52 protein-coding genes and 6 tRNA genes (2 of these 58 only partly in view) are annotated in these 57,671 nt (G+C 42.6%); 29 read left to right on the forward strand and 29 right to left on the reverse strand.

Features of this window, described 5'->3' with window-relative positions; translation table 11 throughout:
- Both rsmH and A7P55_RS00885 read right to left on the reverse strand, forming a co-directional pair.
- Positions 1-757, reverse strand: the 5' portion of a protein-coding gene (gene rsmH, locus A7P55_RS00880) for a 16S rRNA (cytosine(1402)-N(4))-methyltransferase RsmH (RefSeq protein ID WP_171550745.1). Its footprint begins 164 nt before the window's first position; 757 of the gene's 921 nt are visible here — the first part of the coding sequence; the start codon lies at positions 755-757; its stop codon lies off the left edge, out of view.
- 197 nt (positions 758-954) lie between these two features.
- Positions 955-1,950, reverse strand: coding sequence for a sulfate ABC transporter substrate-binding protein (locus A7P55_RS00885; protein WP_004803885.1), 996 nt, complete (start codon positions 1,948-1,950; stop codon positions 955-957).
- 409 nt (positions 1,951-2,359) lie between these two features.
- Here A7P55_RS00885 and A7P55_RS00890 point away from each other — a divergent pair, with 409 nt between their 5' ends.
- The 7 genes from A7P55_RS00890 to A7P55_RS00920 all read left to right on the forward strand — a co-directional run bounded on the left by A7P55_RS00890 (position 2,360) and on the right by A7P55_RS00920 (position 6,540).
- Complete coding sequence (locus A7P55_RS00890; protein ID WP_004803883.1) at positions 2,360-2,665, forward strand: hypothetical protein; 306 nt, start codon at positions 2,360-2,362, stop codon at positions 2,663-2,665.
- Positions 2,666-2,770: 105 nt separating this feature from the next.
- Positions 2,771-4,279, forward strand: coding sequence for a glutamate--tRNA ligase (gene gltX, locus A7P55_RS00895; RefSeq protein ID WP_171550746.1), 1,509 nt, complete (start codon positions 2,771-2,773; stop codon positions 4,277-4,279).
- Between the two features lie 58 nt (positions 4,280-4,337).
- Positions 4,338-4,413 (forward strand) — tRNA-Ala (locus A7P55_RS00900).
- Between the two features lie 69 nt (positions 4,414-4,482).
- Positions 4,483-4,558: transfer RNA gene (locus tag A7P55_RS00905), tRNA-Glu, on the forward strand.
- 110 nt (positions 4,559-4,668) lie between these two features.
- Positions 4,669-6,075 (forward strand): amino acid permease, encoded by a 1,407-nt coding sequence (locus A7P55_RS00910; RefSeq protein ID WP_171550747.1) that lies wholly within the window; start codon positions 4,669-4,671, stop codon positions 6,073-6,075.
- Positions 6,076-6,287: 212 nt separating this feature from the next.
- Positions 6,288-6,363 (forward strand) — tRNA-Glu (locus A7P55_RS00915).
- Between the two features lie 101 nt (positions 6,364-6,464).
- Positions 6,465-6,540: transfer RNA gene (locus A7P55_RS00920), tRNA-Glu, on the forward strand.
- Between the two features lie 43 nt (positions 6,541-6,583).
- On the opposite strand, the gene A7P55_RS00925 is transcribed toward A7P55_RS00920, so the two are convergent.
- Together A7P55_RS00925 and A7P55_RS00930 are read right to left on the reverse strand one after the other, a co-directional pair.
- Entirely contained in the window at positions 6,584-7,492 is a 909-nt protein-coding gene (locus tag A7P55_RS00925; RefSeq protein ID WP_171550964.1) for a hypothetical protein, read from the reverse strand.
- A gap of 206 nt (positions 7,493-7,698) precedes the next feature.
- Complete coding sequence (locus A7P55_RS00930) at positions 7,699-9,309, reverse strand: hypothetical protein (protein WP_171550748.1); 1,611 nt, start codon at positions 9,307-9,309, stop codon at positions 7,699-7,701.
- A gap of 228 nt (positions 9,310-9,537) precedes the next feature.
- Between A7P55_RS00930 and A7P55_RS00935 the strand changes: the two genes are divergently transcribed.
- Positions 9,538-9,876: a hypothetical protein gene (locus A7P55_RS00935; RefSeq protein WP_005317624.1), complete on the forward strand. Its 339-nt coding sequence runs from the start codon at positions 9,538-9,540 to the stop codon at positions 9,874-9,876.
- Between the two features lie 28 nt (positions 9,877-9,904).
- Here A7P55_RS00935 and A7P55_RS00940 read toward each other — a convergent pair whose 3' ends face one another.
- From A7P55_RS00940 to A7P55_RS00960, 5 genes are all read right to left on the reverse strand, one after another.
- Complete coding sequence (locus A7P55_RS00940; protein WP_004803873.1) at positions 9,905-10,849, reverse strand: cation diffusion facilitator family transporter; 945 nt, start codon at positions 10,847-10,849, stop codon at positions 9,905-9,907.
- Positions 10,850-10,975: 126 nt separating this feature from the next.
- Positions 10,976-14,143: a CusA/CzcA family heavy metal efflux RND transporter gene (locus A7P55_RS00945; protein WP_171550749.1), complete on the reverse strand. Its 3,168-nt coding sequence runs from the start codon at positions 14,141-14,143 to the stop codon at positions 10,976-10,978.
- Positions 14,133-15,359: an efflux RND transporter periplasmic adaptor subunit gene (locus A7P55_RS00950; protein ID WP_171550750.1), complete on the reverse strand. Its 1,227-nt coding sequence runs from the start codon at positions 15,357-15,359 to the stop codon at positions 14,133-14,135. Before A7P55_RS00950 ends, A7P55_RS00945 begins: the two co-directional genes overlap by 11 nt.
- Positions 15,359-16,777: a TolC family protein gene (locus A7P55_RS00955; protein WP_005317618.1), complete on the reverse strand. Its 1,419-nt coding sequence runs from the start codon at positions 16,775-16,777 to the stop codon at positions 15,359-15,361. The genes A7P55_RS00950 and A7P55_RS00955 overlap by 1 nt, the downstream gene beginning before the upstream one ends.
- 54 nt (positions 16,778-16,831) lie before the next feature.
- A complete protein-coding gene (locus A7P55_RS00960) occupies positions 16,832-17,227 on the reverse strand; it encodes a cation efflux protein, CzcI-like (RefSeq protein WP_216077928.1) in 396 nt (131 codons plus the stop codon).
- 153 nt (positions 17,228-17,380) lie between these two features.
- On the opposite strand from A7P55_RS00960, the gene A7P55_RS00965 reads away from it, so the two are divergent.
- On the forward strand, positions 17,381-18,064 hold the full coding sequence (locus A7P55_RS00965; protein WP_171550751.1) for a hypothetical protein: 684 nt from the start codon (positions 17,381-17,383) through the stop codon (positions 18,062-18,064).
- A gap of 172 nt (positions 18,065-18,236) precedes the next feature.
- Positions 18,237-18,614 (forward strand): SEL1-like repeat protein, encoded by a 378-nt coding sequence (locus A7P55_RS00970; RefSeq protein ID WP_004803862.1) that lies wholly within the window; start codon positions 18,237-18,239, stop codon positions 18,612-18,614.
- Positions 18,615-18,659: 45 nt separating this feature from the next.
- On the opposite strand, the gene ettA is transcribed toward A7P55_RS00970, so the two are convergent.
- Positions 18,660-20,321, reverse strand: a complete 1,662-nt coding sequence (gene ettA, locus A7P55_RS00975) for an energy-dependent translational throttle protein EttA (RefSeq protein WP_171550752.1) — start codon at positions 20,319-20,321, stop codon at positions 18,660-18,662.
- A gap of 298 nt (positions 20,322-20,619) precedes the next feature.
- Here ettA and A7P55_RS00980 point away from each other — a divergent pair, with 298 nt between their 5' ends.
- Both A7P55_RS00980 and A7P55_RS00985 read left to right on the forward strand, forming a co-directional pair.
- The gene (locus A7P55_RS00980) at positions 20,620-21,897 is read left to right on the forward strand and encodes an aminotransferase class V-fold PLP-dependent enzyme (protein ID WP_171550753.1); all 1,278 of its coding nucleotides are present in this window, start codon (positions 20,620-20,622) and stop codon (positions 21,895-21,897) included.
- 249 nt (positions 21,898-22,146) lie between these two features.
- Positions 22,147-23,034 (forward strand): SDR family NAD(P)-dependent oxidoreductase, encoded by an 888-nt coding sequence (locus tag A7P55_RS00985; protein ID WP_005297403.1) that lies wholly within the window; start codon positions 22,147-22,149, stop codon positions 23,032-23,034.
- 64 nt (positions 23,035-23,098) lie between these two features.
- Here the strand turns inward: A7P55_RS00985 and A7P55_RS00990 are convergent, their stop codons facing one another.
- Positions 23,099-24,202, reverse strand: coding sequence for an SDR family NAD(P)-dependent oxidoreductase (locus tag A7P55_RS00990; protein WP_171550754.1), 1,104 nt, complete (start codon positions 24,200-24,202; stop codon positions 23,099-23,101).
- Between the two features lie 105 nt (positions 24,203-24,307).
- Between A7P55_RS00990 and A7P55_RS00995 the strand changes: the two genes are divergently transcribed.
- Both A7P55_RS00995 and A7P55_RS01000 read left to right on the forward strand, forming a co-directional pair.
- Positions 24,308-24,694 (forward strand): MerR family DNA-binding protein, encoded by a 387-nt coding sequence (locus A7P55_RS00995; RefSeq protein WP_004803851.1) that lies wholly within the window; start codon positions 24,308-24,310, stop codon positions 24,692-24,694.
- Between the two features lie 497 nt (positions 24,695-25,191).
- Positions 25,192-26,484 carry an MFS transporter gene (locus A7P55_RS01000; protein ID WP_171550755.1) on the forward strand — a complete coding sequence of 431 codons (1,293 nt, stop codon included), beginning with the start codon at positions 25,192-25,194 and terminating at the stop codon, positions 26,482-26,484.
- A gap of 63 nt (positions 26,485-26,547) precedes the next feature.
- On the opposite strand, the gene A7P55_RS01005 is transcribed toward A7P55_RS01000, so the two are convergent.
- On the reverse strand, positions 26,548-27,312 hold the full coding sequence (locus A7P55_RS01005) for an HD domain-containing protein (RefSeq protein ID WP_171550756.1): 765 nt from the start codon (positions 27,310-27,312) through the stop codon (positions 26,548-26,550).
- A 381-nt stretch (positions 27,313-27,693) separates the two neighbouring features.
- Here A7P55_RS01005 and A7P55_RS01010 point away from each other — a divergent pair, with 381 nt between their 5' ends.
- The gene (locus A7P55_RS01010) at positions 27,694-29,001 is read left to right on the forward strand and encodes a citrate:proton symporter (protein ID WP_171550757.1); all 1,308 of its coding nucleotides are present in this window, start codon (positions 27,694-27,696) and stop codon (positions 28,999-29,001) included.
- Positions 29,002-29,088: 87 nt separating this feature from the next.
- Here A7P55_RS01010 and A7P55_RS01015 read toward each other — a convergent pair whose 3' ends face one another.
- Positions 29,089-29,973, reverse strand: a complete 885-nt coding sequence (locus A7P55_RS01015) for a LysR family transcriptional regulator (protein ID WP_171550758.1) — start codon at positions 29,971-29,973, stop codon at positions 29,089-29,091.
- Between the two features lie 107 nt (positions 29,974-30,080).
- Here A7P55_RS01015 and A7P55_RS01020 point away from each other — a divergent pair, with 107 nt between their 5' ends.
- The gene (locus A7P55_RS01020) at positions 30,081-30,836 is read left to right on the forward strand and encodes an SDR family oxidoreductase (protein ID WP_171550759.1); all 756 of its coding nucleotides are present in this window, start codon (positions 30,081-30,083) and stop codon (positions 30,834-30,836) included.
- A 49-nt stretch (positions 30,837-30,885) separates the two neighbouring features.
- On the opposite strand, the gene A7P55_RS01025 is transcribed toward A7P55_RS01020, so the two are convergent.
- The 4 genes from A7P55_RS01025 to A7P55_RS01040 form a co-directional block, all read right to left on the reverse strand.
- Positions 30,886-31,203, reverse strand: coding sequence for an AzlD domain-containing protein (locus A7P55_RS01025; RefSeq protein ID WP_171550760.1), 318 nt, complete (start codon positions 31,201-31,203; stop codon positions 30,886-30,888).
- Entirely contained in the window at positions 31,200-31,913 is a 714-nt protein-coding gene (locus A7P55_RS01030) for an AzlC family ABC transporter permease (protein WP_171550761.1), read from the reverse strand. The genes A7P55_RS01025 and A7P55_RS01030 overlap by 4 nt, the downstream gene beginning before the upstream one ends.
- Positions 31,914-31,990: 77 nt before the next feature.
- Entirely contained in the window at positions 31,991-32,821 is an 831-nt protein-coding gene (locus tag A7P55_RS01035) for an AraC family transcriptional regulator (RefSeq protein ID WP_171550762.1), read from the reverse strand.
- A gap of 240 nt (positions 32,822-33,061) precedes the next feature.
- A complete protein-coding gene (locus A7P55_RS01040) occupies positions 33,062-35,416 on the reverse strand; it encodes a Tex family protein (RefSeq protein WP_171550763.1) in 2,355 nt (784 codons plus the stop codon).
- A 339-nt stretch (positions 35,417-35,755) separates the two neighbouring features.
- On the opposite strand from A7P55_RS01040, the gene ompR reads away from it, so the two are divergent.
- From ompR to A7P55_RS01060, 4 genes are all read left to right on the forward strand, one after another.
- Positions 35,756-36,520 (forward strand): two-component system response regulator OmpR, encoded by a 765-nt coding sequence (gene ompR, locus A7P55_RS01045; protein WP_004657337.1) that lies wholly within the window; start codon positions 35,756-35,758, stop codon positions 36,518-36,520.
- Between the two features lie 17 nt (positions 36,521-36,537).
- The gene (locus A7P55_RS01050; RefSeq protein WP_171550764.1) at positions 36,538-37,992 is read left to right on the forward strand and encodes an ATP-binding protein; all 1,455 of its coding nucleotides are present in this window, start codon (positions 36,538-36,540) and stop codon (positions 37,990-37,992) included.
- Positions 37,993-38,294: 302 nt separating this feature from the next.
- Positions 38,295-39,809 carry an acetyl-CoA hydrolase/transferase family protein gene (locus A7P55_RS01055; protein WP_171550765.1) on the forward strand — a complete coding sequence of 505 codons (1,515 nt, stop codon included), beginning with the start codon at positions 38,295-38,297 and terminating at the stop codon, positions 39,807-39,809.
- Positions 39,810-39,966: 157 nt separating this feature from the next.
- Positions 39,967-41,169, forward strand: a complete 1,203-nt coding sequence (locus A7P55_RS01060; RefSeq protein WP_171550766.1) for a hypothetical protein — start codon at positions 39,967-39,969, stop codon at positions 41,167-41,169.
- Positions 41,170-41,199: 30 nt separating this feature from the next.
- Here the strand turns inward: A7P55_RS01060 and A7P55_RS01065 are convergent, their stop codons facing one another.
- The 6 genes from A7P55_RS01065 to A7P55_RS01090 all read right to left on the reverse strand — a co-directional run bounded on the left by A7P55_RS01065 (position 41,200) and on the right by A7P55_RS01090 (position 44,216).
- The gene (locus A7P55_RS01065) at positions 41,200-41,937 is read right to left on the reverse strand and encodes a class I SAM-dependent methyltransferase (RefSeq protein ID WP_171550767.1); all 738 of its coding nucleotides are present in this window, start codon (positions 41,935-41,937) and stop codon (positions 41,200-41,202) included.
- A gap of 79 nt (positions 41,938-42,016) precedes the next feature.
- Positions 42,017-42,739, reverse strand: coding sequence for a hypothetical protein (locus A7P55_RS01070; RefSeq protein ID WP_171550768.1), 723 nt, complete (start codon positions 42,737-42,739; stop codon positions 42,017-42,019).
- Positions 42,740-42,808: 69 nt separating this feature from the next.
- Positions 42,809-43,261 carry a hypothetical protein gene (locus tag A7P55_RS01075; protein WP_171550769.1) on the reverse strand — a complete coding sequence of 151 codons (453 nt, stop codon included), beginning with the start codon at positions 43,259-43,261 and terminating at the stop codon, positions 42,809-42,811.
- A 185-nt stretch (positions 43,262-43,446) separates the two neighbouring features.
- A tRNA-Phe gene (locus A7P55_RS01080) sits at positions 43,447-43,522 on the reverse strand.
- A 140-nt stretch (positions 43,523-43,662) separates the two neighbouring features.
- Positions 43,663-43,738, reverse strand: a tRNA-Phe gene (locus A7P55_RS01085).
- A 100-nt stretch (positions 43,739-43,838) separates the two neighbouring features.
- The gene (locus A7P55_RS01090; RefSeq protein WP_004657331.1) at positions 43,839-44,216 is read right to left on the reverse strand and encodes a GNAT family N-acetyltransferase; all 378 of its coding nucleotides are present in this window, start codon (positions 44,214-44,216) and stop codon (positions 43,839-43,841) included.
- Positions 44,217-44,320: 104 nt separating this feature from the next.
- Here A7P55_RS01090 and hisB point away from each other — a divergent pair, with 104 nt between their 5' ends.
- From hisB to A7P55_RS01120, 6 genes are all read left to right on the forward strand, one after another.
- The gene (hisB, locus tag A7P55_RS01095; protein ID WP_171550770.1) at positions 44,321-44,914 is read left to right on the forward strand and encodes an imidazoleglycerol-phosphate dehydratase HisB; all 594 of its coding nucleotides are present in this window, start codon (positions 44,321-44,323) and stop codon (positions 44,912-44,914) included.
- Entirely contained in the window at positions 44,914-45,531 is a 618-nt protein-coding gene (gene hisH / locus A7P55_RS01100) for an imidazole glycerol phosphate synthase subunit HisH (RefSeq protein WP_171550771.1), read from the forward strand. The genes hisB and hisH overlap by 1 nt, the downstream gene beginning before the upstream one ends.
- A gap of 153 nt (positions 45,532-45,684) precedes the next feature.
- A complete protein-coding gene (locus A7P55_RS01105; protein WP_171550772.1) occupies positions 45,685-46,221 on the forward strand; it encodes a DUF805 domain-containing protein in 537 nt (178 codons plus the stop codon).
- Between the two features lie 90 nt (positions 46,222-46,311).
- On the forward strand, positions 46,312-46,980 hold the full coding sequence (locus A7P55_RS01110) for a 3'-5' exonuclease (protein WP_171550773.1): 669 nt from the start codon (positions 46,312-46,314) through the stop codon (positions 46,978-46,980).
- Positions 46,981-47,046: 66 nt separating this feature from the next.
- Complete coding sequence (hisA, locus tag A7P55_RS01115; protein WP_005317559.1) at positions 47,047-47,778, forward strand: 1-(5-phosphoribosyl)-5-[(5-phosphoribosylamino)methylideneamino]imidazole-4-carboxamide isomerase; 732 nt, start codon at positions 47,047-47,049, stop codon at positions 47,776-47,778.
- 227 nt (positions 47,779-48,005) lie between these two features.
- A complete protein-coding gene (locus A7P55_RS01120) occupies positions 48,006-49,463 on the forward strand; it encodes a SulP family inorganic anion transporter (RefSeq protein ID WP_171550774.1) in 1,458 nt (485 codons plus the stop codon).
- 64 nt (positions 49,464-49,527) lie between these two features.
- Here A7P55_RS01120 and A7P55_RS01125 read toward each other — a convergent pair whose 3' ends face one another.
- Positions 49,528-50,079 carry an XRE family transcriptional regulator gene (locus A7P55_RS01125; protein WP_171550775.1) on the reverse strand — a complete coding sequence of 184 codons (552 nt, stop codon included), beginning with the start codon at positions 50,077-50,079 and terminating at the stop codon, positions 49,528-49,530.
- 95 nt (positions 50,080-50,174) lie between these two features.
- On the opposite strand from A7P55_RS01125, the gene A7P55_RS01130 reads away from it, so the two are divergent.
- Positions 50,175-51,083: a DMT family transporter gene (locus A7P55_RS01130; RefSeq protein ID WP_171550776.1), complete on the forward strand. Its 909-nt coding sequence runs from the start codon at positions 50,175-50,177 to the stop codon at positions 51,081-51,083.
- A 58-nt stretch (positions 51,084-51,141) separates the two neighbouring features.
- On the opposite strand, the gene A7P55_RS01135 is transcribed toward A7P55_RS01130, so the two are convergent.
- Together A7P55_RS01135 and A7P55_RS01140 are read right to left on the reverse strand one after the other, a co-directional pair.
- On the reverse strand, positions 51,142-52,401 hold the full coding sequence (locus A7P55_RS01135) for a monooxygenase (RefSeq protein ID WP_171550777.1): 1,260 nt from the start codon (positions 52,399-52,401) through the stop codon (positions 51,142-51,144).
- A 12-nt stretch (positions 52,402-52,413) separates the two neighbouring features.
- Complete coding sequence (locus tag A7P55_RS01140; RefSeq protein ID WP_171550778.1) at positions 52,414-53,664, reverse strand: SfnB family sulfur acquisition oxidoreductase; 1,251 nt, start codon at positions 53,662-53,664, stop codon at positions 52,414-52,416.
- Positions 53,665-54,017: 353 nt separating this feature from the next.
- On the opposite strand from A7P55_RS01140, the gene A7P55_RS01145 reads away from it, so the two are divergent.
- Positions 54,018-55,418, forward strand: a complete 1,401-nt coding sequence (locus A7P55_RS01145; protein WP_171550779.1) for an LLM class flavin-dependent oxidoreductase — start codon at positions 54,018-54,020, stop codon at positions 55,416-55,418.
- Positions 55,419-55,447: 29 nt separating this feature from the next.
- On the opposite strand, the gene A7P55_RS01150 is transcribed toward A7P55_RS01145, so the two are convergent.
- The 3 genes from A7P55_RS01150 to A7P55_RS01160 are packed head-to-tail and all read right to left on the reverse strand — an operon-like array spanning position 55,448 to position 57,443.
- Positions 55,448-55,843 carry a hypothetical protein gene (locus A7P55_RS01150; RefSeq protein WP_171550780.1) on the reverse strand — a complete coding sequence of 132 codons (396 nt, stop codon included), beginning with the start codon at positions 55,841-55,843 and terminating at the stop codon, positions 55,448-55,450.
- 22 nt (positions 55,844-55,865) lie between these two features.
- The gene (locus A7P55_RS01155) at positions 55,866-56,483 is read right to left on the reverse strand and encodes a DUF1294 domain-containing protein (protein ID WP_171550781.1); all 618 of its coding nucleotides are present in this window, start codon (positions 56,481-56,483) and stop codon (positions 55,866-55,868) included.
- A gap of 9 nt (positions 56,484-56,492) precedes the next feature.
- Positions 56,493-57,443 (reverse strand): homoserine kinase, encoded by a 951-nt coding sequence (locus tag A7P55_RS01160; protein WP_171550782.1) that lies wholly within the window; start codon positions 57,441-57,443, stop codon positions 56,493-56,495.
- A 101-nt stretch (positions 57,444-57,544) separates the two neighbouring features.
- Here A7P55_RS01160 and hisF point away from each other — a divergent pair, with 101 nt between their 5' ends.
- Positions 57,545-57,671, forward strand: partial view of an imidazole glycerol phosphate synthase subunit HisF gene (hisF, locus tag A7P55_RS01165; protein WP_016162352.1) — the 5' end (the start) only. The gene runs 632 nt beyond the window's last position; 127 of the gene's 759 nt are visible here — the first part of the coding sequence; its start codon is at positions 57,545-57,547; its stop codon lies off the right edge, out of view.

Below are 57,671 nucleotides of genomic sequence, written 5' to 3' on the forward strand. Positions count from 1 at the left end.
TCGATTCTTTTTGAATAAACTGCTTGATTAAACGATCTTCCAAAGAATGAAAGCTAATCACTGCCAGTTGTGCAGTTGGTTTTAATAATGTGACAGCTTGCGGTAAAAATGTCTCGATATCATCGAGTTCTTTGTTAATGGCAATACGAATCGCTTGGAAAGTACGCGTTGCAGGATGCTTATGCTTTTCCCATTTTGGATGGGCGGTTTTAACCACTTCTGCCAGTTGGGCTGTCGTTGTCATTTCACCTGCCAGTTTAATGGCTTTGGCAATACGACGGCTATAACGTTCTTCGCCATATTGGTAAATAATGTTTGCGAGTTTTTCTTCTTCAATCTGAAGCAACCACTCTGCTGCGGTCAAGCCTTGCGAATTGTCCATTCGCATATCCAGTGGCCCGTTTTGCATAAAGCTGAAACCACGCTCTGCTTGGTCCAATTGCGGTGATGACACACCTAAGTCAGCCATAATGCCATCGACTTCAGTCAGACCAATTTGAGCTAATTCGGATTGAATATCTGCAAAACTGGCATGAATAATTTTAAAACGTGGATCTTCTTGTTCTAATTGTGCTGCAACTTCAAGGGCTTGTGGATCTTTATCGAAAGCGTAAACACGTGCATTTTGGTCGAGTTTTGAAAGTAACAACTTGGTATGTCCACCACGACCAAAGGTCGCATCGACAAAAATACCAGTATCGCGACCTGCCAATACGCCATCAACGGTTTCATGAAGTAAGACAGAAATATGCGACATAAGAAATGAATCAACAGCTGAAAATGTAACTGCACATTATCACCTTGTTTTATGCCAGCACCAAACGACTTTTTGTAGAGAATTCTTAACTTTTCATAGATAAAACCGTTTTCTTATCATTTTTCACTCAATAAAAAAGCAAACACCTTCGGTATTTGCTTTTCGATCGTTTTCATTAATCTCAGTAGGAACTAAATTTATGGTTTTTCCGCATAAATCTGGTCAAAAATCGCACCATTCACAAAATGTGTTTTTTGTGCTTTCGCCCAACCACCAAACACATCATCAATCTTGAATAGCTTAATCTTTGGAAATTGTTGCGCATATTTAGCAGCTACTTGCGGGTTACGTGGACGGAAATAATATTTCGCAGCCAGCTCTTGCCCTAAAGGCGAATAAAGGAAATTTAAGTAACCACGCGCTAACTGACGGTTGCCATTTTTATCGACAGTTTTATCAACGATTGCCACAGAAGGTTCAGCCAAAATCGAAATTGAAGGATACACAATTTCAAATTTATCTTTCCCTAAGCCCTGAGTTGCCAATAATGCTTCATTTTCCCAAGACAACAACACATCGCCAATGCCACGTTCAGCAAATGTGGTGAGTGAACCTCGTGCCCCTGAGTCTAAAACTTTGACATTTTGATAAAGCTTTTTCACCAATTCACGCGCCTTGGCATCATTACCACCCGGCTGTTTCAATGCATAACCCCAAGCTGATAAATAAATCCAACGCGGCGCACCACCGGTTTTGGGGTTTGGAGTGATAATTTCCACACCTGACTTGGTTAAGTCATTCCAGTCACGAATATTCTTTGGATTGCCCTTACGCACCAAGAACACCACGGTTGAGGTATAAGGTGCAGAGTTATCTTTAAATTGTTTTTGCCAGTCTTTACGAATCAAACCTGCATTGGCAATTTCGTCAATATCATTGGCCAATGCAAGCGTTACGACATCTGCCTGTAAGCCATCTATAACTGAGCGTGCCTGTTTACCCGAGCCACCATGCGACTGCTTGAAGTCAACATCTTGTCCTGTTCTCTTTTTCCAGTACTGACCAAATGCTTGATTGTATTCTTGATAAAACTCACGTGTTGGATCATAAGACACGTTTAAAAAAGTAGTTGCCGCTTGTGCTACACCATTTAAGCCCAACGCCAACAATGCTGCTGCGATGACAGTTTTCATTTATTGTTTACCCATTTCACCCCGTTTGTCACCACTATATTTCTTTAAAAATAATTTACAATCATATAGTTATATCAATAAATTTATTACTATTCTATTTTTAAGATATAGCCCTAGCCGGTATTTTTTGTATTAAAACAATACTCAGCCTTTTATTTTTATGTCAAAATGAGAAATATTATCATTCTCTACTTTTTCTACACATTTGCTTGCTAAATTTCACTTGTATATAAAGTAGTCGTTTTGCTATAAATACATGGCAGCATGTGTCAAATTTTAAGATTTTTGTAAAAAGTGTGACGTAGTTATACTTTTTTATTAAGATTTATGTTTAAATCGTATTATTAAAGCAATACTATAGTTGTTTGGTTAGTCTTGTAGACTCAAAATCATGAAGGGGATGTGAGCAATGCGAGCATTAAAATTGAAAAAAGCACTATGCTTAAGCTTATTTTTAGCAGCTTCTGTTCAAATGGGGCATGCGGCAGCAATTAAAGAAAGCAATAACATAAAAACAATTGATAAATCATCTTCAAGCTTAATTGTTAAAGCGCTTGACCAGCAAAAACGTAATACGGGTTTATTGCCATCGTCAGACGATGAGTTAAAAATGTTGAATACGATCCGTACCACACCAACGCAAACGTTTTTTGCCAGTCAACATGAACGTTTTTCACGTTTCGTTCAAACCATATTCCAGCCACATACTTCTTAAATTTTAAATGTGTGCCCCTTCACATGTTTAAATCAAGCCTAGTCATGCTGTGACTAGGCTTTTTCGTTATAATAGTTTCAATTTAAATTTAAGCTTCGATAATTTATGAAAGTTCGTACCCGTATTGCGCCTTCACCTACAGGTTTTCCACATGTAGGCACAGCTTATATTGCGTTATTTAATCTATGTTTTGCCAAACAGCATGGCGGTGAGTTTATTTTACGTATTGAAGATACGGATCAACTTCGCTCAACGCCTGAATCTGAAAAGATGATTTTAGATTCTTTACGCTGGTTAGGTCTGAACTGGTCAGAAGGTCCAGATGTGGGTGGCCCACATGCCCCTTATCGCCAATCAGAACGTATGGGTATTTATAAGCAATACGCGCTTGAATTGGTTGAAAAAGGTCATGCTTTCTATTGTTTTGCAACCGCAGAAGAACTTGATCAAATGCGTGCAGAACAACAAGCCCGTGGCGAAACACCTAAATATGATGGCCGCGGCTTAAAATTATCACAAGAAGAAGTACAACGTCGTCTTGCTGCGGGTGAGCCACATGTCATCCGTATGAAAGTACCAGAGGAAGGCATTTGTAAAATTAATGACTTACTCCGTGGTGAAGTTGAAATCCCATGGGTACAAGTTGACATGCAGGTGCTGTTAAAAACGGATGGTTTACCAACTTACCACCTTGCCAATGTGGTGGATGACCACTTAATGGAAATCACTCACGTATTACGTGGTGAGGAGTGGTTACCCTCTGCACCGAAGCATCAATTACTGTATCAATATTTCGGTTGGGACATGCCAACATTGTGTCACATGCCATTGTTGCGTAATCCAGACAAATCGAAACTGTCTAAACGTAAAAACCCAACCTCAATCAATTACTATCGTGATATCGGTGTTTTACCAGAAGCATTATTAAATTATTTAGGTCGTATGGGCTGGTCAATGCCTGATGAGCGTGAAGTATTCACCCTAGAAGACATGATCCAAAACTTTGATGTACAACGTGTTTCGCTGGGTGGACCAATCTTTGATGTTGAAAAACTCAACTGGCTCAATGGTCAGTGGATCAAAGGATTGACGCCTGGCCAGCTTTTAGATCGCTTGTTGGCATGGAAAAGTGACCGTCAAACGCTTGAGGATATTGCTGCTGCAATTCAACCACGTATCAATTTACTCTCTGAAGCCGTGAATTGGGCAGGTTTTTACTTCAACCATATGCCACAAATTAGCAAAGAGCAGTTTGAAAGCAAAAAATTGACCGAAGAACAAGTTCGTCAAAGCCTACAATTTGCGATTTGGCGTTTAGAAAGTCAGTTTACGTGGAATAACGACACCGTTAGCCAAACTTTGATGGACTTGGCTAATCAGATGGAAATCAAATTACGTGATTTCATGCCAGCCTTCTTTATTGCGATTGCAGGTTCGACCAGTTCAACACCGGTCATGCAAGCGATGGTTACTCTCGGCCCTGATTTGACTTTTGCACGTTTACGTCACGCCCTAGAACTTGTCGGTGGACCAAGCAAGAAAGAGCTGAAAGTTTGGGAAAAGCTAAATGAATCACTAAAATTGCCGAAAAATGATGCAAATAGTGAGACTTAATTCAGTTTAATGATTGACGTGTGGGCGCATTCCCCCTAATATTGCGCTCACACATTCTGGGGTCATAGCTCAGTTGGTAGAGCGCTACAATGGCATTGTAGAGGTCAGCAGTTCGATCCTGCTTGGCTCCACCAGATTCTCGAAATCGCAGTGCTTTTCCGAGATGAAGTTAGGCTTTTAGTCATTTGTGTGTTGCCTCATCTGTCCCTATCGTCTAGAGGCCTAGGACATCGCCCTTTCACGGCGGTAACCGGGGTTCGAATCCCCGTAGGGACGCCATATTCTCAAATATAATAATTATATTTTTCTAATAATCTTTCTCAAGCAGATTGCACATTTTCGAATTTTCCATAAAATAGCCGCTTCTCTATGCTTGGACAAATTGTCGTATGCAATCTTCCAACTCAAATGCGAATTCAGAACCAACAACACTAAAGCGTGCCATGAGCACTCGCCATTTAGTCATGCTTTCTTTAGGTGGCGCGATTGGTACAGGTTTGTTTTTAGGTTCTGGCGAAGTTATCGCTCAAACCGGCCCTGTGGGTGCAATTATTGCCTATGTTTTAGGTGGTTTAATTGCTTATATGGTCATGCTCTGCTTAGGTGAGCTTGCAGTACACATGCCTGTTGCTGGATCTTTTGGTGCATACGCTCAAAAATATATTGGTCCAGGCACAGGTTATATGATTTCTTGGGTCTACTGGCTCACATGGACCGCAACTTTAGGTACAGAATTTACCGCTGCGGCCTTGCTGATGCAGGAGTGGTTCCCACACATTTCCATGTGGATTTGGACCATTATCTTTGCAGTCACCATTTTGGGGTTAAATCTCACCTCAACCCGAATGTTCGCCGAATCCGAATTCTGGTTAGCCTTAGTTAAAGTAGTCACCGTCATTGCCTTTATCATTCTCGGCTTGATGGCTATTTTTGGTTTCATTCCATTCCAAGGCTATGAATCAGCACCACTATTTCACAATTTGACCGCACACGGTTGGTTCCCGCAAGGGCTTATTCCAATCTTTACCACCATGTTGATTGTTAACTTCGCCTTTTCTGGCACAGAATTGATTGGTGTTGCTGCAGGTGAAACCAAAGACCCTGCTGAGAATGTTCCAAAGGCAATCAATGCCGCGATCTGGCGTTTATTGATTTTCTTTGTCGGCACAATCGTGGTGATCAGTGCTTTACTTCCATTCCAAGTCGCTGGCTTAGGGGGTGAAGGGGTGAGTAGCAGTCCTTTCGTCACGGTATTTAACTACATTGGTATCCCTTATGCCGATGATATTATCCGTTTCGTGATTATTACAGCACTACTCTCTGCTGCAAACTCAGGTCTTTATGCTGCATCACGTATGATGTGGTCTTTATCTGATCAGCGTCAGTTACCAAGTGTATTCTCACGCTTATCAAAAAGTGGCACCCCGATTATTGCGCTTGTCGTGACCATGTTTGGTGCGATTCCTGGTCTGTTATCAGAGCACTTTGCCCCTGAAACGATTTTTAAGAATTTATTGGGTGTTGCAGCATTTACCATGGTCATCGTTTGGATGAGTATTTGCTGGAGTCAGTTTAACTTTAGACGCCAATGGTACAAAGCGGGTCATAGCGCAAAAGACTTAAAATTTGCTGCACCGCTTTATCCTATTGTGCCGATCTTAGGTTTTATCTTCTGTTTCATTACCGGCTTAAGTATGGCAGCAGACCCTGAAATGCAAGCGGGCTTTATTGGCTGCTTATTATTTATCGCAGCCTGCTATTTAAGCCATTACGTTTTTTATCGTCATCGTAAATAAGCAATACGCAAAAAAAATGCAGTTTAGACTGCATTTTTTATGTCTGTTAAAACCCACATTGTCTCGGTATTTTTTGCTTAACTGCTTATTTTTGATTATTTATTCCACAACATGTTTTATTTTTAGACACTTATTCACTTTTTTTAGATTTTATTTAGAAAAGTGTTTGACACCCTATCTAATTCACCCTAATATACGCCCACCTCTGAAACGTCCCTATCGTCTAGAGGCCTAGGACATCGCCCTTTCACGGCGGTAACCGGGGTTCGAATCCCCGTAGGGACGCCACTAAATTCGAGGAAAAGCAAAGATTAATATTTTTGCCGAGAATTTAGGCCTAGTGATCAATATGTTTGACATACGACGCTCAGGTAAATTTCCTCAGATATGTCCCTATCGTCTAGAGGCCTAGGACATCGCCCTTTCACGGCGGTAACCGGGGTTCGAATCCCCGTAGGGACGCCAAATTCTGAAAAAGCCACTGCATTGACAGTGGCTTTTTTATTGCCTATTCGCTTCCAATACCGACCTGAACTTCTAGTCGTCCAGATTGCACACGTAGGCCACGGATCTCGAATTGATCAACCAGTTGTTGTACCAACTCGCGACTTTCCTGCAAGATATTTAAACCTGGTAAAATACTAAAATCGGTCAGGTTTAATAACTTATCCACCATCCATGAACGGTTATTAATGAAATCAATAAAGCCAGCTTCTTCCAGATCGATATACCACAAGCGATGCCCTTCTTTTTGAATACCTGGCACATCACGAATCAGATGATTGATCAAGAACGGAATCGGCAAAGAATTAATTAACTCGAAGCTCACATTACCAACACGACGTGCCGCCCAATTGGTTAAGGTGCCGCCATGGCGAATTTGTAGATCAAGATGTTCATCGACTTGGCGCAGACGCAAATACTTTTCCTGCCCAATACGACACTCTAACACATTAAATTCAAGCGAAAGACGATACAGAAAACGTCGATAGTGTCCATCGAGTTCAATATGAAACCGATCATTACCACATTCAATTTTAATATCATCAATTTCGCTGCGATCCATTCTTTTACGAATTTGATTATTCAGCAGCATTTCAGGTAAATATAAGGTAAGACTGCTTTTCCCCAAAGACGTTCTTGCCATCGCCAAAGCAACCTGACGTGCGACCTCGCTGGTTTCTGACACCATATCACGTACCGTATTACGCACCCCTTCAACACCGCGCTTGGTCTGGTGGGTGACATGATCTAAGGCATCTAGCGCCGCATCTGCCACCCCCGCAATATTGCGTGAAGTATCACTGGCAAATTCCACCGCATCTTGTGCATGTTGCAATGTTTTATTAATGAGTCGACGTGATAATGATGGTTTATCATCAGATGAAGATACATCTGCTGGCATAATATCGAACATCGCCTTTTTATCATCTTGTCGATTCAAGATGCTCTCCCTCTTCCCTTTGCTACTGGCTCATTTTTCTTATGAGCGTCGATCTGCTTTCTGAACTTATTAGACGTTTTTCTGTAGATTAGCATGCTCTGCACAGCAATTTGCTTATTTTTGTTGCACAGCTTCAAATTATTTGCTGCTTCAGACCCACATCACTTTTGTATAAAACTCTATGGCTCATCAGCTTGAATAGTTGCCTGCCCATCTTCGGCGCTCAGCGTCTGCATCTGACTCAAACGCAACGCTTTATACTGTGCCAATGCTGTTTCAAGCTGATGGACTTGCACTTGTCCAATACCAAAATTGGGTAACTCACGTAAGGCCACCCATGCGGCTTGCATCTGCTCAAACTCACTGCCTTTCACCAGTTTTAGTGCCATCCAATCAGCGAGATCCTGCACACGTTTTTGCATTTCAAACTGCAAGGCAAATAATCCACTACTTAAGGCCGATCCGTCCAATAATCTCAATCCGTTTCTCACTTGCTCAAACTGCTGGCTTTGTTGTTGCTGATATGGAGCTAAAACCTCCTGATTGAACCAGACGGCAAAAGCAATCATATCCTGAACAAGCACATCACGTTGCGCATAGAGTGCGTTGCGCTCAGGATGTTGTTTATTCAAACGGATGTCTCCTAAATAGGCCATCAGCCCTTGTTCTAGAATCATCTGAATATGCCCCAGATCAAAATCAGGCTTTGGCTTCGATTCAATTGGAGTCAGTTGAGTCAGCAATTCCTCATAATGAACAGGTCGCTGTAATAGACGCAAAATCTCTGCATTCTGCTGGATGGCTTGCCATAAACAAGTAATCGGTAGATCAGTTGGCCCTGTACTGGCCGTATTCTGCTCCAGAAAATGCTGCCAAGCGACTTGCATCGTGTTCTGCTGAACCAAGCTTGTGAGCACACGCTGCGTTGTTAAAAGCTGCGGTGCGGTTGCAATGACGTCCTGACTATAAGGAATATGCGATGGCTTAGCGCCAAAAATGCCATTTAAGGATTTCCCCAGCGAATTTAGACCACGTCCCATATCTGCCAATAAATTGGTATTTGAAGCTCGTGTCCGCAGTATCGACTCGGGTAACAACAAACTGACCGCACGCTGTAATCGTTGGGCCTGATTTTTCTGGTCAATCGGTTTCAGATGATGGAGCAACAGATATAACGCATATTCAACATCACTCAGCTGCGACAGATATTCAGGCTGATTGCGACTCAACAGACAATCAATATAAGCATAAAAGGCAGTTTCATTGCGCTGTTGCGATTGTTGTGCCGCCCATTCATAGTATTCAATTGCTTGGCTATATTGTGCAGCCCCTGCGTAGGCTTTGGCCAGTGCAATCGCATGTTGCGCACTTGGATAATGTCGTTGGAAATAATGCAAAAGGTCAATTTTCGGTTGTTGATCGAGACAGCGATCCAACTGACGTAGATAGCCATTGATATGTTGCTGATTCGGCTGAGTCTCAATAAAATTCAGACGATAAACCAAACACTGCTCATACCATGCATATTTACGCGCATGCGACTCATAAGCACTCAGTAGCTCACCTTCAATCAACTCAATTAATTGGCTGGCATAGAGCAGGTCTTCATCATTCTCATGCCTGAATTGCCATTGCTTGGGTAAAGTCACCTTAAATAAACGCAGCAGAAAATGCGCACTGAGATCAGGGCTTTGCATCGTCACCAACATCAACTTATCTTGGCTGGAGAGATGTTGTTTGCCCTTCTGAATGCGGGATAAACGCAATTTTAGAATCTTGGTGCTTAACATGCGTTTCCTTTCGCATTATTCAACCCACTCATGTTGCAACTTAGCAGACTGCCCTGAGTTTTGCGAATGGCTTTAGACGAGCTGTCGCAAGGTTTTTAGGCAAATCTAAACGTCGGCTTAGGGACAGGATAAACAATAAAATAAGTAAATTTATGTATTTGAAAGGCTCAAGATTTTTGCTTTTGCATAATTTTCGCTAAAATAGTCAAAACAGAATAGGAATCCTTTATGCAATACCGTTGCCCTAAATGTCAAAGCGTGAAAATTATGCCTGCCAGTCAGGGTGCTAACAGCCCTCGTCCGAATGTACCTAAAAGTTTAGTGCTTCTGGTTCCTGCCATTTTTATTTTATTAATCTTGGTCTTGATTAGTGTTGCAATGTGGATTTTTGGTAATGGTGCGGGTCAAGGTCTGCAAATTGCAACCGTTGTGGTGTTTGCAATCTGTGTGATTGCAGGTGTTCTGTTCTGGCGTGATCTACCTGATTTTAAAATTTCAATGCAAGCCTTTATGCAGGCACAAAAACATTGGAAATGCCGTGACTGCAACAACGAATGGCAGAATTAATTATTATCCAAAAAATATTCACATCAGCTTAATGCTGATGTGAAGGATCTTGTTCAGCTTTCTCATCATGCTGATGGGTATGCTGGCAATTCATTTCTTCATCATCTTCAATTTGCAAGGTCACCTCAGCAATGCCATGCTCATGCGATAACATCTCAATCGCAGCACGATGTAATTGATTACGATCAGCTCTCGGTGCAAACAGATGCACAGTCAAATGAATATTCTTCGAGGTAATCGCCCAAACCTTCAACTGATGAATACTCTCAACACCATCCAATCCGAGTAAATCATTGCGCAGCTTTTCTATATCGACCTCTTCCGGCACACCTTCCAACAAGATATTGATACTCTGCTTGAGCAGAATCCATGTTCTCGGCAATACCCAGAAACCAATCGCAACCGCAAGAATGGTGTCGACCCAATACCAATTGGTGAAATAGATCACCACAGCACCCACGATGACAGCCACTGAACCGAGTGCATCACTCAGCACTTCTAAATATGCGCCTTTCATATTCAGGCTTTCAGCCGCGCTGGACATTAACAATTTCATGGAAATTAAATTAATAATCAGACCCAAGCTCGCCACAATCAACATACCGACACTCTGAATTTCAGGTGGTTGTGTAAAGCGCTGATAAGCTTCGTACAGAATGTACATTGCCACAAAGAACAACATTGAGGCATTAAATAAGGCGGCTAGAATTTCAAAGCGCTGATAGCCAAAAGTCCGTTTGTTATCTGCTGGACGTTTGGCAATTTTAATTGCCACTAAAGCAATCGCCAATGCAGCCGCATCGGTAAACATATGTGCTGCATCGGACAATAACGCCAAACTCTGGGTGATTAAACCCGCAACCACTTCAACCACTAAGAAGGTTGAAGTCAGTATTAGCGCAATGGTAAGTTTTTTGATATTACCTTCAGTGACCGCTGCATGACTATGATCATGCCCTTGATGTCCACCCATGTTGGACTCCTTATCATAATTAAATAAGACCTGTTGCAGTCTTAAAGTCAGCCAAAGCGAAAATCGCTTTGGCTGGTTCAGGTTCTTCTTAATAAAGTGCTTCATTAAGAAGATAGCATAAACAGATTAAATTGCACTTTCCTGACGTTTGCTCTGTTTGGCTTCATTCATCCAACGATACACCACCGGCAAGATCAGCAAGGTCAGTAAAGTGGATGAAATAATCCCGCCAATCACCACAGTTGCCAGTGGACGCTGTACTTCTGCCCCTGTACCCGTGGCAATCGCCATTGGAATAAAGCCAAGCGATGCAACAAAAGCGGTCATCAACACAGGACGTAAGCGTAATACCGCACCATGCCAAGTGGCATAGTGAACATCATATTGCTCACGCAGCTCTTTGATAAAACTCAACATCACCAAGCCATTCAGCACCGCGACACCAGAGAGTGCAATAAAGCCAACACCCGCAGACATTGACAAGGGAATATCGCGTAACCACAGCGCCACCAAACCGCCAGATAGGGCAAATGGCACGCCACTAAACACCAGCAAACTTTCTTTAAAGTTATTAAACACGGCCATCAACAGAACGAAGATCATTAGCAATGCCAATGGCACCACAATCTGCATTCTGGCTTTTGCTGAGGCCAGATTTTCAAACTGACCGCCATAACCCAGCCAATAACCACTTGGTAATTTTTGCTGAGATAACTTCTGCTGCATCTCACCCACAAATGAGCCCAAATCACGATCGCGCACGTTGGTGGTGACCACAACACGACGCTTACCATTTTCACGACTGACTTGTGCCAAGCCTAATATATTCTCCACTTTTGCCACGTCTTGTAGTTTGATCAAACCACCATTCGGTAGTTGAATCGGCAGCATGGCCAATTGCTGCGGCGTACGCATCCCATCATCTAAACGCACGACAAAATCAAAACGGCGGTCTCCCTGTAAAATCTGTCCAACACTTTGTCCACCAATACTGGCAGCAACCAAGTCCTGAATGGATTTTACTGATAAACCGTATTGCGCCGCCAGTGCATGGTCAATATCCACATTGAGTAAAGGTAAACCATCAGTTTGCTCAACCTTCACTTCACTCGAGCCTGTGATGGTTCTCAAGGTTTGAGCAACTTTTTCTGCTTCTTGGTTCAATACCTGCATATCGTCACCAAAAATTTTCACCCCAATATCACTACGCACCCCTGAAATCAGTTCGTTGAAACGTAACTCAATCGGCTGAGAAAACTCACTGTTGTTGCCTGGAATTTTCTCAACATAGGCCAACATTTTAGTTCGAAGCTCGTCAATGGTTTCCGATTTATCAGGCCATTGATCACGCGGCTTTAACAAAACGATTGCATCAGAAATATTGGGCGGCATCACATCCGTTGCCACTTCGGCTGTACCTGTACGGGCAAAGATTGCTTTGATTTCTGGAAACTCTGCGAGTAATTGCTTCTCAACACTTTCCTGAATCTTCAGTGATTCTTCAATTCCAGTACTTGGTGCACGCATCAACTGTAAAGCAAAGTCACCCTCACTTAGTTGTGGCGCAAACTCACTACCGACACGTGAACCAATCGCAGCCGTTAAGACCAGAATGGTAAATGCACCGGCCACAACCACATAGCGTAATGCATAAGCTTTATCCAGTAGGCTTTCATAACCGCTTTTTAATGCAGCCATCCAACGACTTTCTTTCTCTTTGACCTCACCGGTAACAAATAATGCCACCGCAGCAGGGACGAAAGTCACCGATAAAATAATCGCACCGATCAGGGCCAAGACCACGGTCATTGCCATTGGATGGAACATTTTCGCTTCCACACCCGCTAAGGCAAAGATTGGCAAATACACCACCATAATGATGATTTGTCCAAAAATCAGTGGACGTCGTGCCTGTTTTGCCGCCAAGAAGACTTCGGTAAAACGTTCAGAACGGGTCAGGAGTCGACCTTTATGGTGTTGTGCTTCTGCCAGCCGTCGGATACAGTTTTCGACGATCACCACCGCACCATCGACGATAATCCCGAAGTCCAATGCCCCTAAACTCATCAGGTTGGCACTGATTTTCTGCTCCGCCATCCCTGTCAGGGTAAACAGCATGGATAAAGGAATAATACAGGCGGTAATCAATGCCGCACGGAAGTTGCCTAAGAACACAAACAGGATCACAATCACCAAGATTGCACCTTCGATCAGGTTCTTCGCCACCGTTTTAATGGCTTTATCAACCAAGTTACTGCGGTTATATACCGTTTCGACCACCACCCCTTCAGGCAATGAACGTTTGATTTCCTGCATTTTGCTGTCGAGCGCTTGAGCGATGGATTTACTGTTCTCACCCATCATCATCATCGCGATACCCAGTACGGTTTCTTCACCGTTATAGGTGGCACCACCTGTTCTCAGATCATGTCCAATCGAAACTGTTGCAACATCGGCAACACGAATCGGCAAACCATTCTTGGTACTGACCGTGACATTCTCAATGTCTTGTACGGTTTTCAACATCCCCGGAATACGTACGGTAAGCTGTTGACCATTTTCTTCAATAAAACCCGCACCGCGGTTTTCATTATTTTCAGTGAGAACAGTCTGCAAATCGGTTAAGGGAATTTGCAGTTGTTGCAAACGTTTCAGGTCGGGAGAAACCACATAGGTCTTGTTATATCCCCCAATGGTATTGATTTCAGCAACACCCGGCACACGTTGTAATTGAGGTCGAACAATCCAGTCCTGAATTTCACGCAGGTCCATGGCCTGATAAGGCGTACCATCCGCCTTTTTGGCATTCGGTTCAGCCTTGATCACCCATTGATAGATCTCGCCGAGACCAGTTGAAATCGGTGACATTTGTGGATCAATATCATCAGGCAAAGCACTCTTGGCTTCCTGTAAGCGCTGGTTAATCAGCTGCCGCGCCCAATAGATATCGGTACCATCTTTAAAGATCACCGTGACTTGGGATAAGCCGTAACGGGAAATGGAACGGGTTTGTTCTAAATTTGGAATACCCGACATGGCATTTTCAATCGGATAAGTAATTCGTTGTTCAACCTCAGGGGCAGTGAATCCACCTGCCTGACTGTTAATCTGCACCTGTACGTTGGTAATGTCAGGCACGGCATCAATCGACAGTTTTTGGTAGCTATAAATGCCGACCCCGATCCATGCCACCACAAACAGCATGACCCAAATCGCATTGCGAATCGAAAACTGAATAATCCGATCAAACAGACCTTCCGCAGGAGGAAGCTGCAACTTATCTTTAGTGTCCATGTTCAGCCTCTCCCTTCTCAATCTCAGATTTCAAAAGGAAACTGCCTTGACTGACATATTGTTGCTTTTCAGTCAGACCCGATTGGATTTCCACCCACAGCCCATCACTTGAGTAATTACCCAGTTGTACAGGTGTTGGCGTGAAATGCATCTGGTCTTTCTCTTGCTTAGCAACAAAAACTGTGGCTTTACCCTCGATCTGCTGAATCGCCGCTTTGGCAACACGAAGTACAGGCTTCTTGTCCGTGCCATCTAACAACACGTTTACCATCAAATTCGGTCGAAGTTCTTTGGCTGGGGTTAACACTTTGGCGCGCACCTGCAAACGACCTGTCTGCGTATCTGCTGCTGTGGTCAAAGTCTGGATTTGTGCTTTAAAGCTATTATTGGTTTGCAGCGATTTAAACTCGATCTGCTGATCCGGTTGGACATTGATGTTATTGACGCTTGGTAAAATAAACTCAATCCAAAGTTGATCCAGCTGATCAATCACAAATAACTGCTTATCTGCGGTAATTTGCTCACCCACCACAATATCTTTCAGACTCACCACACCGCTTAAAGGTGCGGTCAAGACATAGCGACCCTGACTGCCACTGGATGCGCCCAAGGCAGATAAACGGCTACGCGCAGCTTGTACTTGAATCTGTGCCTGACGATAGGCATTGTAGGCACGTTGATAATCCTGACGTGCAGAAACCCCTTGTTCCCAAAGTTGTTTTTCACGTTGATAATCTTGCTGTGCAAGCGTTAAAGCTTCCTGAGCAATACTTAAATTGGCTTGCTGATCCACCAGATCAGGGATAAACAGCGTGGCTAACACCTGCCCTTTCTTGACTTGTTGACCGAGTACCGCATTGACACTTTCGACACGTCCAGCAAAGGTTGCTGAAACATGCGCTTGCTGATCAGTATTGGTCACCAGTTTTGCTGGGTAAGCAAATTGCTGTCCGACTTCACCCACACCAACCTGAGCCAGCTTAACCCCATATTCAGTCATCTGTTTTGGGCTTAGGTTTAAGCTACCTTCCTCACTTTCAGCCTGCCCAGCCTCACCTTCTGTATGTCCTTCCTCACCTTCGCCATGACTATCAGCTGCTGCATCACCGCTGGCTTTGTTCTTGCCCGTGAAAAATAATAACGCGCTCAGGACTAAGCCAACGGCAATAACCAGAATGACCCAAAACCACTGCTTTTTAGATTTATTTGTCGACATTATTCTGCTCCTACTACAGCGGGAAGGTTATTGGTATCTTTCCAAAGGGTTTGATTAATCTGATTTAAGGCATCACTTGAACTCACCATACTCGGCTCAATTCCCAGTGCTAAACTTTCTGCATCAATTTGCTTTTGCCATGCACTCTTGAGTAACTGCACTTTATTTAAACGTTGATCTTGCAATTGCATGGTGGCTTGCTGCACATCGGTAATAGCATATTTACCGACTTTGAAACCGAGCAACATTTTCTCTTGCACTGTTTCAGACAATGGAATTTGTCGTTGATTGACTAAATCGAACTGTTGTTTTAACCCCGCCAACTCTGCCGTTAAGGTCTGAATTGCATTCAAGTTTTGCTGTTTGTAAAACTGTTGCTGTTTGACCAGTAAATCTTGTTTGGCATTGGCAATCCGTAATGAATACTGCTGACGATTAAAAATATTCAAAGGGATATCGATACCCACTCTGAATTTGTTATCAGTCGAATTGGTTTCTGCGCTTTTACTTTGCACCATGCCTAAATTGACGGTTGGATTCGGTCGATTGGATACTTTTAAATAATCGATATTGGCTTTCTGACGCACGATATCGAGTTGAATAGCACGCTCAAATAAATTGTTCTGCAAATAATCTTGCAAATCATTTTGTTGTGGCCAGACATTGCTTGCCTGAGTAGAGAAGCGGTTATCGGTACTTCCCCACAGATTTGCCAATTGACGCTTTGCAGTGGCTAAGGAGAGTTCTGTTTGTTGAAATAACCGTTGATTTTCAATATGCGCCATCAAGGTACGGTCTAAATCGACCTGTGCAATGCTGCCCGCTTTGAGTCTTAAGCGAGTTGCATCCAAAGTGTCTTGACTGGTTTTTAACTGTGCCTGAACCACATCATGTTCCAGCTCTAGCACCACGACTTGCGACCACAGATATTTAACTGCTAACTCAAGTTGCGCATTGTAGAGTTCCTGATTTAGCCCCACTTGAGATGCTTGTACATCCGCAAGCTTCACCGCAGCACGGCGTTGACCAAAAATGTCTAATTTTTGTGAAACACCAAATTCCAGCTCTTTGTCTTTGCCTGACCTAAAGTCGGTTTGCTGAATAGAAATACTTGGATTCGACCATAACCCAGCTTGTTTCACATTGGCCTCAGCGATCCCTTGCTGCGTTTGCCACACCCCTGTGCCGGCCTGATATTGTTTCACATCTTGCAAGATTTGCTCAAAATTCAGATTACGTTGGGCAGCCTTGGTTGCAGGCTGATTTGCATCAAGTAAAGATTCTGCGGCAATGGATGGACTCAAAATGGCCGTGCTTAAGGCAAGTGCCAACACTGACCACTTCAATGACAGTTGAGTACGATTTTTTCGCGTATGCTGCTCAACTGCATGAATACGCTGATTTAAACTAGAAGACATATAAAGCCCCGCAAAGTAATAAGATTGCGGTGGGCTATTTTTCGGCTACCCCACCTATAGCGGGGTTGATAAAGGCGGCGGATTTAGCCCTGAAAGATGTGGAGACTGATAGAAGTTGGACCAGTAATATTTTTGTTCTACGTCCTGACTGTGCAACATCGGTTCATTTACACGTTGCTGAACTTCAGCCACCACCACATGGAAACAAGATGGCAGATGGTCATGATGATCTTGCAAGCTTAAAGGCATCGGTAAATCTGCTGCGACTTTATCAAACACAGCGCCTTGTTCAGAACTGTGTGTCTTTTCAGCGACATGATGCCCAAAATGATTCAATGTACTGTATTCACTGACTGTCTCATGCGCGCAAAATGCTGCCGCCACATTCCAGAAACTTTGGAACATGAACAAACTCAGCAAGACGGTCACGAAAACAGTTGAGCGTTGCAACAGCACACCCTTACAGTAAATTGCACAAAGGCACTATAGCAGGCTATGCCAATGTAATAAAATTACAAAACAATTTTCAGTCATTTTCTCACTGATTTAAAACGATTTTTGTTTCTCATCCATGATAATAATGTTCTTTCTGTCGGGTATTTTATGTATAAAACCTTCTCCCTTTTGGTCTTAGCCATGACTTTAAGCGGATGCGCAACCAGCCTACTTTCCACTGCCCTACCCAATGAAAGCTCACAGGTTCAAACCACCACACTGAAAACCGATCAGATTCTGGCGCTTGGACAAGCCATTCAAAATGAAAAAAGCCAAGGCCTGATATTTATTGGGCAAGATTTCAATTACTTAATGACTGAGGGTAGCACCGAACTCCTCAAACTTTTACATGCCATTCCAACAGAACAACGCAGTTTAACCAGCCCTTCACCCTTGGTGTTGACCATGGATGACCCGAATCATTTTCGTGGCGTATTACAAATTCGCTATCACACCCGTATGGTAGATCTCAATCCAAAGCAAAAAGAATTATTGAAATCCTTAGGTTTTAGACAAAATTTTGACTTGATTCAAAATCAAGAAACTGCGCCTTATCCTTATATCAATGTGTTTTTTAAAGGGCAGCTGTATCAAGCACTCGATCAGCAAGAAATCCAACAAAAATTGGCACAACCCTATCCAATTAGCTTACAACAAGAGACCATCACCACCAAACATCCAGTCAAACGAGCAACCCGTATGGTGCTCTATCCTTTGGCAATGGTCTTCGATGTAGTCACTGTTACACCGCTCCTGATGTGGTCTGATCTACGAGGTGATTTTAATAAATAGACACAAATAAATGGGTACAGCTAGATAAGCCAATGACCGAAGCAATCTGGTATAGGCTTATTTTCTATAGGATTTATCACTGCTATGGAATACACAAATAGAACAATAGCTGCAAAGAAAAAACATATATTAAAAACATAATAATGAAAAACTTAGCTCAAGGAGTTGCATGATGAATATTGCAAGTATTAAACAGCGGTTGCATTCCTATTGTTCTGGTTTGGTTCAACAGAACATCATATCTGAGTCTGAACGAGAAATTCATAAAGCTGAGTTTTTTCAAACATTGGCACATCATGAACACGAGCAAGACAGCCACCCTTTTATTTCAGCCAATGACCGCAATGCGGTTTGGTATTTCCTTCGTGCAGCCTTACGTGGTAATGCAGATGCCGCTTTTAAACTAGGCGAAAGCTATTTGCATGGCGAGTTAGGTTTAGATAAAAATTATGGCAAAGCGCAATATTGGTTAGAACGCGCAGCCCATTTAGGACATCCTGAAGCCAAAGCCTATTTATATAGTGCATTCAGTGAATTGGCTTTTTCATAAGCATAAAAAAACCAGCTCGGAAGCTGGTTTTTTTATTGACAGAAATTAACCTGTAATCTTTTTATATTTAGAACGTTTTGCGACCGCTGCATCACCTAAACGCGACTGGCGGTATGCTTCATATTCAGCATAGTTCCCTTCGTAGAACTCAGGCTGTTCATTTTCAAATGACAAGATATGCGTTGCAATACGGTCAAGGAACCAACGGTCATGCGATACCACCATGACCGTACCAGGGAATACAAGAATTGCATCCTCAAGTGCACGCAAGGTTTCGATATCCAAGTCGTTTGATGGCTCATCCAGTAAGATGACGTTTGCACCTAACTGTAAGATTTTCGCAAGTTGTAAACGGTTACGTTCACCACCTGATAATTCGCCTACACGTTTTTGCTGATCTTGACCTTTGAAGTTAAAGCGACCGATATAAGCACGCGATGCAATTTCGTATTCGCCGATTTTTAGGATATCCAAACCGCCAGAAACTTCTTCCCAAACGGTTTTATTATTATCCAACGTATCGCGGATCTGCCCTACATAAGCCACTTTAACTGACTCACCTAAGGTTACAGTACCTGTATCTGGTTGCTGTTCGCCCGTCATCATACGGAATAGTGTGGTTTTACCCGCACCGTTCGGACCCACAATACCAACAATCGCAGTTGGTGGAATTGTGAAAGTTAAGTCTTTATAAAGCAGACGACCATCAAATGATTTACTGATCCCTTCTACTTCTACAACTTTATTGCCTAGGCGCGGACCAGGTGGAATATAAATTTCAGAAGTTTCGTTACGCTGTTGGAACTCACGTGAGTTAAGTTCTTCAAAACGCTCCATACGCGCTTTGTTTTTCTTTTGCTGACCTTTGGCATTTGAACGAACCCATTCCAGTTCTTTTTTCAATGCCTTAGCAAAAGATTCTTCTTGCTTGTTTTCTTGCTCTAAACGCGCATTCTTTTGTTCCAACCAAGAGGTATAGTTGCCTTGATAAGGAATACCCATGCCACGGTCAAGTTCTAGAATCCACTCAGCGACGTTATCTAAGAAATAACGGTCATGCGTAATCGCAACGATTGTGCCTGGGAAGTCTTTTAAGAAACGCTCTAACCAAGATACTGATTCAGCATCTAAATGGTTCGTCGGTTCGTCCAAAAGCAACATGTCTGGCTTCGAAAGCAATAAACGACATAAGGCAACACGACGACGCTCACCACCTGAAAGTAATGATACATCAGCATCCCAAGCTGGGAGGTTCAATGCATCAGCAGCAATTTCAAGCTGGTTATTCAGGTTATGCGCATCCCAAGCGTGGATGATTGATTCTAATTTTTCTTGCTCTTTTGCAAGCGCATCAAAATCTGCATCAGGCTCAGCATATTCAGCAAAAACTTGATCAAGACGCGCTAAAGCATCAAGTGCTTCACGTACACCATCTTCAACGTTACCACGAACGTCTTTGCTTGGATCGAGTGGCGGTTCTTGTTCTAAGTAGCCGATCTTGATTCCTGGTTGTGCACGAGCTTCACCTGAGAAATCTTTATCTACGCCAGCCATAATACGGAGTAAGGTTGACTTACCAGCACCGTTCAAACCAAGCACACCAATTTTTGCGCCTGGGAAAAATGATAAAGAGATGTCTTTTAAGATTTCGCGCTTCGGCGGAACCATTTTCGACACTCGATTCATCGTATAAATATATTGGGCCACGCAGGACTCCTCAAGAAAAACGAATACATCGCAAAATAGCGAATAAAATAATCGGCGTATTATACGCTGAAAAGCCAATTGACTTGAAGTTAAGATGACATTTGTTTGTCTGGATCAAAGAATTTTCTTTTGCAAGACATTACAAGTTTGAATTATTTGGTCATTTTCAAAAATAATTACGACCGATAAAAACTCGCTATATCACTAAAATCACTATCAAGCGCAAAAATTATGCACCATTTTGGATAAAATATACGCTAGACTCGATCAACATTTAACACACGTAGATGATGTAATCATGACTTATAAAGATGAAACTTTAGCCATTCATGCGGGATATTCACCAGAAGCAACTACCAAAGCAGTGGCGGTGCCGATTTATCAAACCACCTCTTATGCCTTTGATAATACACAACATGGGGCAGATTTATTTGATCTTAAAGTTCAAGGAAATATCTATACCCGTATTATGAACCCGACCACGGCGGTACTTGAACAGCGTATAACTGCGCTCGAAGGTGGTATTGGGGCATTGGCTTTAGCCTCAGGCATGGCTGCGATCACTTACGCGATTCAAACCATTGCCGAAGCAGGTGACAATATTGCATCCGTATCTACCTTGTATGGTGGGACTTATAATTTATTTGCCCATACACTACCAAAGCAAGGCATTGAAGTCCGTTTCTTCGATTATCAAAATCCTGAAGCATTGCGTCAGATTATTGATGAAAAGACCAAGCTGGTTTTTGTTGAATCGATTGGTAATCCCCTTGGCAATATCATCGACCTTGAAGCCATAGCCAAAATTGCCCATGAATATGGTGTACCAGTCATTGTCGATAATACGGTGGCTACACCTGCCTTGTTAAAGCCATTTGAATTTGGTGCGGATATTGTGGTGCACTCTCTGACCAAATATATCGGTGGGCATGGCAACAGTATTGGTGGCGTGATTGTTGATAGCGGCAAGTTTCCTTGGGGCAAATACCCTGAACGCTTTAAAGCTTTAAATACACCTGATCCAAGTTATCATGGCGTGAATTATGTCGAAGTATTGGGCGAAGCCGCTTTTATTGCACGCGCACGTGTAGTGCCGTTGCGTAACACCGGTGCAGCAATTAGTCCATTAAGCGTATTCTTGATCCTACAGGGACTCGAAACCTTGAATCTGCGAATGGAGCGTCATACCGAAAATGCCATCAAAATTGCCGAATATTTAAAACAACATGCAAAAGTGAAGTGGGTGAATTATGCAGGTCTAAAGGACCATCCGCAGCACCATTTGGCGCAAAAGTATGTGAAAGGTAAACCTTCTGCCATCCTTTCTTTCGGTGTTCAGGATGGTCTAGCTGGTGGCACCCGCTTTATTGATGCTTTACAGCTGTTTACGCGTCTGGTGAATATCGGAGATGCCAAAAGTCTGGCTTGCCATCCAGCGACGACAACCCACCGCCAGCTCAATGCAGAGGAACTCAAATCAGCAGGCGTCAGTGAAGACTTAGTGCGTTTATCTATTGGGATTGAGCATGTTGATGATCTGATTGCCGACCTCGAACAGGCCCTTGCTCAGGTTTAATTTGAATGAAATCAATAAGCCCCTCTTCAGGGGCTTATTTTTTGTGCAAAAGCTAAAAAATATAATTGCTTTTTCAACTATTACAAGATCTTGTTTTAGAGCTTTTACTCTAAAAAAGACATTATTTTTCAAATATTTACACTAGACAAACAAAAAATATCGGTTAATATTACACCAAAATAAAGTGCAGTGTTTAATCGTAATAAGAAGGCATTGCAAACAACAGCGTGATTAATGTAGGTAACTTACATGAATGCAAAACTCAAAAAACTTTTTCAGCAAAAAGTCGACGGTAAAACAATCATTGTCACAGGAGCATCAAGTGGTATTGGTTTAACGGTTTCAAAATACCTTGCTCAAGCAGGTGCTCATGTCTTATTGCTCGCTCGTACTAAAGAGAAGTTAGATGAGGTCAAAGCTGAGATCGAGGCTGAAGGTGGAAAAGCGACCGTATTTCCATGTGATCTCAATGATATGGAATCGATTGATGCAGTTTCAAAAGAAATCTTAGCAGCAGTAGATCACATTGATATTCTTGTGAACAACGCAGGGCGTTCAATCCGTCGTGCGGTACATGAGTCGGTTGATCGTTTCCATGACTTCGAACGTACCATGCAGTTAAATTACTTTGGTGCAGTACGTTTAGTCTTGAATATTTTACCGCACATGATGCAACGTAAAGACGGCCAGATCATCAACATCAGCTCGATTGGTGTACTTGCCAATGCAACCCGCTTTTCTGCTTATGTGGCGTCTAAAGCCGCGCTGGATGCATTTAGTCGTTGTTTATCTGCGGAAGTTCATTCACACAAAATTGCGATTACTTCTATTTATATGCCTTTGGTCCGCACACCAATGATTGCACCAACCAAAATTTATAAATATGTACCAACGCTTTCACCTGAAGAAGCAGCCGATTTGATTGCTTATGCAATCGTGAAGCGTCCGAAAAAGATCGCGACGAACTTAGGTCGACTTGCTTCGATTACCTATGCGATTGCACCTGACGTCAACAACATTTTGATGTCGATTGGTTTCAACTTATTCCCAAGCTCTACAGCATCTGTCGGTGAGCAAGAGAAATTGAACATTATGCAACGTGCCTATGCGCGTTTGTTCCCAGGTGAACACTGGTAATCGCCTACGATGATTCAAAAAGCAGCCACTCAACAGATTGGCTGCTTTTTTATGCATAAGTATTTTAAGAGCCTGTGTTTTGATTCATCCAATCGGTTGTTTTACGAATCGCTGCTTCTAAGTTTCCCATTGAAATCTGCCAACGCTGTTGAAACTGCGTCAATCGTTCTCGATCCAACTGTTCTGTTCTTAGAAAGCTCAGCATTTCCGTAAACATTTCTAATTTTTTCGCCAACCACTGCCACTTTAAAATAAATCTCAGCAGCCCGATTGGCATATGCCTAGTTGGTGCACTCACCTGTAATTGATCTGCTATCATTTGAGCGAGTTGATGCAAAGCCAGATTGTTTTCACTCACAGCCAACATCGCTTGATTCGACAAAGCCCTATCAACCGAAGCACTGACCATTATCCGACATAAGTCATCGACACGGATTAAAGGTAGATAATGTTGAGCCGTTGCAGGGATGGCACCCATTTTTCCCCGTTTGAGCACATCAATCATTTGCGCGATCGGCTGATTCATGGGAATTTCACCAGACACATCATCACCAACAACTGTTGCAGGATGAATTATGGTCCAATCTACGGATAGCTGTTGAGCCTGTTGTATCCATGCAAAATGCGCTTCTATTTTAGATGCTTTATAAGCGCCCAAATGCTGGTACACAGATGGCCATTGGGTACGCTCAGGTTGTTCAAGACAAAGCCCTGCCTGCTGTAAATGACCCGTGATCGTCAGCATATAACCCGAAACATGTACTGCTCGCTTCAAAGCACAATATTGCTGAACACAGGTTAATAAATTCAACGCACCTTCAACATTTACGGCACGCGCTTGTTGCATACTCAGGTTCCACGCAAACAACGCACTACTATTATATAAAGTGTTCACTGCGCTTAATTTTTGCCAATCTTGCTCGCTGATGGCAAGCTTAGCCTGCGTCACATCACCTTGGATAAAGCTCAATTGATTCATGGAAACATCTTTTTGACTGAGCCAATTTGTGAGCACAGGTTGTTGTTTAGCTTGATTCCGAACTAAGGCAAAAACCGTGTATCCTTGCTTCAGTAGCTCTAAAATTAAATAGCGACCAATAAATCCTGTTGCACCTGCAACCAAGGCAACTTGTTGATTTTGTTTGATTTTTAAGTTGTAATGCTCCATCTCATCTGCTCTTTTGATTGAATGTAGGCATAGGCTAAAGGATGGAGTACACTCAATGGTCAAGGCATTTTTTAGACATATTCAAGAATAATAAGGATGATCGCCATGTTAATTGGACAATTGGCAAAACAGACGGATTTAAGTCGGGATACCATTCGCTTTTATGAAAAAATGCAGCTGATCCAATCCATTACCTGTAATAACGGCTATAAAGATTATTCAGAACAAACCCTACAACAACTGCAATTGATTCGTACCGCAAAAAACCTTGGATTCTCGCTCAATGAAATTAAGCAGATTTTAGCGATGACAGCCCAAGATGAAATCCCTGCCCCACAAGTACAAAGCATTTTCCAAGACAAGTTAGACTTGATAGATGAGAAGATTGCACAGCTTCATCAAATCAGAACGATGTTAAGTCGATTTACTCAGGGTGAAGCTTGCCCCCTAAGGAAAGATTGTCCGATTCCAGACCTCAACCAATTGCTTTAAAAGCTTTCTGCAATGGCCACAACTTCCCATGTGTATAAACTAAAACTTATCCACAGCTTTGCTGTATTAATCATCAGTAGCGTCTGTCGATTTTGCTTCTAACATATTTCTGGATCACATATTTCCAATGCGATTGCCACGCTCACCTTCCAATACAAGCACTCCATGTCTTGAATTGAAATGAAATGAAAAGATGAAAATCCTAAAAAATGCCTTTATTACAATCTATTTACATAACATCAGCTTGTTCCTGCTCCTAGATTGTCCCTTGATACAGCTCAATTAATTGCTTTTAAAAACATTAAATTCCCAATATTGACCATTCTGACATTCTTTATCTGTCAATGATTTAGCTAAAAACCAGTATTATTCTCTCTATCTAAAAATACATTCATAAAAAGCATACAAAATAGTGTCATTTTCATACTTCTTTAGCGGTATATAACATTCTGTAAAGATTCAGTTACAGAATCTTGCTTGGTTGAAAAGGAACATATATGAGTCAGACATATAGCAAGGAAGAAAAAAGAAGTCGTATCAAAGGTATCGTCGGTGCGGCATCAGGGAATTTAGTTGAGTGGTTCGATTTCTATATTTATGCCGTTTTTGCTGCCTATTTTACCCATGCATTGACCGCTCCAGATATGGATCCAACCACCAAAGCCATTTATGTTTGGGGCGTGTTTGGCGCCAGCTTTTTCATGCGCCCAATCGGCAGTTGGCTATTCGGACGTATTGCTGACCGTCAAGGCCGCAAGCAATCAATGGTCATTTCAATTTGCTTAATGGCACTCAGTTCATTCCTGTTCGCAGCCTTACCGACTTATGATCAAGTTGGGATGTGGGCACCCTTTTTACTGCTCATGGTACGTTTACTGCAAGGCCTCTCTGTCGGTGGTGAGTATGGTGCTGTTGCAACCTATATGAGTGAACTCGGCTTAAAAGGGCAACGAGGCTTCTTTGCATCATTCCAGTATGTCACCCTTTCCGGTGGTCAGTTACTTGCCAGTTTGCTTGGGGTGATCTTGCTCGGCTTTATGACCGAACAACAGCTGAATGATGGTGGCTGGCGAATTCCTTTCGTCATCGGTGGTGTTGCTGCATTATTGTCTTTGTTCGCCCGTAGGCGTTTAGAAGAAACCTTGTCACATGAAGATGCTGAACGTGAAGAATCGGGTAGCTTAATCGCCTTGCTTAAACAGCATTGGAAAACTTTCCTATTGGTTGTCGGCTATACATCAGCTGGTTCACTTACCTTCTATGTGGTCACAGTTTATTCAAAAACCTACCTCACCAATATCGGTATGGACGGCAAAACGGTTGGCTTTATCATGACCACGGCGCTGTTTGTCTTTATGCTGGCACAACCGCTGTTTGGTATGCTTTCCGATCGCATTGGACGTCGTGCATCCATGCTGGCGTTCAGTTTACTCAGCGCAATCTTTATTTATCCAGTCATGGTCACAGGTATGCGCAGCTTTGCTGACTCGCCTGTGATTATCACCCTGTTACTGATTTTCTTGATGATGTTGCTGAGCTTCTATACCTCAATCAGTGGTCTGGTCAAAGCTGAAATGTTCCCACCACATGTCCGTGCTTTGGGTGTCGGCTTTTCTTATGCTGTCGGTAATGCCTTATTTGGCGGTTCTGCACCATCGGTGGCGTTATTATTTAAAGATGCAGGCATTGAAAATACCTTCTTCGTATACGTGATTGTCATGCTGATTATCTGTTTCTTATGTAGTTTGGCCTTACCGAAAAAACCTGTATATCTTGAACATGACCACTAAATAAATTGTGTCCTCAATTTAAACCACTTTTGTAAAAGCAAAGGTGGTTTTTTATTTTGAGCTTTATTCTAGATAGGGATTTAAATTCACTAACTGTTTGAAACCGCTGTTCACTAACATTGCGGTACGAGATTTTGGTCGTTCATGTGCTTCCTGTTGGGTAAATTCAATCATGCTCTGATTAAAATCAAGTCGTGGGTATCTTTGCTGTAATTGCTGTCTAAACTGTTCTGAAAACTCAAAACCACGACTACCAATCACATCACAACTGGCCGCTTGTTGCAGCAAATGCGCTTCTATTCCCTCATTGAGCCCAACATAAGGATTCATATGCATACTGATCACCTCAAAAAGTTGATCCGCTCGGGGTGGTTGCCAACCCTGTTCAAGCGACCAATCTTTTGCTGCATACGCCCCTTGCCCAGCAAAACAACGACAATGTTGATGATGCTGATAATGTGGTTCTGTCATGCCTAAATCATGCAATAAGCATGCAACTGCTAATAATTCATCATCACGTTGCATGTTTTGCATCTTGGCAAAAGCAATGGCATAACACCATGTACGAAGACAATGATTTTGCAGAGATGCTGAGCTACAGGACTGCATCTCTTCTAAAGCCCGTTGCACATCTACACTATCAGGCAAGACAAGATCATCCAGACGCAATTCATACTGAACAGTCGGGCTGCTCCGATTCACCAAACTGTACATTTTTATACTCTGTTTTAGCACAGGCAACAGGCTATGACTCAAAAGTGCTATACGATCTTTTAAGGATAAATCCCCCAAAGTCTGTGCCATCCAAGCGTGTCGACCTATCTGCATTTTTATCCAACCTTAAAATTAGAGTAATTACTCTAATTTATGTTCTACTGCAAAAAAAGACAGAAGTCAAAATCAAGTCATTTCATTTTGATTGTTCTCAGCGCAGTATTTTTAGAGAATTGGCGATTAAATCTACCGCTTTAATCTCCAGCTTTCATCTAAAAATTGGCTACTTTTCATTAAAATCATCATTTTACTCTGACCAATTTTCCAGAAAAATTAAACAAAATGTTCATTTCTCGGCCTGTTTGTTTGTTTTTTATCCTTAATCCTAAGAACCAATTAAGTTTTTATGCATAATGGTCGGCGCTTTAATTTTTATTTTTGGTGTATTTTTAACACTTTTTTATGTCAAGAGGTTACAACTTTAGGGAGTAAATAATGCTGACGCTGATCGGTATTCTAATTATTGTGACAATTGTTGCGCTACTGATGTCTGGTAAAACCAGTCCAATTGTTGCGATGTCGATTGTTCCTCTTATTGGCGCGCTCATTGCTGGTTTTTCGATTAGCGAGATTTCTGGTTTCTTTGAAGCCGGTCTAGCCAAAGTGACCAAAGTGGCGACCATGTTTTTATTCGCCATTTTGTTTTTTAGCATTTTAAAAGAATTACATGTCTTTGACCCCATGATTAAACGCATGGTGCAAATGACCCGTGGCAATGTCGTGATCGTTGCTGTGATGACCACTGTGATTGCTGCGATTGTACATTTAGATGGATCAGGCGCTGCCACTTTTTTAATTATTATTCCTGCTTTATTACCACTTTACCGTAAGCTGGGCATGAGTCCCTATCTGATGCTATTACTGATGGCAGGCAGTATGGGTGTAATGAATATGGTGCCATGGGGCGGACCTTTGGGCCGAGCTTCGGCCGCGACAGGTTTAGATGCTGCCACACTCTGGCATAGTCTGATTCCCGTTCAAGTGGTGGGGGTTGCAGGGATGATGGTGTTTGCCGTATTCATGGGTTTACGTGAGAAAAAACGTATTCTTGCAGCCCAAGCCCTTGGCACTACCCCATTTGAACAAGACTGCATGGCTAAAGATCTGGCCGAAGATCTGCAAGAAGACGCCAAACCAAAGAATCTATGGTTTAACCTTGGTCTGATCGTTGCTGCCATCGTGTGTCTGGCATTTGGACTATTCTCTGCACCTTATGTGTTTATGCTTGCCCTTGCCTTGGTCTTGATCGTCAACTTCCCGCAACCGAAAACACAGATTGAAGTGATTGGCCGTCATGCACCACAAGCACTGAGCATGGTTGCCATTATTTTTGCGGCAGGTGCCTTCCTTGGGATTCTGTCTGAATCAGGTATGCTGCAATCGATTGCCTTAGACCTCATTAAAATCCTACCAAGTACATGGATTGCAAGTCTGCACATTCTGGTGGGAATTTTGGGTGTACCGATGGACATCTTTACCAGTACTGATGCCTATTACTTTGCCTTGTTACCGATTGTGCAGGAAGTCACTGCTACCGCTGGGGTGAATGCCGATTCAGTGGTGTACGCCATGGCGATTGGCAACAATGCAGGAACCTTTGTCAGCCCATTCTCACCCGCAACTTGGCTTGCAGTCGGACTGACAGGCACCGATATGGGACGCCATTTGCGCTATTCATTTGGCTGGATCTGGTTATTCAGTTTCTTTACCTTAGGCGCTGGCTTCTTACTGGGTCTTTATTAATCCTTGCCAAAATAAAAAAGCATACTCAGGTATGCTTTTTTATTGCCCGCATGCTTCACCCACCTAAATCGAGCATTCGCTTTCCGATTACAGTTTGGTTTTTAACAACCCATCTAACCAGTCAATAAAGTCCTGAAAATATTTAGGGCGGTATTGGCGGTCAGTCAGTAACAAATTGACAGGTAATTGTAAGCTTGGAATATCAATAAATAATCGCTGTAACTGTCCTTGTTGTACATAAGGCGCTGCATCAAATTCAGGGATTTGAATCATGCCAATACCTGCTAAACCTGCCTGAATATAAGCCTCAGTATTCTCAACCAATAAACGATACGGCATTTTGACTCGATGTGATTGGAATAAAAGTTCACTCCACTCTCGATAATGTTTAGCGACATGGTAATCCACCGCGAAGTGCTGTTGTAATTCCTCAAAGCGTTGAGGTTCGCCAAACTCTGCCAAATATTGTGGTGCTGCCACAGTCCATATTTCGGTCTGGCTAATAGGACGAATCAGCAGATATTCATCCTGAACTTGCCCGACCCGTACCACACAATCCAGCTGTTGCTCGATCAAATTAGAAAAATCATCACTGCCATTCACCAACATTTTTACTTTGGGGTAACGTTGATAAAATTCAGATAAATGAGGAATCAGAACTTGTGTGGCTAAGCGTTTCGGCATACCAATACTGATCTTGCCTTCTTGACTACGTACATGGGTTTTAAAACGATTCAGCTCTTTTAACTGTGCCACCAAACGCATGGCTTCATGGTAAAACAAACTCCCTTCATGGGTTAAAGCCACTTTACGCGTGGTGCGATAAAACAGTAACACTTCATATTCTTTTTCCAGTGTTTGAATCGCATAAGTCACATTGGAACGTGGTAGCCCCAATTGCAGCGCGGCTTGTGCAAAAGACTGCTTTTCTGCCACTAAGCAAAAGATTTTTAAACGATCAATCTTATCCATTTTTATTGTTCAACTTTTTTGCACAATCAATTCAATACTAACAACTATTTCAAACAAATAAATTCAATTAGCATATTTTTTATGCAAAACAACATCAGGACAAACACATGTCACAGCATCATCTAAATGGAAAAACCGTACTGATCACAGGCGGCGCAAAAAACTTAGGCGGCTTGATTTCACGTAAGTTCGCGGAACAAGGTGCAAATTTACTGATTCATTACAACAGTGCTGCAACCCAAGCCGATGCCGAACAAACCTTAAAAGACGTACAAGCACTCGGAGCAGAAGCCGTGTTGGTACAAGCTGATTTATCCGATATCCAAAATATTGAGCAGCTGTTTATCACCGCTAAAGAAAACTTTGGTGGCGTCGATATTGCGATTAATACCGTGGGTCGTGTCCTGAAGAAACCGTATTTAGACACCACTGAACAAGAGTTTGATGGCATGAATGACATCAACAATAAAATTGCCTATTTTTTTATTCAATCGGCAGGTCGTCATCTCAATGACAATGGAAAAATCTGTACTATTGTGACCAGTTTACTTGCGGCGTATACAGGGCTGTATTCAACCTATGAAGGCTTAAAAGCACCCGTCGAGCATTATACCCGTGCCGCATCCAAAGAGTTTGGTCAACGTGGTATCTCCGTCACCGCTGTTGCACCGGGTCCAATGGATACGCCATTTTTCTACGGTCAGGAGGCGCCTGAAGCCGTGGCCTATCATAAATCAGCATCTGCTTTAGGTGGCTTAACCAAGATCGAAGATATTGAGCCTTTGGTTCGCTTCTTGGTTACCGATGGCTGGTGGATTACTGGACAAACGATTTTTGCCAATGGCGGTTATACCACCCGTTAAGTCGAATATTGACAAAGGTTTGGGCATTCAAGCGCAATGCCCAAACCTACTAAGGTAAGAGAAACACCAAAGCATAGAAACAGGCCAGACTCAGGATAATGGTCAATAGGGTATGTTTCACCTTATACGCAATGATGATGGTTAAAATCGTGGCCAAAAAATACGGATTAAATAAGGTCGAACGAAATGCGCCATGCTCATCCATAAATACAATGGGTGTCGCAATCGCAGTCAATAAACACGGTGCAGAATACTGTAAGGATTGTTGAAACCATTTCGGTAAACGTAACGGAATATTCGGTTCTAGCAAAATATAGCGATTCATAAACACCACCACAGCCAGAATAATCAGAAGGAACCAAGTCATGCCACACGCTCCCGAAGATTCTGTAAACAAGTCGCGGTCAACATACCAATCACCCCTGCCAAAATCGCGGCACTTTTAATCCCTAGACTCAGAAAAACTAAGGTTAACAGCACGGATACCAATACTCCGACCAACGTATTTATGTTTTTAATAAACGGAATAACAATCGCGATAAAGGTCGCTACAATCGAAAAGTCCAAGTGATATTGATCAAGATTCGGTACTGATGAGGCAAGCAGCACCCCACAAAGACTAAACAAGACCCAACATAGATAAAAACAGCTTCCTGCACCCAATAAATAGTAAATATAGTGTTGCTGCTTTTTAATACTCACCGCAAACAATTCATCAGTCAGCAAAAAGCCCAACAGTAAGCGATGTTTTAAAGGCTGTTTAGAAATATCTTCACGCAGATACAGCGCATATAGATAATGCTGTGTGGTAATCAGAAAGACTGAAATGATGATGGTGAATACTGGCGTTCCTGCCATCACTAATCCTAAGGTCATCAACTGCGCTGCGCCTGCAAAGACTAAAGCCGACATGCCAATCGCTTGCCCAGTACTTAGCCCTGCCTGAATTGCCATCGAGCCTGCCAATAGCCCCCACGGTAATACAGCAAAACACAGCGGCAGTATTTTAATTACTCCATTGAGAAATGCCCGTGATACCGTCATTGGCCTATCATCGGTTATGCTTTCACTTAACATCAAAATCACAATTGCTCATAAAAGACCTGATGACTATGCCAAAATTTGATAAGAGAGAATTGTATAAAATTGCTGTTTTATTTGAGGTAAGAAATATAACCACCAGGGGTAATACCGAATGTCTGACGAAAATGACGACTAAAATGACTCTGATCCGAAAAACCACATTGCTGTGAAACCTCAGATAAATTAAGCCCTTGTCTTAACAGTTTTTGTGATTTTTGCAACCGAGCCTGTACCAACCATGCATGCGGTGATAATCCGACGTGTTTTTTAAATTGACGTAAAAAATGCCACTGACTCAGATTGGCCATTTCCGCAAGTGCAGCCAAAGAGAACTCCTGCTCTGGCATGCTTGCCATCAGCTCTTTAATATTTAAAATTCGTTGCTTGGCATTACTCAGATCAGTAATCTGCGGTTTCACCTGACTATATTTCGATACCAACCAGGCAATGGTCGAAAGAAACAAGGTTTGTTTTAATAAAGTGTTATGCGGTTGTTCCAATAAATCGAATAACAGACGGAATTGCTGCGCCAACCCTTCATCATGGAGTACTGCCTCTCTAAACCACGGCGCTGTACCATGCACGGTAGTCAAATCACGTGTCAGTTCGTGAAATATTTCGGGGGTCGGATAAATTGCACGATAGCGCCACCCTGTTTCTACAGCGGCAGAGCCCGTATGTACCTCATCGGCATTGACCAGAATAATATCGCCCTGTGGTGCAACATGATTGCCCCCTGTGCGATAAAAGCGTTGTGCGCCTTCTTCAATTACACCAATACAAAATCCTTCATGAACATGTCGTGAGAATTCTTGCTGATAGTAACTTGCTTTCAGCATTTCCAGACCACCTAGTTCTGCTAGGTGTAAATAATCGACTTGTTCACGAGGTCTACGCGACATCACGACCTCCTTTGAATTCTTTGCATCATGTCAGGTTAACGCGATTTAAATAGATATATAGAACAAAATTGCTGTTTGTTGATTTTATCTGAATTCCTACATATTTCTTAATTTACAAAGAATGATTTAATTAATATTGATGATTGCGCGAAGTGACATACAAACTTACATGCTCAGGACAAGACACCATAATACGCTCAAAATAAAAGCCTCCGAAGAGGCTTTTATTCATTTAATTAATTACTTAGAACCTTTAATCCCTGCTTGTAATAACAAAGCACCTAAACCACCAATTTTTTGCTCTTGTGGTTTTTCAGTTTTTGGCTTGTTATTTTGCGGACGCTTAAAGTCACCTTCTTTACGCGGTGGACGTTGACCTTGTGGCTTACGATCTGAACGTTCAGTACGATCTTGTTGTGGACGTTGCTGACGTGGCGCTTTCGCTGGTGCAGAACCTTCAGCACGCATACTCAAATTCACACGATTACGTTCCACGTCCACTTGCATCACACGTACTTGCACAATTTGACCTGGTTTCACCACTTTATGTGGATCAGAAACAAATTCATTGGCAAGTTCAGAAATATGCACGAGACCATCTTGGTGTACACCCACATCCACAAAGGCACCGAAGTTGGTCACATTGGTGACCACACCTTCAAGTTGCATACCTTCAGTCAATTGTGCAACTTCGGTAATGTCCTCACGGAATTTCGCAGTACGGAACTCAGGACGTGGATCACGGCCTGGTTTTTCCAATTCAGCCAAAACATCTTGAATGGTTGGTAAACCAAATTTGTCATCTACAAATTCATCTGCTTTGACTTGGCGAATGATTTCAGTATTACCGATAATGTCTTTTACCGTGGTTGCTTTTGCAGCAACAATTTTTTCCACCAACCCATAGCTTTCAGGGTGCACTGCAGACGCATCCAATGGCTCAGAACCATCTTGCACACGCAAGAAACCTGCCGACTGCTCAAAAGTACGCTCGCCTAAACGTGGCACTTTTTTCAATGCTTGACGGTTATCAAAACGACCATTTTCTTTACGGTATTCAACAATTTGTTGCGCAATGGCTTTATTTAAACCGGCAATATAAGCCAGAATCGCAGGAGAAGCAGTATTTACATCCACGCCCACAGCATTCACACAGTCTTCAACCACAGCATCCAATGTTTTTGCCAAACCAGCTTGGTTCACATCATGTTGATATTGACCTACACCGATCGATTTAGGATCAATTTTAACGAGTTCAGCCAACGGATCTTGTAAACGACGTGCAATTGAAACCGCACCACGAATTGAAACATCCAATTCAGGCAACTCCTGTGAAGCCAATTCACTTGCAGAGTAAACCGATGCACCCGCTTCACTAACTGTGATACGTGTCAGTTGCAGATCAGTATTGGCCGCCATCATTTCCGCAACCACAGCTTCAGTTTCACGGCTTGCTGTACCATTACCAATCGCAATAAGTTCCACGTGGAACTCTCGACATAAACGAGCAAGTTCAGTAATCGAACCTTCTTTGTCTTCTTTTGGAGCGAATGGATAAATGGTGCTATGCGCAAGCACATCACCGGCATTACTCACCACAGCAAGCTTCACGCCTGTACGGATACCTGGGTCAACACCCAAAGTCGTACGACCGCCAGCAGGGGCAGAAAGCAATAAATGACGTAAGTTTTCAGCAAATACTTCCATTGCTTCAGCTTCAGCAGCCAAACGTTTATCGGTTAATAATGAATGTTCGATTTGCGGACGAATCTTGCCTAACCAAAACAGTTTAGCTGTTTGCTTTAAATAATCTTGACGCATTTGTGGTTGAATTTGTTCAAGATTGTATTCAGTTTCAATACGAGCCAATGGCGCATCATCTTCACCATCAACTTTCAAACCCAATACATTTTCTTGACGACCACGCAGCATCGCCAATAAACGATGTGAAGGGACTTTATTAAAGTTTTCAGAGAACTCGAAATAATCACGGAATTTTTTGCCAACTTCTTTTTTCTCTTCAGAAGCAACGGCACTTTTCAATACCGCAGTTTTAGCAAAAGTTTGTTTTAATTCAGTGGTTAATGCAATATTTTGTGCCCAGTCATCAATCAAGATATGCTGAATCGCATCAAGCTGGCTTTCTGCATCTGGGTAGTCTTCATGACTAAAACCAGCCAATGCTTCAGTTGGATCAACTTGGTCTGCAATAATTTTTTCAGCAATAGCACCAAGGCCTGCTTCTTTTGCTTTAAATGATTTACTGGTACGTTTCGGGCGATACGGTGCGTAAATTTCTTCTAATGCATTTTTAGTCTCAGCTGCATTTACACGCGCCAATAAATCATCGCTTAATTTATCTTGTTCTTGTAAAGATTGGATTACCTTCTCACGACGCTCAAATAAATCACGTAAATAAGTTAAACGTGTATCGAGTTGACGTAATTGCGTATCGTCTAAGCCTTGCGTGACTTCTTTACGGTAACGTGCAATAAAAGGAACGCTAGCACCTTCATCAATTAAACGAATAGCAGCTTCTACTTGGTTTGGACGTACGGCAAGTTCATTTGCCAACTGCTGAACTAAGTCAGTCATCGTGATTGATTCCACAAGGGTTAAGTCTAAAAGCACTGATTATAAAGTTCATGGCTATAAAATCCACCATTGTTTTTTTGAATATTGTGCAAGTAGTTTATGCAAATCGCTGAATGTTTCTAAAATACCAAGATTTTTTCGCCTAAATATTGAAAAATAGATTGATTGTCATCATTTTGCCTGTATATATTTGGTATCTATCTCTTGATTTTATTGGCAATATTTGTTGCTTTATAACATAGCCAAAACTGTGCAATGAATCGTATACTCAAAGGTCTATTGATATTTCACAATCGCATTGCATAAAGACGATGACAATAAACGATAAAGGAGCACATCATGAGTTTAGTTGTACCTGCCGAATCGACGGAAACTGTACACCATGAGACAGACCGGGTCGAACGCATCTTAGTGGTCGATGACGATGTGCGCTTGCGTACGCTGTTACAACGCTTTTTAGAAGACAAAGGCTTTGTGGTAAAAACTGCCCATGATGCAACTCAAATGGACCGTTTACTACAACGTGAATTGTTCTCGCTAATCGTGCTCGATTTTATGCTCCCTGTCGAAGATGGTTTAAGCATTTGCCGTCGCTTGCGCCAGTCCAATATCGATACCCCGATTATTATGCTGACAGCGCGTGGCAGTGACTCTGATCGTATCGCGGGTCTTGAAGCAGGCGCAGATGACTACTTACCAAAACCATTCAACCCAAATGAATTACTGGCACGTATCCGTGCAGTATTACGTCGTCAAGTCCGTGAAGTACCTGGTGCACCAAGCCAACAAGTTGAAGTGGTGAGCTTTGGTCCTTGGTCTTTGGATTTATCAACCCGTACTTTAACTCGTGAAGGTCAGGTGGTTACACTGACAACAGGTGAGTTTGCCGTTCTGAAGGCTCTGGTTCAACATCCACGTGAACCGTTAACGCGTGACAAACTGATGAATTTGGCACGTGGCCGTGAATGGGGTGCAATGGAACGTTCGATTGATGTCCAAGTCTCTCGTCTACGTCGTTTAATTGAAGATAACCCTGCCCGTGCCCGCTATATCCAAACGGTATGGGGTGTAGGCTACGTTTTTGTTCCAGATGGCGCTGAATAAGCTTGGGAAATTAAACGTTGAAACTTGAACCAATTGATCCACAAGAGTTTACGGACTTTTCGGCTTATTCCGAAAGACCACGAACCAAATGGGAACGTTTTTTAGATAAAATTAAACCGCGTTCCGCGGCCATGCGCACCACCATTCTGGTCCTGTTCATGGTGTTTTTTAGCCTGTTTATGTCTTTGTGGTTCTTTTGGCGTACACTTTATCTTCCTGAATTACAGCAACATGCCCGCTACCTCGCGATTGAATTGGAGCTGGTCAACAATCCGGATATCCGTATTCTGCATCGCGATAGCGAAGTAGATGTCGATACATGGTTAAAAAATCGTATCGGCATTGAATATGTGACTGACCCGAGAGAATTCCCCAAAGTTGAAGACAAATTCTTGGCGGAACTGTTCACCAATCAGATCGAATCTAAACTGGCAAAAGAGTTGGGTGTAGAAAACGTCACGGTTTATTTTAAATTTAAACCGATCCCACGCATCTGGATTCAAACGCCAGAAATGAACGGGAACTGGGTGAGAGAACCGTTAAAGACCTATACCAACTATAGTGTTGAACTGATTGCCGGCTGGTTGTTTGGTGTTCCAATTGTATCGTCCATTATTATCTTAATTTTGGTTCGACAAATGAACCGACCTTTGCGTCGCTTACAAAACACAGCCAATAATTATAGTAAAACAGGCAAAGCACCTTATCTCGATACCAATCACGGACCGCTTGAAATCCGTCAAGTGAACCAAGCTTTTAACCATATGGTATATACGCTTGAACAAACCGAACGTGATCGTCAGATTATGTTGGCGGGTATTTCCCATGATTTACGCACACCGTTGACGCGTATTCGTTTGACCGCAGAAATGCTCCCTGATGAGTTCTTCCGTGAAGGTTTGATCTACGATGTCGATGACATGGACGCGATTCTAAATCAGTTCATTTCCTACATGCGGGATGGCTCTGATGAAGAACTGACAGAAACCAACCTGAATACGCTGTTGCAAGAACTGGTGGTACAATTCAAACCGCTAGATATTCGTTTTGAAGCACAAGAGTTACCGATCATTCCAGCACGAAGCTTGTCTTTAAAACGCCTGATTGCCAATTTAATTAATAATGCCAAACGTTATGGCGCAGAACCGATTGAACTGTCTGCCAGCCATGTCGATGATCATATTATGATTACGGTTGCCGACCATGGTGAGGGCATTCCACCGGATCAAGTGGAAGAGTTAATGCAACCTTTTGTTCGTGGTAATTCGGCAAGAACGATTCAAGGCAGTGGTTTAGGCTTAGCAATTGTGAAACGTATTGTCGATATCCATCAAGGACAGATTAACATTCGTAACCGTGAGCAAGGTGGCTTGGAAGTCGTGATTTCCCTCCCCATTCCTCCAGCGCCCAATGACGAACCACAAAACAATACTATCGACAAAATAAAGCAAACCCTCACAGGGCATTTTTAAAGTGCCTCAATCAGCATCCGCTTATCATCTGTTAAAGACTCTTCGACTAAAGTCTTCACTCCAATCGATGCTGGATTGATGGCTTTCGTTCGGTTTCACACTGATTCAAACCCAAAAATCGCCCTTCCCTCATATTCCTTTCCTGTATAAATTCAAGCAAATATCACACAGAAAATAAGCAACTGAAAAGCAGATGAATAAAGCGTATGCAGCTGTATTAGACCTTAGCCTTATTTCAATTCACTTTTCATGTTTTAGCGCTAAACTCCATATCCAATGAAAAGCAATATTGAGAATGGATGATGTCTTTAAGTCGTATTCGTCTTGCAGCACTGCATGACAAAGTGATGAGTGCAGAGCAGGCAGCTCAGTTTATTAAAAATGATATGACGGTTGGTATGAGCGGTTTTACCCGTGCTGGTGAAGCGAAAGCAGTCCCACAAGCATTGGTTGAACAAGCCAAAAAAAATCCGTTAAAAATCACATTAATTACCGGTGCGAGTCTCGGCAACGACTTAGACAAACAATTGACAGAAGCAGGGGTTCTTGCCCGTCGTATGCCATTCCAAGTCGACAATACTTTGCGTCGCGCGATTAATAACGGCGAAGTGATGTTTATCGACCAACATTTGTCTGAAACCGTTGAACAGATGCGCAATCAGCAACTAAAACGTCCTGATGTTGCGGTGATCGAAGCGGTTGCCATTACCGAAGATGGTCATATCGTTCCAACCACTTCTGTCGGTAACTCAGCAAGTTTTGCGATTTTTGCAGAAAAAGTCATTGTCGAAATCAACACCTCGCTCAGCGAAAATTTCGAAGGCCTACACGATATTTATATCCCAACCTATCGCCCAACTCGCACGCCATTGCCGTTAACACAAGTGGATGACCGTATTGGTTCAACAGCGATTCCAATCGATCCAGCAAAAATCGTGGGTATCGTATTCAATGACACAGCAGATTCACCATCAACTGTGACTCCGCCTGATGCTGAAACTCAAGGCATTGCTAATCACCTGATTAAATTCTTCGAAAAAGAAGTCGCAGAAGGCCGTTTAGCGAAAAACTTAGGTCCATTACAGGCAGGTATTGGTTCAATTGCCAATGCGGTTTTAACAGGACTTAAAGATTCGAATTTCGAAGATTTAGTCATGTATTCAGAAGTACTGCAAGACTGTACTTTTGAACTGATTGATGCAGGCAAAATGAAGTTTGCTTCGGGTAGTTCAATCACCTTATCAGCACAGTGTGGCGAGCGCGTTTTCGGTAATCTTGAACACTACAAAGACAAATTGGTATTACGTCCACAGGAGATCTCTAATCATCCAGAGATCGTGCGTCGTTTAGGGATTATCGGTATCAATACTGCGCTTGAGTTTGATATTTACGGTAACGTGAATTCAACCCACGTTTGCGGTACCAAGATGATGAACGGTATCGGTGGTTCAGGTGACTTTGCGCGTAATGCACACTTAGCGATCTTTGTGACTAAATCCATTGCCAAAGGTGGTGATATCTCATCAATCGTACCAATGGTCAGCCATGTCGATCATAACGAACATGATGTTGATATTTTAGTGACTGAAGTCGGTCTTGCTGATCTTCGTGGCTTAGCACCACGTGAACGTGCCCGTGTGATTATCGACAACTGCGTACATCCACTTTATCAAGGTGCACTTAACGATTACTTTGATCGTGCATGCGAACGTGGCGGCCATACCCCACACATTCTCCGTGAAGCCTTATCTTGGCATGCCAATTTTGAAGAAACAGGTCATATGTTAGCACCTGCAGCTGTGGCGAAGTCTGCTTAACGCTCATATTATTTTTATGGACGTACCTTCTCCGGTAAGTCAAAAAGGTCTTTGCATCACACAAAGACCTTTTTTATTGCCTAAATATCAAGCCATCTTGTTATTTTAATTCAAATTATAGAAAATCGATCATCCAATAAAAATCAAACCGAATACAATGAAAAAAATTACGCTATGGTTATTCCTTATATCACTCATTCTGATCAGCCTTGTAACATTCACAACCTTAATCAAAAGCCCCCATACAAGCCCTTATTTCATCACAATTTCAAGTAATCAATTACAAGAACGGGTAGACTTAGCTCCCGATCAACTTTGGTTTGATATGATTGCCAAAGGCAATGATCCTATCTCGAGTATCTCTTTTGAACTCAAAAATAAAAATATTACAGGTTGGATTGATCTAAATCTAAACTCAAATGTTGCCATTTTTCAACGGCTCGACGTTCAACAAGACCACGTTCCTTGGTCTGTTTATACGACCTCTACTTCAGAGAAAGCGATTGGAAGCTATCAAATTGATCAGCAAACATCACAGCAAAACTTAAACCTTCAATTTCACAATGCTCCTATTCGTTATCACCTTGAGCATTCAGAACAACAAATCGTACAACTCTCTGGTCAACTACAATTTAAGCTCCCTTCACACTGGCCTGTTTTAAAATCCAAGCGTTTTCCTCAACTCCCCATACAAGGACAATTTATTTTCGATCAACAACCTTATCAGCTGATTCGTATCAATAGCACCGTTTCTCAGCACTCTGCTCCTAATGACCCGATTTCTTATCAATTCAGCTTAAAAAATCAAAATCAATCACTTGATTTCACTTTTCAACAAGACAGCATATCTTCTCAACCACTGGTACACATCACCACCCACGATCAACTGTATCAACTGAAATCTCCAATCCCCCAAAATCTTTGGCGCGAAGATGATAAAAATATCGTGATTCATGCCCAAAAGCTCTTGCTTCAAGCCAAGTCTGGACAAACTAAATCATTAAATATCAATTTTGTTATTCCTAAAAATTACGCTTATCTAAGCATAAATCATCAAGATGCAAAGCTCATTCCTGCCAACTCTGAGTTACTGGCTGAAGCTAGAAATGAACAAAAGATTTACCAACTCAGCTTTGTACAACAACATCAGCTACTTACACTCGAGCTCATTGAAGAAATACAGGGCAATTTCAGTTTAAAATTCATTACGGAAGATGGAGAACAATACTTTTGTGGTAATGCCTCAACAGCCTGCCCAGGTTTAACCATTGAGCCAAGCAAACAAACTTTTTTATTTAATCAAGTTAAAGTAGGGTCGCATCTGTTGAATGGAAGTCTTTTTATCGCAGGCGTGTTATAGCGGCATGTTCCGACATGCTTTTTTATTTTCCTATTCTGATGCAGCTAAGCGCCCGACTCTCAGCAAAATTGGAAAGCTAATCCCAATCGGCTGCTGTATCTGTAAAATATCTTGTAAGCTTGCCAAAGGACTGACATGCAACTGATCTTGATAATGCTTTACTGCAGACCAAGTATTAAGATAGTCCCACAACTGCGGCCCTGTCCAACCTAACTCGATCTGAAATTGCGGCATCGCGATTTCTTCAAAGGGAAATGGAATCGTTTGGTAATGCTCATCAATATAACGTCGCTCTGCATCCCAAAAGCCCTTTAAAGTCTGATGATAGAGCTGATCGATTCGCTGATTTAAATCGGTATCATCTAACTGAATTAAGCCATAACCAATGACGGCAAAAAGACCATCTGGCTTTAATGTTCGTTTTACTTCTGCATAAAATTTTTCAAAATCAAACCAGTGAATCGCTTGGGCAACGGTAATTAAATCAAAAGACAGATCTGCAAATGAGGGCTGCTCTGCGGCTTGCTGTAAGTACTCTACATTGGGTAATGCTAGGGCCTGATCGAGTTGATTTTGACTGAGATCAGTTGCAACCACATGCTGAAAATAGGGAGCGATCAGTTGAGTCAACTGTCCCGAACCAGCCCCGCAATCCCATGCACAGGCAAAGCCATCGAGTTGCTCTATTAAGCAGTTTACTAACGTTTGTGGATACGTTGGCCGCGCCTGTTGATAAAGTTCACTGTGTTCAGAAAATAAGTCTTTCATGCGGGTTTATTCTTAGTTTTTGACATCCCTCCAACATAACAAACTTTTTGACTTAGAATTGTTCAGTAAAAGTTCGATCTTATAGAACTTGTACAATTCGGTAGCTGGCCTGTGCAATTGGTGTGAGCTGATCACGCATCTGATAGACTTTGACATCATATGTTCCCGCTTGCCATCCATTCGATGGTGTTGTGCTGACCCAATTTTGAGTAACATTTTGAGTGACTCGACGCGGTGTAAATAACAGCACTTCCCCTGTATCTCGATTGAGCCAACGAATAAAGATTTGCTCATCCGTGGGTGATTGACCCATCGTATCGAAATGAGCAAAGACCTCTTGAAACTGATGCACTTGACGAAGATCTTCTGAAAGCTGTGGCATTACAGGCGTTAAGGCGAGTACCAGCCTACCAGACAAAGCTTGCTCATCATTTTTTGAGCTCAATTCTTCTAAAGCACGTTGAGCAAATATTTTCTTATTCTGAATCATTGAAAAGTCTTGTTTCGGAAAAGCCTTTTTCAAATAATCACCCACCTGCTGCTCAGATGCCATTTCGATGATTTTAGCAATCTGCTGATGTTGCTGCTCAGAGAGTGTATTTAAATGTTCCGTATTTGCAGTAAAGCCCGGCGACGTCAAAATTGCCACATCTTGTCGATGATTTATTGTGGCTGCATCAGGTTTTACTGTTTTCGTTATTTCTGGCGCGGTAGAGGGTGGCATCACCTGCTTGTAATCAGCAACCAAATACCCCAACCCAAATCCAAGCATTAAAAAAAGTAAATAAAGCCACTTTTCCACAATATCTTCTTCCAAAAATAAAGGTGACAAAGCCACCTTTAATCTTATCCATCCCTTAGGCTTAGGGCTTTAATTACAGCTGAGCAAAGTCCCATTAATCTCTAAGCTACCATTCTTGGTTGTAAATGCCCCACCTTCACTCAGCACTTTTTGTTGAGTAAAACCAGTCCCTGTTAGCATTCTCAGTGTTGTTGTTCCTTGACACACATTGGTAAAAATATTTACACCGATCTTCGCAATACAGCCATCTGCCGTCACTTTTACAACATTATTGTTACCGAGTGCACATTGAGCCGTAATTACAGTTGTTGGGGTATTCGATGATTCACACGCAGAGCAGTTATTATTATTTTCGCATGCATTTGCAGCGGAGTCTGATTTACAAGTATAGGTCACGCCATTTTTAATAATTGTTTTAGAATAAGAGGAATTCGTACTGATATTACCATCCCCTCCACCTCCGCAAGCACTGAGTAAAATACAAAGTAACGAGGCAAACCCTAATTTCATGTTATTTAACATCGTAAAACCCTTATCTTTCTATTAATAATTTAATGTATTTAAAAGTCTTATTTTTTGACTTTATATTTAATGATTTACATCTAAGTGCAAACGCACAAATCTTAGCTTAAAGTGCCGAGATGAATCAAATCATTTGAACAAACAATAAAAAAAACCCCAAACTTTTGTTTGAGGCTTTTTGAATATGGTGGCGAGACCCAGGATCGAACTGGGGACACACGGATTTTCAATCCGTTGCTCTACCTACTGAGCTATCACGCCAATGGGGTGTATTAAGCCGTATCTCAGACCAATAGTCAATAATTATCATGAGCTTTTGATTTGAATGCACATTTTTCAGGCAATCATTTTTAGGGTAAAAAAAATCCCTGATGGGATCAGGGATTGAAAATACAAATTTATGGTGGCGAGACCCAGGATCGAACTGGGGACACACGGATTTTCAATCCGTTGCTCTACCTACTGAGCTATCACGCCAAAGTGGGCGTATTAAACAATGTTTGTCTAAGCCCGTCAAGCAAATTTGTGGATTTTTCTCTTAAACGCTTAATTTTGCTGCAAAGCAGTAAACTCAAGCTTAAATTTTGCCAAGATGTGATAAACAGCGATGGATTGCCCCACAACCCGGTTCAAACTGTTTAACCCCTTGCTCTTCTTCCATCCGGCACACCTCTTCAACCAAGCGTTCTGCAACCCCACGCCCGCGATTGGCTGGATGTACCACAATATATTCCAAAACACGGCTTTCACCTTGTCCTGTTGCCCAAATTGCACCTATAATTTTGGTGTTAAATTCAGCAGTGTAAACTGTGGTATATTGCTGGAGATTTTGTTCAAGTTGTTCCATTGCATCTTGCCCATCGCCAAACTCTGGGCTGGTATCGTAAAGTCGCTCTAGCTGAGTACGAATTCCTAGATTATCCAGAGAACTGTAAGCATGTACGGTAATAGGCATTGATTAACCCTCCTGAGCAAACTATGATGCTGTCACTTTTTCGTCACAGCGAAACTATTGGTTTTTAATTCAATCATTTTTGACGTTTTTTGAGGAACGTGTCCATGACGCAACGTATCAGTGAAGTGGTAAGAAATACCAACGAAACAAAAATTCGAGTTCGTCTCAATCTCGATGGTACTGGTCAAGGCACACTCAACACTGGAGTTCCATTTTTAGACCATATGATTGATCAAATCAAGCGCCATGGTCTATTTGATATCGACATTCATTGCGATGGTGACTTAGAAATTGATGACCATCACACCGTCGAAGACTGTGGAATCACCTTGGGGCAAGCGTTTGCGCAAGCTTTAGGTGATAAAAAGGGCTTACGTCGTTATGGGCATTTTTATGCACCATTAGATGAAGCACTGTCTCGTGTTGTGGTTGATCTTTCTGGTCGTCCGGGCTTATTTATGGATATTCCATATACACGTGCCCGCATCGGAAGCTTTGATGTCGATTTATTCTCAGAGTTCTTCCAAGGTTTTGTCAATCATGCCCTGATGACATTACATATTGATAACCTGAAAGGCAAAAATAGCCACCATCAGATCGAAAGTGTGTTTAAAGCACTGGCTCGTGCATTGCGTATGGCCTGTGAAATTGATCCACGTGCAGAAAACACCATCGCTTCGACCAAAGGTAGTTTGTAATGACCCGTATTGCTTTACTTGATTATGGCATGGGCAATCTACACTCTGCAGCGAAAGCGCTAGAGCATGTCGGTGCAACGGTTGATGTCACCAATGACCCAAAACTGATTGCCAAAGCAGATAAAATTGTTTTCCCAGGTGTCGGTGCCATGCGTGACTGCATGCAGGGCATGCATGAAGCTGGGATTGATGACGTGGTACGTCAGGCTGCTTTCAACAAACCTGTGCTTGCGATTTGTGTCGGCATGCAAGCGCTACTACAAAGTTCGGAAGAAAATGGCGGTGTGGCTGCATTGGGTATTTTTGACGGTGTTGTGAAACACTTTCCTGAAATCCCAAATTTAAAAGTACCGCATATGGGCTGGAACCAAGTGCAGCAACTTGATCCAAGTCATCCGATGTGGAACAACATTGAGCAAGATGCGCGCTTCTATTTTGTGCACAGCTATTATGTCGAACCAAAAGATACCGCAGTCACTGCGGCAACCTGTGATTACGGCGTGAATTTTTGCACCGCGATTCACAAAGACAATTTATTTGCCACGCAGTTCCATCCTGAAAAAAGTCATACCGCTGGTCTACGGCTGTTAAAGAACTTTGTGGAATGGAAGATTTAAGCCTACTTCATGCAGATCAAGTTTTTCGTTATCACTTGATCTGCAACGCATAAAATAATTTAAGCTTTAATTTTGCAATTTTTTCTTTATTATTCTAAACGATACATTTTTCAATTTTTACAATCCCATAAAAACACTTAGATAGGAATAACAATGAATTTATCTACTCAAAGCGTGGATCACCCACTGAGTCCCAAAGGCCGTTTTGGTCGACTTTCCTATGCCGCTTGGACATTTTTAAGTTCAATCGTCGCAGTGATTCTCATTTTTGTCTTGGCATTTACAGCTGTACTATCCACTGGAACAAATGTCGAGCAACCACAAAATTATCCGATCCTTGCAATTATATTGTTTCTCGTTGTCTATATTGCTCTTCTCTATTTTTCGTTTGTATTTACCATTCGTCGTTTACATGATCGGAATCAAAGTGGCTGGTTATCCTTGCTGATGCTTGTACCTGTAGTTAATTTATTTTTTTTAATTTATTTATTTTGCGCGAAAGGAAGTGAGGCAAGTAATAACTTCGGTCCTGTCCGGGCAACATCAGCTTGGGAAAAAGTATTAGGTTGGATTTATATCATCATCATCCCCCTTGCTTTTATTTTCGGCATCATTGCTGCGATCTCTGCCCCTGCTTATCAAGATTATGAACAAAGAAGTCAGCAAATCCAAATGGACCAACAGAATTAATCCGCTACGATAAATTAAAAGCCAAGTTTCGACTTGGCTTTTTTATTGTGACAAAACCCTTTAAGCTCAATTAAACGCTTTGAGCTTTTAATGCAAATGGATACGCCTCAATACCCTTCCCCTTTAAGCAAAGAACAAATCCGCGCATTGCCTGTATTTCAGAATCTAAGCACAGATCGTATCTTGGTGATCCAAACGCTTGATCAATGTCAGATAATTCAAGCTGAACTCGCTTCTATTCAAGTTTTTGGTTTCGACACCGAATCTAAACCGACCTTCAAAGTTGGAGAAAAATCAACGGGGCCTCACCTGATCCAGCTGGCAACAGCAAACCAAGCTTATCTGTTCCAAGTCAGTCCTGAAATTTTAGCCTTCCTCAAACCGATTCTCGAAAATGAACAACAACTCAAAGTTGGTTTTGGACTAAAAAATGATGCGCATATCTTTCGTGCTAAAGATATTCAGCCCAATGCAATGATTGATCTATCCAAGAGTTTTGCAAGTTTTGGTTATCGCAGCCAGGTCGGTACTCAAACGGCAATCGCTCTTCTATTCCAACGTTATTTTGCCAAAAGTAAAAAGGTCAGCACTTCAAACTGGTCCGTTAAAAATCTCAGCCCGCAACAAATCAATTATGCTGCCGCAGATGCCTATGCCGCCTTGCTCTGCTTCGAGCAACTGTATCAGCAACAATTACTCACAACCCAATTATTGCAACAAATCAGGAGAATACTACAAGGTTTAGCAGACAAGGCTTAGCGATTGATCAATATTTTGCTAATATGTAGCCAATTTAAACTCTACGATGATGCAAGGAGCGAAAGCATGCTAATCATCCCAGCAATTGACCTGAAAGATGGTAAATGTGTCCGTTTAAAACAAGGACGTATGGAAGACGATACCGTTTTCTCTGAAGACCCTGTGGCAACTGCACAACATTGGGTGGATGAAGGCGCACGTCGTTTACATTTAGTCGATTTAAATGGTGCTTTCGCAGGTACGCCAATTCATAAACCCGTGGTTGAAGCGATTGCGCGTGCACAACCTGAACTTCCAATTCAAATTGGCGGTGGTATCCGTTCACTTGAAACCATCGAACACTATTTGGAAGCTGGCGTTTCTTTTGTGATTATCGGTACCAAAGCCGTGAAAGAACCTGAGTTTGTTGACCAAGCATGTAAACGCTTCGCAGGTCATATCATTGTCGGTATTGATGCAATCAATGGCATGGTGGCAACCGATGGTTGGGCCAATGTGACTGATGTAAAAGCGACTGACCTTGCTAAACGTTTTGCCGATGCTGGCGTATCGAGTATTGTGTATACCGATATTGCACGTGATGGCATGATGCAAGGTGTGAACGTTGAGCAGACCGTGAACTTGGCCAACTATTCAGGTCTGCCTGTGATTGCTTCTGGCGGGGTCACCAATTTGGATGATGTACGCAATCTAAAAGACAAAAAAGGAATTTTGGGTGCGATTACAGGTCGAGCCATCTATGAAGGTACTTTAAGTCTTCGTGAAGCACAATTATTGCTAGACCAGCAATCACTCTAATCGTTTCAGGCTCTAGTTATTGTAACAATCACTAGAGCTTTATCCCCTTGGGTGCTATGCTAGCACCAGTTCAAATAAAGCCCCTCTCTCCTTACATGATGCTTACGCCACCTTAAGTTTTACATTTCCTATGTATTAACTCATCACTGTCTAGTGATGTGGTGTAGTTGTGTGTCCGTATATCACATCACTAGCCTTTAAAAATTCCTAAAAAATAGGCTATTTCTATGTTTTCCAATATTCGAGCGCAATGGTTCTCCAATATCCGTGCGGATATTTTGGCTGGACTGGTTGTCGGTTTAGCACTGATCCCAGAAGCCATCGCCTTCTCTATTATTGCAGGGGTCGATCCTAAAGTCGGTTTATATGCTTCATTCTGTATTGCGGTGGTGATTGCCTTCGTTGGTGGTCGTCCTGCCATGATTTCAGCAGCAACAGGTGCAATGGCCTTGGTTATGGCCAGCTTGGTCAAGGAGCATGGCTTACAATATCTGCTGGCTGCCACCTTGCTCACGGGTGTATTACAAATTATCGCGGGCTATCTAAAGCTAGCGAAACTCATGCGTTTCGTGTCCAAATCTGTGGTGATTGGATTCGTCAACGCATTGGCGATTTTGATCTTTATGGCGCAACTGCCTGAACTGGTCAATGTCACCTGGCAGGTCTATGCCTTGGTGTTACTGGGCCTGATCATTATCTATGTATTTCCACTGATTCCCAAGGTTGGAAAATTATTACCCTCGCCTCTGGTCTGCATCATCACAGTGACTTTACTCGCCCTCTACTTCGGCATTGATATTCGTACGGTAGGAGACATGGGGTCATTACCCGATACACTTCCTGTATTCTTGATTCCTGATATTCCCTTCAATGTTGAAACCTTAAAAATCATCTTTCCCTATGCTGTTGCTTTAGCAGCAGTCGGTTTGCTTGAGTCGATGATGACGGCGACGATTATTGATGAAATGACCGATACTCCAAGCGATAAATTTCAAGAATGTAAGGGTCAAGGTATCGCCAATATCGCTTCTGGTTTTATGGGCGGCATGGCAGGCTGTGCCATGATTGGACAATCGATGATTAATGTAAAATCAGGTGGCTTGACCCGTTTATCGACCTTCTCGGCAGGGATTTTCCTTCTCATCTTAGTCGTATTTATCAGCGACTGGTTAAAGGTGATTCCCATGGCCGCTTTGGTTGCTGTGATGATCATGGTCTCGATCAGTACCTTTGAATGGAAATCTATTCGCAGTTTTAACAACAATCCAATCAGCAGCAATATCGTGATGCTTGCAACAGTGGTTGTAGTGGTTGCGACCCATAATTTGGCCTTGGGCGTGCTTACAGGCGTGTTACTGTCTGCTTTATTCCTTGCCAATAAATTAGAACAAGATATTCGAGTTGAGCGATATTTTGAAAATCAGGCACGCGTTTATGATCTGAAAGGACAGATTTTCTTTAGTTCTTCAGAAAAATTTATGCAAAGTTTTGATTTCAATGAGGACGTGAATGAAGTCATTATTGATTTAAGCCATTCACATATTTGGGATGTCACCTCAGTGGCGATGATCGACAGTGTGGTGCATAAATTCCAGCGCAAAGGCGTGCATGTCAGTGTGCGAGGTCTCAACGAGGCAAGTTCAATCATGATTGATAAGTATGGGACGCATCAAAGCTCAAGCTAAGTTTGAAAAATAGCCATAAATGCCAAAAGTGCTTAAGCAATCCAACTTAAGCACTTTTTTAGACTTAATAAATCACGTTTCGGATAAAGCGAACGGTGCTACTTCCTTGATTGAGATAACGATAATTGACAGAGCTTTCAAATAAAATCGACTCGCCAGCCTGAAGCACTCGATTTTCATGTTCAAACGAAATCGTCAATTCGCCCTCCACCACATAAATCAACTCTTGCCAGCCTGTTTGATCTGGCTCAGCCTGATACACCTCACCCACAGCCAAAGACCATGTCCATAATTCGACTTGTGTTTGGGTCGGTACTGCAGCCAATAGCGTGGCCTGACTTTCAACCTGTTGACCTTGCCACGCCAAGGTATTGACGATGGCAGATTCACTCAGCTCAGATGGGCTGACCAGCTTTTTAAAATCGACCGTTAAAGCCGTTGCAATCGCATCCAGCTTGGCCAAACTAATATTGACCTGTCCTGTTTCCAAAGCAGCAATGGTACGGCGACTGACACCGGCCCGATCTGCCAAATCTTGCTGGCTGAGCTGACGTTCAGTACGAAACAGACGGATATTCTGTCCCACATCTTGCAATACCGTCTCTGAATGACTCATGCATTCCTACAATGAAAATAAAAATCTGCGCAATATATTGCACAAGACCAACAAGCAATGCAATATGTGCAGTATATTGCACTTTACTCATGAGGATGGCTGCGTTGACCGCTTTATCTCAATCTCCTAAAACCGCACAATTCGCGCTTATTTTTATTACCATGATTTGGGGTGGCACCTTTTTGGCGGTGCAATATGCCCTGAATTTTAGTAGTCCGATGTTTTTTGTCGGCTGTCGTTTTGCAGTCGCGGCTTTGGCGATCTTTTTAATCTCGATCAAATCCATGCGCGGCTTAACCCTAAAAGAGGGCTTGGCAGGTACAGCCATCGGGATTGTGATTGCAATTGGTTATGGCACTCAAACCATCGGCCTACAAAGTATTCTGAGTAGCGAATCCGCCTTTCTAACCGCACTTTATGTCCCTCTCGTCCCCATTCTGATGTGGGTGATCTTTCAAAAGATGCCCTCAATGATGACTTGGGTCGGTACAGCACTGGCCTTTACTGGGCTGGTCTTGTTAACAGGTAATGGCTTTGCCAGTATTAATTTCAGTTATGGGCAAACACTGACCTTGATCTGTGCTTTTGTCATCGCTTTAGAAATTATCCTGATTGGTTACTTTGCCGGAAAAGTGAATCTAAGACGGGTCACGGTGATTCAACTGGCCGTCGCTTCATTCTTATCTTTTGCCAGTATGCCCTTGGTGGGTGAACACAGTATTCCTGATTTTTCATGGGGATTGCTGATTATTGCAGTGGCGCTCGGCTTAGCTAGTGCTTTGATTCAGTTTGTAATGAACTGGGCACAACGCATGGTTGATCCAACCCGTGCAGCGATTATTTATGCAGGGGAACCCGTTTGGGCAGGGCTGATCGGCCGTATTGCGGGAGAGCGTTTACCCTTATTGGCTTTGTTTGGAGGAATGTTGGTGGTGCTTGGCGTTTTAGTCAGCGAATTAAAATTTAAATTCTTTGCGAAGAAACCACTGCCAGAAAATAAATAAATATCGGAAAGCGCACCACAGTTTTTCTTTCAATAAAACCTGTGGTGCGCTGAAAGCACTAAGCTGTAATTTCTTTTTGCTTCGCGGCAACAGGACTATTGCCAATCTGCCAAACATAAGGCAAAGGTGCCTGATTGACTTCCCAATCACCAATCACTTTCTGTTTATAGACCAACGGATTGTGTGATGCAACCACACGAGCATTACGCCAAAAACGGTCTAACTGTTTGTCAGTGCTACTGGCCGATGCACCCAAGGCATTAAACAACTCGGTACTCAGATTCAAGACCAACTCCGCAATCACCACTTGCCCCTGTGCCGACACCAATTCAGCCTGCTCATTGGCCTCTAGCTCAGCTTGTTCATCATTTTGAAAATGTTGTAAATACGCAACATCCAAAGCTTCCGCAGTACTTAATGCAATGCTTTGCGCTGCATAAGCCTGTGCAGAGGCTTTGCCAATCACTTGCAGGATTTGTGCATCTTCACGTACCAGACTGGCATTGCCATGACTATAGATTCGGGTTCGCTGACGCACTTCCTGCTTAAAGGTTTCTACTGCACTTTGCGCAATACCCGCCAGAGTGGCTAGATGAACCACCTGATAAAATGCGGTTTGGTATTTAAAGCGGTTTTCAAACACCAGAATATGATCTCGGTCAATCTCCACATTGTTTAAGGTTAAGGTTCCGCTGCCCGTGGTTTTTTGCCCAAAGCCATCCCAGTCATCCACAATATCAATGCCTTCTGCTTGCGTGGATACCGCCGCAATCACATGCTGATGAGTGGTCTCATCCAAAGCGAACAGGTCAATCCAATCTGCAAAAATCGTACCTGTAGAATAATATTTCTGACCATTGATACGGAGTTTTCCATCCTGCGCTGCCGTGACACGGGTCGCCACATCGCCGATTTCAACTTGACCAATTTCTGTCCATGCATTACCGACAATCTCTCCACGGACAAAGCGTTCAAACCATAAGGTCTGGGGTTCAGTTTTTTGGGCATTTAAACGGTCTTCGACAAAGGCAAAATGCCCGCGTAATGCCTGCACCACATTGGAATCTGCCTGAGCAAGTTCAATTAATAACTGAAATAACTGCTTTTGTGAAACACCATCACCACCAAAAGCCACAGGCACCCGTACCGCACCAAAGCCTGCCTGTTTTAACCATTGAATCGGTTCATAAGGCAAGGTTCGGTTTTTTTCCCGTGCTACAGCACCTTCTGCAATTCGTTGGAAAATCGGACGGAACTTCGCTGCCACCTGTTCATAATGTGCACCCAAGGCAAGATTTTGATTCGTTTGACTGGTCATAATACTACCCTCTTAGCTCCACGCATGACGTGGCAGTGCCACACCATTCAAATAATAATTTCCCACCAGATTGTATTTCCAACGCACGGGATCATGCAGGGTATGCGTGCGTGCATTACGCCAGTGCCGATCTAGATTCAATTCAGATAAGGTGGAACGGGTACCCGACAACTCAAATAACTTATTAGCAGCCAGTAGTGCGATTTCAGTAGTCAACACTTTCGATTCAGCTGTGAGCAAAGTTGCTTCTGTTACGCTGTCTTCGGTTGGATTGGCCAAAGCACGATCAATCGCCTCACCTGCCAAAGCTAAAACTGCCTCTGCGGCACGCAATTTAATTTTCAATTCGCCAATATTACTAATGGTATAAGGGTCTTGGCTGGCATGTTCCAAACCGGAATCAATCCAAGGACGGGCATGCTCACGCACATAACGGATGGTCTCCTCAATGGCCCCACGTGCAATCCCTGCATCAACAGCGGATTGAATAATTTGTGAAATTGCACCTGCTGCGGTTGGACGTTCAAATGCCAGATGAATCGGCACCACATATTTTAAATCGACTCGCACATGATCCAGTTGCACGCTACCACTGGCGGTAGTACGCTGACCAAAACTGCTCCAGTCATTCACAATGGTCAAACCAGGTGTATGTTGCGGCACTAATGCTGCAAATACTTTGCCATCGTCACTGACGGCAACCACAGGAATCCAATGTGCCAATAATGCGCCTGTGGCAAAGAATTTCTGACCACTAATTAGCGCATAATCCTCTTTAAATTCAATTTTGGTGGTCAAGTCCGCGACGGTTTTCGAGTTTTTTTCAGAGAATGCATTGCCTAAACGCTTGCCTTGCAGCACTTGATCGAAGAAGAACTGCTGCTGTTCAAGTGAAGCATCTAAGCGGATATGTTCTAGAAAGGCCCAATGATTTTGTGCAATTTGCCCTAAAGATGAATCTGCACTGGAAATAATGGTCACCACCTCAGCAAGGGTTTTATAACTCACCCCTGCACCCCCGAACTGTTTCGGAATATTGATCCCCCACAGACCCGAGGCAGAATATTGCTGGATTTCTTGCAAGGGTAACTTGCGCTCATGATCACGCTTTGCTGCCTCTTTGGCAAAAGCAGCCGCTAGGCGATGCGCCACAGCAATGGCTTCTTGATCTGAAGCAATCACATGTGCTGGCGCATTATTCAAGTAAAAATCTTGCGTAATACTCTGTGCATCTTCCAGTTTTATTTCTATTTTTGAGGTCATTATAAATACTCATTTTCCAGTTATAAAAATAAACTAGCACTATTTTTATTGCCTATTTATAAGTTAAATTTAGAACCTAATCTTTTTATTTAAAATAAAACCACCCACCCAATGATTTTTGAATAGTCATTTAAAATCAAATAAAAAGCACGTTTATAGTATTGATTTCCACCTCAACACACGCACGCCTAGAAAATAAAATAACTTTTTGAATTTCATTAAAAAAGAATAATAAAAAGCGAAAACAGATACGCTATTCAATAGATTCATGATAAACATTGATTTTTTTATGATTAATAAATTAGATATCTTTTCATTAATATTTATTAAAAGCTTTCATTTAGTAAAGAGTAATGAGCAAGAAAATTAGATTTAATGCCTTTGAAATGAACTGTATTGCGCATCAATCGCCGGGATTGTGGCGTCACCCTCAGGATCGCTCGACTGAATATAAAGACCTCGAATATTGGACCGATTTGGCCAAAATCTTAGAGCGTGGCAAGTTTGATGGGGTTTTTATTGCCGATGTTTTAGGCATTTATGATGTTTATCATCAATCGGCTCAACATGCGCTCACAGGTGCCGTACAAGTTCCCGTGAATGATCCTTTGCAGATTGTGCCAGCCATGGCGGCAGTGACCCAACATCTAGGTTTCGGTCTCACTACGTCCATTTCTTTTGAACACCCTTACCCTTTTGCACGGCGCATGAGTACCTTGGATCATTTGACCAAAGGCCGCATTGGTTGGAACATCGTCACCTCATACTTGGAAAGTGGCTCAAAAAATTTAGGCCTTAAAACTCAAGTCAGTCATGATCAACGCTATGATATTGCTGACGAATATCTCGAAGTTCTCTACAAGCTTTGGGAAGGTTCTTGGGAACAAGATGCAGTGCTGCGTGACAAAGAACGCGGTATTTTTGCGGATCATCGCAAAGTCCATCCGATCAATCATCAAGGTCAGTATTTTAGCGTTCCCGGCATTCATATCTGCGAACCATCACCGCAACGTACCCCTGTACTCTATCAAGCAGGCGCATCTAGTCGCGGCCAGATATTTGCCAGTCAAAATGCTGAATGTGTATTTATTTCAGCACCGACCAAAGCAGCCGTGAAAAAACTGGTACAAGGCATTCGCTCGAACCTAATTGAACAAGGTAAAGATCCTCATTCGATTTTGATCTACACCATGCTGTCGATTGTGGTGGATGAAAGCGATGCAAAAGCCCAAGCAAAATTTAAAGACTATCAAAGCTACTCCAGCTATCACGGCGGACTCACTTTGGCATCAGGTTGGTCAGGAGTCGACTTTTCACAATTCCATGCAGAAGACAAAGTTGAATATATTCATACCGATGCGATTCAATCGATGCTGGATTCTTATGTCAAAGCCGATCCGAATCGAATCTGGACCATTGAAGAGATTGCCAAATTTATTAGTATCGGTGGCAATGGCCCAATCTTGGTGGGCTCAGCTGCAACTGTGGCTGATCAACTCCAAGCATGGACGGAAGAAACCGATATTGACGGCTTTAACTTGGCCTATATTTTGGCGCATCAGACTTTTGAGGATGTGGTGGAGTATTTAGTACCTGAACTACAGCAGCGTGGCGTGTATGCAACGGAATATACCGAAGGGACATTGCGTGAGAAACTGTTTGGGCGAGGTCCGTTACTGACCGAGCAGCATCGTGGGGCAAGCTATCGCTATCATGCAACAGCGAAAACCAACAACAATAGAGAACTCGCTTAGGTTCACAACCCAGCGAGTTCTGGCCGACCTTAGTCTTGATACATCGGTTTATTGTCATTTAAGGCAATCAAACCTCGGATGGCACGATACACGATCCACACCCATGCCCCAAAAATCACCGCAAAGGCAAAGGTGGTTGCTGAAACTGCAACACCTGCAAAGGCCGTTCCGTTATCACTGGTAAAAAACAGGAACGAGAATGGAATAAAGGCAATAATATTCCAAGCCAAATACCACCAGAAGGTGCGGATTTGCCAAGTAAAGTGACTTTCAAAAATCGAGCCTTGGACATCACTGCGTTTGACATAGTTGATGATCAAGGCAATGATTGCCAATAGACCACCAGTAAAAATCGCAATGATATAAAGTACATACAGTACCAAAGTCAAAGTACGATTTGGATCTTGATCAATGGAATAATTCATTTTTATTTATCTCCAAACTCCGTCAATAGAACACATTGAGCGGAGAAATTAGCCAACATATCAACAATATATGGAAGACTATGGTACAGAAATAAATCTTACCAAACGGTTGTTTTTGTGTTTTATGTCTCAGTTTTTGCTGCGCAAGCCAACCACCACACCATCCCCCCAAAGAATCTACGATATGCAAAGTTTGCTCAGGAATACGTCGATTGCCCAATTGTGCCGCCTCTTTATCTTGGGCATACAGCCAATAACTCAATACATTCATCAAGCTGACAAATAATAAGGTATACGGTGGTAGCAATTTACTAAAGCCCGCGATCAGCATAAAAACAATATAAATCACAATGCCAATCTGCATCGCAGACCAGCGTTTCGACGCTGTAGGCTGACTCGGACGAGCACGATGCTCAATCACCTGCGATGCTTTCAAATACGTCGCCTGTTGAGCGCGATAACGACCGCGCTCATCCAGAATCACCACATATTCCAAGGCACAGCCGACCAAGGGTCGCGGCCCGGTGCGAGCAAAGTCTTTGATATGGATAAAGACACGATCTTTTGCTGTGTCATTGGGTTGGATAAAGCCATAGCCTTTATCATCAAACCACTCAACTAAACGACCTTGATCTCGCATGTCTGTTTCCTAAGCTGTGATTCGTTGTAAACGGTCTTGTAACATCATGCGCATTTCCAGCGGATCTTTTTGCAAAATATCATCCCCAGTACGCCCGTGCTCGGCATTTTTCTGCGCCACTTGTAAGCGCATACTCCAAAAACGGCATGCTGCCATTGCCAAGAAGATATTTAAACAGGCCAATTCATCAACGGTCAGCTGACGAATGCTTTGATAAGCTGCAAGAAAGGCATCGGCCTTGGCTTGATCTAAATGCACTAGTGGATAGGCGGTACAGAAGTCATTGATACTAATCGCAATATCAAATAACCATTCATCTTGATTCAATTCATAAAAATCAAGAATACCCTGTAGTTGATCGCCTTCAAACAAAGTGTTATCTCTGAATAAATCTGAATGAATAAAGCCCGTCGGACGGTCTGGATGCTGCTGGGTAATTGCCGCAAACTGCTGGAACACCTGAGCCAATAATGCCTGATCTTGCGCATTCATTTGTGGCTTAAGTTGTTCAGCAACATCTGACCAATATTGATGATTACGATTAAAATCACGTTCCAAAGGAAAGCCTTGTAAGGCCAAATGCAATTTTGCTTGTGCTTGCGCAATCGCCTGAATTTGGATAATGCTGGCATCTTCAGGATGCTCACCCATTAAGCGCGGCGCAATTTGTGCAGGTTTATCTGCAATAGTATGAATGGCCTGCCCACTATGCTTTAAAGGCACTGCCACAGGTACACCTGCCTCACCCAAACAATCCAGTACAGGCACCAGTTCACCTGCACCTTCAGCATCTAACTCTTCAAAAACCGTTAAAACATAGTGTTTCTGTGATTGATCCACCAAAAAATAATTGGTGTTTTGAATACCGCCTTGGATTGGAATCAGGTCAATCACCGCTAAACCATAAGGCTCAGCAAAGGCTTGAACTTCTTCTAAACTCAACGGGGTATAAACCGACATGGAAAACCTGCAAAAAATAGCTGTGAAGTTTGATAGAATACCTGTTCCCTCCATGAAGGTGTAGCACCCCTTTCTTTATTGGCGATTTTTTGGAAAATTTTATGCTCGCAAAACGTATTATCCCTTGCTTAGATGTTGATAATGGTCGAGTCGTCAAAGGCGTTCAATTCCTTGATATTCGTGACGCAGGTGACCCTGTTGAAGTCGCCCGTCGTTATAACGAACAAG

This window comes from Acinetobacter sp. Ac_5812 (assembly GCF_013072695.1).
In the GTDB taxonomy this organism is placed as follows: Bacteria; Pseudomonadota; Gammaproteobacteria; order Pseudomonadales; family Moraxellaceae; genus Acinetobacter.

What these genes read in the sequence shown, in the direction of transcription:
- A7P55_RS00885 (WP_004803885.1), bottom strand. Translation starts at nt 1,950, where the DNA reads ATGAAAACTGTCATCGCAGCAGCATTGTTGGCGTTGGGCTTAAATGGT.
- A7P55_RS00890 (WP_004803883.1), top strand. Translation starts at nt 2,360, where the DNA reads ATGCGAGCATTAAAATTGAAAAAAGCACTATGCTTAAGCTTATTTTTA.
- gltX (WP_171550746.1), top strand. Translation starts at nt 2,771, where the DNA reads ATGAAAGTTCGTACCCGTATTGCGCCTTCACCTACAGGTTTTCCACAT.
- A7P55_RS00910 (WP_171550747.1), top strand. Translation starts at nt 4,669, where the DNA reads ATGCAATCTTCCAACTCAAATGCGAATTCAGAACCAACAACACTAAAG.
- A7P55_RS00925 (WP_171550964.1), bottom strand. Translation starts at nt 7,492, where the DNA reads ATGTTCGATATTATGCCAGCAGATGTATCTTCATCTGATGATAAACCA.
- A7P55_RS00930 (WP_171550748.1), bottom strand. Translation starts at nt 9,309, where the DNA reads ATGTTAAGCACCAAGATTCTAAAATTGCGTTTATCCCGCATTCAGAAG.
- A7P55_RS00935 (WP_005317624.1), top strand. Translation starts at nt 9,538, where the DNA reads ATGCAATACCGTTGCCCTAAATGTCAAAGCGTGAAAATTATGCCTGCC.
- A7P55_RS00940 (WP_004803873.1), bottom strand. Translation starts at nt 10,849, where the DNA reads ATGGGTGGACATCAAGGGCATGATCATAGTCATGCAGCGGTCACTGAA.
- A7P55_RS00945 (WP_171550749.1), bottom strand. Translation starts at nt 14,143, where the DNA reads ATGGACACTAAAGATAAGTTGCAGCTTCCTCCTGCGGAAGGTCTGTTT.
- A7P55_RS00950 (WP_171550750.1), bottom strand. Translation starts at nt 15,359, where the DNA reads ATGTCGACAAATAAATCTAAAAAGCAGTGGTTTTGGGTCATTCTGGTT.
- A7P55_RS00955 (WP_005317618.1), bottom strand. Translation starts at nt 16,777, where the DNA reads ATGTCTTCTAGTTTAAATCAGCGTATTCATGCAGTTGAGCAGCATACG.
- A7P55_RS00965 (WP_171550751.1), top strand. Translation starts at nt 17,381, where the DNA reads ATGTATAAAACCTTCTCCCTTTTGGTCTTAGCCATGACTTTAAGCGGA.
- A7P55_RS00970 (WP_004803862.1), top strand. Translation starts at nt 18,237, where the DNA reads ATGAATATTGCAAGTATTAAACAGCGGTTGCATTCCTATTGTTCTGGT.
- A7P55_RS00980 (WP_171550753.1), top strand. Translation starts at nt 20,620, where the DNA reads ATGACTTATAAAGATGAAACTTTAGCCATTCATGCGGGATATTCACCA.
- A7P55_RS00985 (WP_005297403.1), top strand. Translation starts at nt 22,147, where the DNA reads ATGAATGCAAAACTCAAAAAACTTTTTCAGCAAAAAGTCGACGGTAAA.
- A7P55_RS00990 (WP_171550754.1), bottom strand. Translation starts at nt 24,202, where the DNA reads ATGGAGCATTACAACTTAAAAATCAAACAAAATCAACAAGTTGCCTTG.
- A7P55_RS00995 (WP_004803851.1), top strand. Translation starts at nt 24,308, where the DNA reads ATGTTAATTGGACAATTGGCAAAACAGACGGATTTAAGTCGGGATACC.
- A7P55_RS01000 (WP_171550755.1), top strand. Translation starts at nt 25,192, where the DNA reads ATGAGTCAGACATATAGCAAGGAAGAAAAAAGAAGTCGTATCAAAGGT.
- A7P55_RS01005 (WP_171550756.1), bottom strand. Translation starts at nt 27,312, where the DNA reads ATGCAGATAGGTCGACACGCTTGGATGGCACAGACTTTGGGGGATTTA.
- A7P55_RS01010 (WP_171550757.1), top strand. Translation starts at nt 27,694, where the DNA reads ATGCTGACGCTGATCGGTATTCTAATTATTGTGACAATTGTTGCGCTA.
- A7P55_RS01015 (WP_171550758.1), bottom strand. Translation starts at nt 29,973, where the DNA reads ATGGATAAGATTGATCGTTTAAAAATCTTTTGCTTAGTGGCAGAAAAG.
- A7P55_RS01020 (WP_171550759.1), top strand. Translation starts at nt 30,081, where the DNA reads ATGTCACAGCATCATCTAAATGGAAAAACCGTACTGATCACAGGCGGC.
- A7P55_RS01025 (WP_171550760.1), bottom strand. Translation starts at nt 31,203, where the DNA reads ATGACTTGGTTCCTTCTGATTATTCTGGCTGTGGTGGTGTTTATGAAT.
- A7P55_RS01030 (WP_171550761.1), bottom strand. Translation starts at nt 31,913, where the DNA reads ATGTTAAGTGAAAGCATAACCGATGATAGGCCAATGACGGTATCACGG.
- A7P55_RS01035 (WP_171550762.1), bottom strand. Translation starts at nt 32,821, where the DNA reads ATGTCGCGTAGACCTCGTGAACAAGTCGATTATTTACACCTAGCAGAA.
- A7P55_RS01040 (WP_171550763.1), bottom strand. Translation starts at nt 35,416, where the DNA reads ATGACTGACTTAGTTCAGCAGTTGGCAAATGAACTTGCCGTACGTCCA.
- ompR (WP_004657337.1), top strand. Translation starts at nt 35,756, where the DNA reads ATGAGTTTAGTTGTACCTGCCGAATCGACGGAAACTGTACACCATGAG.
- A7P55_RS01055 (WP_171550765.1), top strand. Translation starts at nt 38,295, where the DNA reads ATGTCTTTAAGTCGTATTCGTCTTGCAGCACTGCATGACAAAGTGATG.
- A7P55_RS01060 (WP_171550766.1), top strand. Translation starts at nt 39,967, where the DNA reads ATGAAAAAAATTACGCTATGGTTATTCCTTATATCACTCATTCTGATC.
- A7P55_RS01065 (WP_171550767.1), bottom strand. Translation starts at nt 41,937, where the DNA reads ATGAAAGACTTATTTTCTGAACACAGTGAACTTTATCAACAGGCGCGG.
- A7P55_RS01075 (WP_171550769.1), bottom strand. Translation starts at nt 43,261, where the DNA reads ATGTTAAATAACATGAAATTAGGGTTTGCCTCGTTACTTTGTATTTTA.
- A7P55_RS01090 (WP_004657331.1), bottom strand. Translation starts at nt 44,216, where the DNA reads ATGCCTATTACCGTACATGCTTACAGTTCTCTGGATAATCTAGGAATT.
- hisB (WP_171550770.1), top strand. Translation starts at nt 44,321, where the DNA reads ATGACGCAACGTATCAGTGAAGTGGTAAGAAATACCAACGAAACAAAA.
- hisH (WP_171550771.1), top strand. Translation starts at nt 44,914, where the DNA reads ATGACCCGTATTGCTTTACTTGATTATGGCATGGGCAATCTACACTCT.
- A7P55_RS01105 (WP_171550772.1), top strand. Translation starts at nt 45,685, where the DNA reads ATGAATTTATCTACTCAAAGCGTGGATCACCCACTGAGTCCCAAAGGC.
- A7P55_RS01110 (WP_171550773.1), top strand. Translation starts at nt 46,312, where the DNA reads ATGCAAATGGATACGCCTCAATACCCTTCCCCTTTAAGCAAAGAACAA.
- hisA (WP_005317559.1), top strand. Translation starts at nt 47,047, where the DNA reads ATGCTAATCATCCCAGCAATTGACCTGAAAGATGGTAAATGTGTCCGT.
- A7P55_RS01120 (WP_171550774.1), top strand. Translation starts at nt 48,006, where the DNA reads ATGTTTTCCAATATTCGAGCGCAATGGTTCTCCAATATCCGTGCGGAT.
- A7P55_RS01125 (WP_171550775.1), bottom strand. Translation starts at nt 50,079, where the DNA reads ATGAGTCATTCAGAGACGGTATTGCAAGATGTGGGACAGAATATCCGT.
- A7P55_RS01130 (WP_171550776.1), top strand. Translation starts at nt 50,175, where the DNA reads ATGGCTGCGTTGACCGCTTTATCTCAATCTCCTAAAACCGCACAATTC.
- A7P55_RS01135 (WP_171550777.1), bottom strand. Translation starts at nt 52,401, where the DNA reads ATGACCAGTCAAACGAATCAAAATCTTGCCTTGGGTGCACATTATGAA.
- A7P55_RS01140 (WP_171550778.1), bottom strand. Translation starts at nt 53,664, where the DNA reads ATGACCTCAAAAATAGAAATAAAACTGGAAGATGCACAGAGTATTACG.
- A7P55_RS01145 (WP_171550779.1), top strand. Translation starts at nt 54,018, where the DNA reads ATGAGCAAGAAAATTAGATTTAATGCCTTTGAAATGAACTGTATTGCG.
- A7P55_RS01150 (WP_171550780.1), bottom strand. Translation starts at nt 55,843, where the DNA reads ATGAATTATTCCATTGATCAAGATCCAAATCGTACTTTGACTTTGGTA.
- A7P55_RS01155 (WP_171550781.1), bottom strand. Translation starts at nt 56,483, where the DNA reads ATGCGAGATCAAGGTCGTTTAGTTGAGTGGTTTGATGATAAAGGCTAT.
- A7P55_RS01160 (WP_171550782.1), bottom strand. Translation starts at nt 57,443, where the DNA reads ATGTCGGTTTATACCCCGTTGAGTTTAGAAGAAGTTCAAGCCTTTGCT.